Origin of the sequence: Micromonospora sp. NPDC051300 (assembly GCF_044455315.1) — a bacterium.
In the GTDB taxonomy this organism is placed as follows: Bacteria; Actinomycetota; Actinomycetes; order Mycobacteriales; family Micromonosporaceae; genus Micromonospora; species Micromonospora robiginosa.
In genome coordinates this window covers 1-54,033 of record NZ_JBITEP010000011.1, presented here as the reverse complement: position 1 = coordinate 54,033, position 54,033 = coordinate 1, and the positions used below count along the sequence as shown (strand labels likewise).

Below are 54,033 nucleotides of genomic sequence, written 5' to 3'. Positions count from 1 at the left end.
CGTAGCGGGCCGTCGCGGAGCTGGACCCGCCGACGTCGGTCAGCCGGGCGCGGACCATGTCGACGGTGTCCCGCACCGGGGCCGGCCCGGCCAGCGCCAGCGCGGCCGCGGCGGCGGCGGTGGCCGCGGCGACCGCGACGCCCCGGCGGGTCAGCCTCGGGCGGCGGGCGAGATACCAGACCACCGCCGCGCATCCCACCCCGATCCAGGCGCTGCGCGAGCCGGAGAGCAGCAGCCCGACCACGCCGGCGGCGAACGGCACCGGCCAGGCCCGGCCGCGCAGGGTGAGCGCCACGCACACCGACATCAGGCAGTAGGCGCCGTAGACGATCGGATGGCCGGTCGTGGCGACGGACCGGCCGGCGCCCGCCGACGAGGTGAAGGCGTTGCTGACCGCCAACTCGTCGAGGACCGGCCATGCCCCGGTGGCCCGCTGGTAGATCGCGAGGAGCGCCAGCGGCACGCCCAGCCAGGCGAGGAACCGGGCCAGCCGGACGAACGCCGCCGGGTCCCGCCGGGCCTCCGCCACCACGTGCCAGGTGATCAGGGCGTAGCAGACGAACGGGGCGAGCGCGAACAGCAGGTCCTTCGGCCCGCTCCAGTGCGCCAGCGCGGCGAGCACCCCGGCGGCGGGCAGCACGAACGCGGCCGTACCGGCGGACGCCAGCGGCTCGTCCGGCCGCAGGCGCTGGAGCCGGCCGATCAGGGCGAGGGTCGTCGCGGTGAGCAGCACGATCCACACCGGCTTGCCCGACCCGCCGAGCCGGACCGTGACCGGCACCAGGAACAGCACCGCGAAGAGCGCGTGGTTCAGCCGGTCCGGGGTCCGCAGCGCCCAGCCGGCCACCGCGACCAGGCCCACCGCGCCGGCCAGCAGGGGCCGCCAACCGGCGAGCACGCCGACCGCCAGCGCCGACGTGGCCGGCCACCAGATCGACTCCCGCGACCGCATCACTCGACGTCCACCCGTGGATCCTCCAGGTAGGACAGGAAGCGCGACGCCGGCGAGGGGGCGGCGGCCAGCGCGCCGGCCCGCCGGGCGGCGGCGGACCGGAGACGGCCCACGGCGTCCGGGTCCGCGGCCAGGCCCAGCAGGGTGCGCGCCAGCTCCCCGGCATCCGGGGCCACGAGCACGCCGCCGCCGTCGGCGAGGAGTTCGGTGGTGGCGCCGGCCCGGTAGCCGATCACCGGCGTGCCCGCCGTCAGCGACTCCACCGTCACCCGGCCGAAGGCCTCGTTGCGGGACAGCATCAGGGTCGCGTCCGCCGCCGCGTAGAGCGGGTACGGGTCGTCCACCCACTCCCGCACGTCGACGAGGTCACCGACGCCGTGCCGCTCGGCGAGGTCCCGGACGGCCCGCTGGGCGGCCGGGTCACCGACGCCGGCCAGCGTCAGCCGCAGCGGGCGTCCGGCCCGCAGGCAGCGTCCGAGCGCCTCGACGGCGTCCGCCTGCCCCTTCTCCGGCGTGAACCGCCCGAGCAGCACCAGCCGTGCCAACCCCGCCGTGCCCGGCTCGTGCCCGCCGGACCGGGGACGCGCCGCGCGCGGCTCCACCGGGGGCGCGACGATCCGCAGCTTCGGCCCGGCGTCGGGCGCCGCAGCCAGCACCTGATCGGCGACGTAGCGCGAGATGGCGACGACGCCGTCCGAGCGGGCGGCGATGATCCGGGCGATCGTCCGGCGGGGCAGCGCGGAGCGCAGGCTCGGGTTGGTCAGCAGGCTCTCCCGGACCGTCCACACGTGCCGGACGCCGGCCAGCCGGGCGGCGAACGCGCCGGCCGGCACCACTGCCGAGTTGGTGACCACCACGTCGGGCCGTGCCCGCCGCAGGAACCGCCGGTAGCGGGGCACCGAGGCCAGCGCCTGCACCGACCGCACCACGCCGACCGGTCCCCGGTGCCGTCGGCCCATCCAGAGCCGGGTCGGCAGGACCGTCACGGCGGCGCCCGCCTCGGTCAGCGCGGACTCCAGCGGACCGGACGCCGGCAGCGTGACGGTCACCCGGTGACCGCGCACCCGGGCCGCCTCGCGCACCAGCGCGACGAGCGACCGTTCCGCGCCCATCAGCTCCGCCGAGTGGCTCACGAACAGCAGGTGCACCCTCAGAACCTCTCGGTGGCGCCGTGGACGCCCCGCAGGCCGTCCCAGTAGCCGACGAGGACCGCGCGCGAGTCGAGCCGGCGCTCCCGCCCGCCGGTCAGCCGCAGCAGCGCGGTCGCCACCCGCCGGTAGTGGATCGGCTCGCCGAGCAGCAGCCGCCGCAGCGGGCGGCGGTAGTGCTTGCGCACGTACAGGATCTCGTTGCGGTGGTAGTAGTAGCGCGCCCGCGGGCTGGACCCGGCGAGGCTGCCGCCCCGCCTGTGCCAGACCTCGGAGTCGCAGACCAGGGCGATCCGCCCACCCGCGTCGGCGATCCGGCGGACCAGGTCGAATTCCTCCTTGTAGTGGAAGAAGCGTTCGTCGAAGAACCCGACCCGCACCACGTCGGCCACCCGCAGCAGCAGCGCCGCGCCGGTGACCACGTCCACCTCGTGCATGCCCTCGGCGCATCCCGCGCAGCCGAACGGGCGGACCCGGCCGCCCGGCAGCGTGGCGGCGACCACGTACGGCTCCGGGTCCGGGTCGTCCGGACGCGCCGAGGTGGTCTGCACCGACGTCGCCACGGTGAACCGCTGCCGGTGCGCCAGCAGCGCGGCCAGCGCGCCCGGCCGGGGCACCGCGTCGGCGTTCAGCAGCCAGACCCAGTCGGCGCCGCGTTCCCGGGCGGCCCGGATGCCGGCGTTCATCCCGCCCGCGTAGCCGAGGTTGTCGTCGAGCGGCAGCAAGGTGGCCGACCCGTCGAGGTGGGCCAGCCTCGCGACGGAGTCGTCGGTGGAGCCGTTGTCCACGACCACGACCTCGGGCACGAGGCTGCCGGCGAGCACGGCCCGCAGGCAGCGCAGCGTGTCGTCCGCGCAGTTCCAGTTGAGGATCACCGCGACGACCGTGTCAGGCACTGCTGCCAACCTCACTGTTGCGGGCCGCGGGCGCGGGTTCCGGCGCGTCCTGCCGCGCGGGCCAGCTCCGCAGCGTGACGGCGGTGACCGTGCTGTGCGCCGCGAAGAGCGCCACCGACACGGCGGCGACGCCCACGGCGCCGAACACGGGAGCGGTGAGAGAGTAGCCGACGATCGCGGCCACGGCGGTACCCACCGCGATCACCGCGGTCGCCCGCTCGCCGCCGAGGTTGACCAGCCGGGCGCTGAGCACCTTGCCGATGGTCACCGCGATGCTGCGCGGCACCAGGATCAGCCCGATCAGCAGGGCGGCGGTGTAGCCGTCGGCGAACACCCCGATCGCGGCGAGCCCGGCCAGGACCAGCACCCCCATCCCGGCGGACAGCCAGACCGCCCGGCGCAGCAGCCCGGCGAGCCGCCGGTCGGAGCCGTCCTCGTGGTCGCCGAGCGTGCGTTGCGCGGCGACCACGGCGCCGGCCTGGGTGAACTCGATCGCCGCGACCGCAAGGGAATAGACCGCCAGCACGTCCGGCCCCTGGTGGCGGGCCAGCGCCAACTGGTCGAAGCGGTAGGTGAAGACCTGGGCCACCGCGCCGGTGTGGGTGAGCCCCAACCGGGTGATCCGCTCCCGGGGCGGGGCGGCCCGCCGCAGCAGCCGGACCAGCGGCCGGCCGTGCCGCGCCCAGAACGCCGCCGCCATCAGCGTCTGGCAGCCGAGCCACACCACCAGCCAGCGGTCCGCGTCGTCCACCCCGGTGAGGATGAGCGCGGCGTACAGCGCCGGCGCGACGGCGGCGAACACGGCCCGGTAGCGGTAGACGCTGAGGAAGCCGCCGAGGGTGAGCCCGGCGGCGGCCGGCACGTTGCTCGCCGCGAGGCACGCCGCGCCGAGGACCGCCAGACCCGGCCTCGCCTCCTCGGAGTAGTGCGCGAACACCCAGGCCAGCGCGGCGGTCAACGGCACGGTGGCGAGGTAGACGAGCAGGCTGCGGCGCCCGGCCAGCTCGTCGAGCCAGCGCCGCCCCTGCGCCAGCAGGAACGTCTCCAGCGACAGCCCGCCGACCGCCACGGCGATCGTGGCGCTCGCCGTGGTGGCCACCAGCAGACCCCGCTCGGCGGGCGGGAGCGCGATGCTGAGCAGAATGGCCACGCCCGACATGGCCAGCGCGACGACGTACATCAGGGTGGCGCTGGCGACCGCCCGCCGGATCGCCGCGATCACGACCGCAACCCCGCCGCCGTGCCGCGCAGCACCGCGCCCGCCGCCGCCGGGCCGGCCGCCAGCAGGGCCCGGCCGGCGTAGAGCGCCCGGGCCGCCACCGCCACCGGCAGGCGGCGGCGGTAGTGCCGCCGGAAGAAGACCACGCAACTGCGACTGGCGTGGAACCAGGTCAGCAGCGACTTGGCCCGCAGGTCGGTGGTCGCGCCGGTCGCGCCGCCGCCGGCGTGCGTCACCAGCAGGTCCGCGACGACCCGCACCGGTACGCCGAGCCGGGCACACCGGACCGCCAGGTCGGCCTCCTCGTAGAACAGGAAGAACTCCTCGCAGAACCCGCCCAGGCGGTCGAACGCCGCCCGGGTGAGCAGCACGGAGTGCCCGGCCACGTAGGTCAGCGCACGCGGCCTCGGCGACCGTCCGCTGCGGCCGGTCCACAGGTCGACCGCGCCCAGGTCGGGCCGGACCGTCCCGCCGGCGTCCCGGTACGCGGTCGCGCCGACCACGCACTCGTCGCCCGCGCCGAGACGTGCCGCCGAGGCGAGCGACCCGCCGGTGATCCGGGCGTCCGGGTTGAGCACCCAGATCAGGTCGGCCCCGGCGTCGCGCAGCCACCGCGCGGCGAGGTTGTTGCCGGCGGCGTACCCGACGTTGCCGTGCCCGTGCAGCACCCGCGCCAGCAGGCCGTGCCGGCGGGCGAGGTCGGCGACCTCCTCCAGCGGGGCGCGTCGGTCGCCGTTGTCGACGAGCGCGACGGCCACCCGCAGGTCGGGGTCGTGGTGGTGGGCCACGATCGAGCGGACCAGGCCGGCGGAGTCGGCCGCGCTGCGGTAGTCGACGACGGCGATGCCGAGGGTGGTCATCGGCCCGCCGCCCGGTGCGGGCTAGGCAACGGCTGCCGTCACCCAGGCGGCGAAGGCGGCGGCGAACGACGCCTCGGAGAAGGTGGCCGCGTGGGCCCGGACGCGTTCCGGCCGCAGCTCGTCGAGGCGTCGGGTGAGCGCCGCGTGGTCACGCGGGTCGGTGGAGTCGACGAGCAGCCCGGTCTCCCCGTCGATCACGGTCTCCCGCAGCCCGCCGCGGCGCAGCCCGATCACCGGGGTGCCGCACGCCTGCGCCTCCACCGGCACGATGCCGAAGTCCTCGTGCACCGGGAAGAGCAGCGCCCGCGCCCCCCAGTAGAGCCGCCGCAGCCGCTCCTGACTCGGCGCGACCTCGAACGTGACGGGCACGGCGGCCCGCTCGGCGAGCCGGCGGAGGTGGGCCTCCTCGGGGCCGGAGCCGGCGACGACGAGCGGCAGCCCGGCGGCCTCCGCGGTGGCCACGATTAGGTCGAACCGCTTGTACGGGATCCAGCGCCCGACGCCGAGCAGGTAGTCGCGCGGCTGGGCCCGGTCGGCGGCCGGCGCGCCCGCGAACCAGTCCACCCGCACCGGCGGGTTGATCACCACGGCGTCCCGTCCCCAGTGGCGCCGGATCCGGTCGCGCACCTCACGCGAGTTCGCCGCGTACGCGTGCACGTGCCGGCTCAGCCGCACGTCGACGCCGCGCAGCGCGCGCCGGGGCAGGGCGAGCAGCGGGCTCGCGCCGCGCCCGTCGGTCGCCGGGTTCCACAGGTAGCGCGCCGGGGCGTGCACGTAGCTCAGGTGCCGGGTGGTCTCCGGCGGGCCCAGCCGGACCGTGTGCGCGAAGGCGTGGCTGGACGAGATGACCACGTCGAAGCGTTCCCGGGTCAGCGTCCGCCACACCACCGGCATCAGCGGCAGCGCCATCGCCTTGCGGCGCCGCATCGGGGTGCGGGCCAGCCACGACTCGCGCAGGCCCGGCTCGTCCACCCCGTCGTCCTTCCACAGGGCGAACCGCTGCGCCCGGGGGAACAGCTCGGCGATGCTGCGGAACACCTGCTCGGAGCCGCCGGTGACGCCGAACCACTCGTGCACCAGCGCCACGGACGCGTCGCCGAGGGCGGGCACCGGGGCCGCCGTCGCCGGGGTGGACGCGGCGGGCGGCGGACCGGACATCGTGCTTTCCTCCCCGTGGCAGCTTCCGGCGGGCGGGCCGAGAGCGAAGGCAGGATATGGGGTCGGTCGCGGTGGCCGCCAACCCGCCGGACAAATGCCGCCGGCGGTCAGAGGGCGAGCCGCAGGCCGTCCACGTAGGACCGGCAGGTGTCGTGGTCGGGCAGCAGGCCCGCGGCCCGCGCCTCGGCCAGGCTCGGCGCCGCCGCGTCCCGGGCGGAGAGCAGCGGCGTGCCGGTCGGCCAGTCGATGGCGAGGTCCGCGTCGAGCGGGTGCACGGTGTGCTCGGCCGCCGGCCGGTACGTGGTGGAGCAGAGGTAGCTCAACGTCGCGTCGTCGGTCAGCGCGCAGAAGCCGTGCCCCAGCCCCTCGGCCAGGTAGACGGCGCGCCTGTCGACGTCGTCCAGGCGTACCGCCTCCCACCTGCCGAACGTCGGCGAGCCGGTCCGCACGTCCACCACCACGTCCAGCACCGCCCCCCGCACGCAGGTCAGGTACTTCGCCTGGCCGGGCGGCACGTCGGCGAAGTGGATGCCGCGGACCACGTCGCGCGCGGAGACCGAGAGGTTCCCCTGGGCCAGCCGCAGCGGGTGCCCGACCGCCTCGGCGAGCCGGTCGAACCGGTACCACTCCAGGAACAGCCCGCGCGGGTCGCCGTGCGGCACCGGGGTGATCTCCCACGCCCCCTCGATGCCCAGCGGCCGGACCTTCACGACCAGCCCCCGGCGGCCGACCGGTCCGCCAGCAGGCCGAGCAGGTAGCTGCCGTAGCCGCTGCGGACCAGCGGCTCGGCCAGGGCGCGCAGCCGGTCGTCGTCGATCAGCCCGGACCGCCAGACCACCTCCTCGACGCAGCCGATCTTCATGCCCTGCCGCTCCTCGATCACCCGGACGAACTCGGCGGCCTGCATCATCGAGGCGAACGTGCCGGTGTCCAGCCACGCGGTGCCCCGGTCCAGCACGGTCACCGACAGCTCGCCCCACTCGCGGTACGTCTCGTTGACCGCGGTGATCTCCAGCTCGCCACGCGCGCTGGGCGTGAGCTTGCGGGCGATGTCGACCACCCGGTTGTCGTAGAAGTAGAGACCGGGAACCGCGTACCGGGACCGGGGCCGGGCCGGCTTCTCCTCGATCGACATCACCTGACCGGCCGCGTCGAACTCGACCACGCCGTAGTCGCCCGGGTTGGCGACCGGATAGGCGAACACCCGGCCGCCGGTCGGGTCGCCGTGCTGCGCCAACTGCCGGCCGAGACCGACGCCGTGGAAGATGTTGTCGCCGAGGACCAGCGCCACCGAGTCGTCGCCGACGAAGTCCGCACCGAGCACGAACGCCTGCGCGATGCCCTCCGGGCGGGCCTGCTCGGCGTACGCCAGCCGCAGCCCCCACTGGCCGCCGTCGCCGAGCAGCCGCTCGAACTGCGGGCGGTCGTCCGGCGTGGTGACCACCAGGATCTCGTGCACCCCGGCCATCACCAGCGTGGAGAGCGGGTAGTAGACCATCGGCTTGTCGAACACCGGCATGAGCTGCTTGGAGACCGCCCGGGTGATCGGCCAGAGCCGGGTCCCGGTCCCGCCGGCGAGAAGGATTCCACGCACCCGCGGAGACTACCGTCGCGTAAACTCCACCACCCGTGAGGATCCTCGTCACCGGCGGCGCCGGCTTCATCGGGTCGGAGTACGTGCGGACGCTGCTCGGCCGGCCCGGCGGCGACCCGGCCCGGGCGCCGCGGACCGCGCCCACCGCGGTCACCGTGCTGGACAAGCTCACCTACTCCGGCAACCCGGCCAACCTCGACCCGGTGCGCCACGACCCCCGGCTGCGGTTCGTGCACGGCGACATCGGCGACCCGGCGCTTGTCGACCAGGTGGTGCCCGGCCACGACGTGATCGTCCACTTCGCCGCCGAGTCGCACGTCGACCGCTCCATCACCGGGGCGGCGCCGTTCGTCGTCACGAACGTGCTGGGCACCCAGACGCTCCTCGACGCCGCGCTGCGCCACCGCACCGGCCGGTTCGTGCACGTCTCCACCGACGAGGTGTACGGCTCGATCGACTCCGGCTCCTGGACGGAGAGCTGGCCGCTGGCGCCGAACTCCCCGTACTCGGCCTCGAAGGCCGGCTCCGACCTGCTGGCGCTCGCCTACCACCGCACCCACGGCCTGGACGTGGTGGTGACCCGCTGCTCCAACAACTACGGGCCGTACCAGTTCCCGGAGAAGGTCGTCCCGCTCTTCGTCACCAACCTGCTCGACGGCGGCACCGTCCCGCTCTACGGCGACGGCGGCAACGTCCGGGACTGGCTGCACGTGCACGACCACTGCCGGGGCATCGCGCTGGTGCAGGAGAAGGGCCGCGCCGGCGAGGTCTACCACATCGGCGGCGGCACCGAACTGACCAACCGGGAGCTGACCGGGAAGCTGCTGGCGGCCTGCGGCGCCGACTGGGACCGGGTCGTGCCGGTCGCCGACCGCAAGGGCCACGACCGCCGCTACTCGCTGGACATCACCAAGATCGAAACCGAGCTGGGGTACGCCCCGAGCATCGACCTCGACCACGGCCTGGCCGAGACCGTGCGCTGGTACCGGGAGAACCGGCCCTGGTGGGAGCCGCTGAAGGCGGCGCACGGATGAGCCGGGTGCTGGTCACCGGCGCCGGCGGCATGCTCGGGCGGGACCTGCTGGCGGTGCTGCGCGACAGGCCGGACACCGCCGTCACCGCCGCCGCCCGCGCCGACCTCGACGTCACCGACCCGCACGCGGTCCGCGACGCGGTCGCCGGGCACGACGTGGTGCTCAACGCGGCGGCGTGGACCGACGTGGACGCGGCGGAGAGCCGGGAGCCCGACGCCACCGCGGTCAACGGCGACGCGGTCGCGCACCTGGCCCGCGCCTGCGCGGCCACCGGCGCCCGACTGGTGCACGTCTCCACCGACTACGTGTTCCCCGGCGACGCCACCGAGCCGTACCCGGAGGACGCGCCGACCGGGCCGGTCAACGCGTACGGGCGCGGCAAGCTCGCGGGGGAACGGGCCGTGGCGCGGCTGCTGCCGGAGAGCGGCTACGTGGTGCGGACCGCCTGGCTCTACGGCGCCCACGGGCACAACTTCGTCACCACCGTGCTGCGGCTGGCCGCCGAACGCGACCGGCTCGACGTGGTGGACGACCAGCACGGCCAACCGACCTGGTCGTACCGGCTCGCCGGGCGGCTCGTCGCGCTCGCCGACGCGGCGCTGGCCGGCGACGCCGCCCCGGGCGTCTACCACGGCACCGCGTCCGGCGAGACCACCTGGTACGGCCTCGCCCGCGCGGTCCTCGCGCTGCGCGGCCTCGACCCGGACCGGGTCCGGCCGACCACCGGCGACCGGTTCCCCCGCCCGGCGCCCCGCCCCCGCTACGGCGTCCTGGCGCACGGCCGGTGGGCCGCGGCGAAGCTGCCGCCGCCGGCGCACTGGCACGCCGACCTGACCGCCTTCATCGACCGGCTCCCCGGAACACCTCCGTCACCGTCCGCAGCACGATCTTGATGTCGAGCCAGAGCGACCAGTTCTCCACGTAGTAGTTGTCGAACCGGGCCCGGTCCGAGATCGGCGTGTCCCCGCGCAGGCCGCTGACCTGCGCCAGACCGGTCAACCCGACAGGCACCCGGTGACGCATCGCGTAGGTGGGGTACGCCACGGAGAACTTCTCCACGAAGTGCGGCCGCTCCGGTCGCGGCCCCACCACGCTCATCTCGCCGCGCAGGATGTTCCACAACTGCGGCAGCTCGTCCAGCGAGGTGCGCCGCATGAACCGCCCGATCGGCCCGACCCGCCGGTCGTGCGCTATCGACCAGGTGGTCTGCGACTCGTGCTCGTCGGCCGGGCGCATCGAGCGGAACTTGACCACCTGGAACGGCCGGCCGTAGCGGCCGATCCGCTCCTGCCGGAAGAAGACCCCGCGACCGCCGTCGAGGAACGTGGCGGCCGCGCACAGCAGCAGCACCGGGCTCAGCACGACGAGCGCGACCACGGCGAAGAGCACGTCCGAGGCGCGCTTGACCCGCCACCGGGGACCGGTCAACGTGGTGTCGCCGATCTTCACGATCGGGAACGCTCCGATGTGGTCCTGGTGGGCGCCCAACGACCGGGAGCCCCACAGGCGCGGCACCGCCCACAGGTCGCACCGCGAGCTGGCCGGCCGCAGCAGCGCCTCCATCAGCTCGGCCTCGGCGCAGTCCGGGTCCGCGATCACCAGGACCTCGCACTCCAGCATCGTGACGAGCTGCTCCACGTCGTCGAGCGTGCCGATGAGCGGCAGCGATCCGAGCCGCTGCCGCGACGGCACGTCCACCGCGCCCACGAACCGCAGCCCGTACTGCGGGTAGCGGCGCAGCAGCCGGGCCAGCTCGCCGCCGATCGGCCCGCCGCCCACCACTATCGCGTTGTGCTCCACCCAGCGACGCCGGCGGGCCAGCAGCACGATCCGGGTGTTGACCGCCCGGCCCACCACCACCAGGCCGGCGGAGAACGCCACCCCGCGCATGAAGCCGCTGACGTAGAGCACCGAGTCGTGCCGCAGCGCCGCGATGATCGCCACCACCGCGCCGGAGGCCAGCAGCCGGCCGCCGAGGCCGGGCAGCTCGTCCAGGATGCTGATGTGCCGGCGGGGCCGGTAGAGCCCGCCCGCCGCGAAGAAGCTCACCGCGAGCGCCGCGTTGAACAGCGTCCCGCGCCAGTAGGTCTGGGTCAGCAGCAGCGGCGCCAGCAGCGCCGCCACGTCGATCGGCGCGGTCACCATCCAGGCCCGCAACCGCCGGGTACGCGTCGACGCCCGGGAGCCGGCGTACGGCAGCACCGTCGTCGTGTCCATGCTGCCGGTCATCGACGCGGCTCCGCCCGGCTGCGCGGCCGGATGCTCGAACGCCGGTAGGCGTGCCATGGCGCTCCCTCCCCCGTGACGCCCCCTACTTCGGGCCGGCCGCGAGGATGTCGGGGACCGAGTCGCGGCGGACCGCCTGGAAGAGCGTCCGAGCGCGCGCCGGGTCCGCGAACACCACGCTCTCGCTGCCGACCCGGCCGGTGCCCTTGGTCGGGCAGGTGAAGAACGTCAGGTTGCCGCCCCGCAGGCCCCGCAACTCCATCGCGAAGTCCACGAGCGACAGTGACTTGTCGACCGCGACCGAGCTGGACGTGGCCCGCACGAACGAGTTCAGCTTGGCCGGGTTGGTCAGCACGCCGCCGGAGGCCGCCTTGTCCAGGATCGCCTTGATCACCTGCTGCTGGTGCCGGATCCGGGCGAAGTCGCCGTCCGGGAAGGCGTGCCGCTCCCGCGCGTAGTCCAGCGCGGCGGCCCCGTCCATGGTCTGCCGGCCCTGGGCGAACGTCCGGGTGCCGATCAGCGAGTAGCGCGTGGTGAAGCCCTTCTCCACATCGATGTCGACGCCGCCCAACGCGTCGACGATCTCCTTGAAGCCGGCGAAGTCGACCATCGCCACGTTGTCCACCCGGACGCCGCTGAACTTCTCCACGGTCCGCACCATCAGCGGCACGCCACCCCAGGCGTACGCGGCGTTGATCTTCGCGTCCCGCCCGCCCCGACCCTCCTTCGACCGGGGCACGGCCGTCCAGGTGTCCCGCGGGATCGAGATGAGCTGGGCGCTCGACCGGTCCTTCGGCAGGTGGGCCAGGATGATCGTGTCGCTGCGCGAACCGCCGGTGTTCTCCGGGTCGCGGGAGTCGCTGCCCAGAATCATGATGTTCATCGCGCCCTTGGCCTCGACCGCCGGCCGATCCGCCTCGGGCACGTCGGTGAACGCGTCCACCCGGTCGATCGACCGGTCCACCGACCGGTAGTAGAGGCCGCCGGCCAGCGCGCCGCCGCCGGCGAGCAGCACCACCACGAGCAGCACCACGAGCGCGATCCGCCGGCCACGCCGGCGCCGCGGCGCCGGCTGCTCCGCCGCCCCGTCCGGCTCCACATCGGAGACCGGCGGCTGGGTGTCGGAGTCGGTGAGCGGGTGGCGATCGGACATGCCGAGGATGCTACTGATTCACGTTCCGGCGCGTGGACCCTCGTCCGGACGGTCGGTCCGGGTCGGCCGGTCGGCCTGTCCCGCCCGCCCCGGGCCTTGCCGTGCCGCGGTCATGGATCGATGATGGACGAGACGACCAGGTCGACCGAGGAGTCGAGATGCAGGTGACGCACCAGCCGCGGGTCGCGTGGGACACCGCTCGGATGATCGGTGGCGCGTTCCACGACGAGACGCTGTTCGATTGGCTCCGCGGCGAGTTCGACGGCCTGCTCGGCCCCGCCGCCGGGGCGGCCCTCGCCGAGAGCCGCGACCGCGTCCGCCGGGCCGGCGACGCCCGGCTGCCGGTCGAGACCGGTCTCTGGCGGGTCCGCATCGAGGACGCGCTGCGGCAGCGCCCGGAACTCGGCGGAGAACTCGCCGGGCTCGCGTCGGTCGCCCGCACCCGCCGTCCTTAGCATTCGCTTAGCCGCCTTGTCCGGCGGCACACCGGTCCGGCAGCATCGACCGGCGTGACCGACGGCAGCGCGCCCCACCCACCGACCACCACCGGCGGCGGACGTCCGCCCGCCCCGGCCGGCCCGCGCCGGACGCGCCGCCGGCTCGCCGCCGCCGGCCTCGCCGGTATCGCCGTGGTGGTCGCGGTGACCCTCGCGGTACGCGGCGGCGCGGCCCCCGCCTGCGCCGCCCCGCCGGTCGGCGCCGCCGTCCACACCGGCAAGGCCACCTTCTACGACTCCGCGGGCGCCGGCGGCAACTGCTCCCGCCCCGCCGCCCCCGCCAACCGGCTCTACGTCGCGCTCGGCCCGAGCGAGTACGCCGCCGGCGCGGCCTGCGGCGGCTTCCTCGACGTCACCGGCCCGCGCGGCGCCGTCCGGGTGCTCGTCATGGACCAGTGCCCGGAGTGCGCGCCCGGCCACCTCGACCTCTCCGCCGAGGCGTTCGCGCGGATCGCGGACCCGGTGCAGGGCGTGGTCAAGGTCAGCTACCGCGCGGTGGTGAACCCGTCGCTGCCCGGCCCGCTCACCTTCCGGATGAAGGAGGGCGCGTCCCAGTGGTGGTTCGCCGTCCTGGTCGGCGACCACGGCAACCCGCTGCGCTCGGTGGAGGTCCGGCAGAACGGCGCGTGGCGGTCGGCGGACCGCGAGGACTACAACTACTGGCTCGTCCCCTCCGGCGCCGGCCCCGGCCCGTACGCGATCCGGGTCACCGACGTGTACGGCCATCGCGTGACCGCCACCGGCATCCGGATGCTCCCCGGCCAGGTGCAGCGCAGCACCACCCGGATGTACGGCACCGGCGCGGCGACCACCACCACCCGCTCGGCGAAGCCCACCCGCCCCCCGTCGGCCCGCCCGACGCCCACGGTGTCCGTCTCCCCGTCACCGACCCGCCCCACTCCGACCGGGACCCCGCTCCTGCTCGACGCAGCCCTCCCGGCCACCTCGCCCACAGTGCCCACCGCGTGCGGGTGACGACCGGTTGGCGGCTACGACGTGTTGTCGGTCTAGGCGCGGTACGCGTCACGCCGGTGGCGAATCGAGTGGATCTCGACGACTCGCTTGGCTTCGTTGATCCGGTAGATGATCCGGTACGTGCCGCGGCGAGCGGAGTGGAAGCCGTCAAACGGTTCGTCGAGAGGCTTACCGACTCGATAGGGGTTGACCGCGATCGCGTGCTCGATGGTCTCCGTCGCGGCGAGCGCCACCTCCAACGGCAGGTCCTCGTGAAGATTGCGACGAGCCTGTCGGGAAAACATCACCGTGTACGGGCCGGGCGGTTCGCTGGGGACGCCGTCCACCCGCTTGCCTGCCGGGGGCATCAGGCCGCTGTGTTCCGACGCCGCTCCAACTCGGCACGCACCTCGTCCATCGAGAACGTGTCACCGGCCGCGAAGTCCTCCCGCGACTGGCGTAGGTCAGCCAAGGCTTCACTGTCCGACAGCAGGTCGAGAGTCTCCCGCATCGACTCGTACTCGGCGACCGAGATCAGCATGACGTCGGCCCGACCGTTACGAGTGATCGTGAAATGGTCGTGCTCCCGCGCAACCCGGTCGGCAAGCTCGGCGATCCGGGCCTTGGCTTCGGTGATCGGGATGGTCTCCATGGTTGACCATCATAGCGACCGGTCAGAATTAGGGTCAGCCATCGTCGCTCACGGCGACAGGTCAAGCCACATGAGGACCTCGTCGCGGGAGTCGGCGGGGGAGAGGCGCAGCGCGGCGGGGAGGCGACCGACCTCGCGGTAGCCGAGGCGCCGGTAGAAGTGGTCAAGGCCGAGGCCGTCGCGGATCGTCACGTGCAGCGCCTCCACACCCGAGCCCCGGGCCACCCGCTCGGCCTCGCGCATCAACGCCGCGCCGTGGCCCCGCCCCTGGGTGTCGGGGTGCACCATCACGCGCTTGAGCACCCGCCAGTGCGTCTTCAGGTGGAACCGGTTGTCGGCGATGACCAGGACGGCGACGAGCCGGTCGCCCTCATAGCCGGCGAGCAGCCGGTCCGGCCCGCCGGCCACCTCCGCGAGCGTCGACTCGGCGACCGGTCGGACCTCGGCCGCGGTCACCGGGGCGACGAAGCCCACCGCGCCGCCGGCGTTCGTCACGTCCACCCAGAGATCGATGAGCTGTTCGCGCAGCTCGGGGGTGAGGTCGGGGTCGAGTACGAAGCGCAGGTCCACGCCCGCCATCCTGCGACCGGCGACCCGCCGACACCCCACGTTCGTGATGCGGTCGACACCGCTTGTGGTGCGGGAGGGGGGTTTCGAACCCCCACGTCCTTCCGGACACAGGCTCCTAAGGCCTGCGCGTCTGCCGTTCCGCCACTCCCGCCGGCCCGCTGAGTCTAAGGCGTCGGGCCGGAGCCGTGTGCGAGCCGGGCCACCGTGGGTCCAGCCTGACCGCCGCCCTTGTTCCGGCCCGCGAAGGTGTCGGTCTGGCTGTGGCAGTTCGGGCAGAGGATCCGCAGGTTGGGTGGCCGGTTGTCGAGGAAGTCGCCGTTGACGTGATCGACGTGCAGGGTCAGCGGGCGGCCGAACCAGATCGGACCACAGCGGCATCCCTCGCACTCCTCCGGCACGCCGATGTCACCCAGCGCCCACTTCAGCCGGGTGCCGGGGGTGCGCCGCGAGCCGGCGGGAAGTCGCAGGAGCAGTTGTGACGACAGGGTGCGTCGCGGGCTCGGCTGCCCCCTGTTGTGCGCCTGCCCGGTGAAGTGCGATGTGTCGATGCCGACGCGCTTGAGCTGTCGGCTGATGTGCGCGTGCGAACCGCCGCTGACCCGCACCCCGAGCAGTCGCATGACCTCGGTCACGCTGCGCGCCCGCGCAGCGGTCGCGGCCAGCAGTTCGGGTGAGTACTTGTAACGCACCACGAGCCGACGGTAACCGCGCCCTCCGACAGGTTCAGTCGAGGCCGAGGTCGCGGCGCAGCTTGGCGACATGTCCGGTGGCCTTGACGTTGTAGAGCGCCCGCTCGATCTTGCCGTCGGGGTCGATGACGAACGTCGAGCGGATCACCCCGGTGACGGTACGGCCGTACGACTGCTTCTCGCCGTACGCGCCGTACGCGGTCAGCACCGCCTTGTCCTCGTCGGCGACGAGCGGGAACGTGATGGCGTCCCGGTCGCGGAACTTGGCCAGCTTCGCGGGCTTGTCCGGGGAGATGCCGACCACCTCGTAGCCGGCGGCCCGGAGCGAGGCGAGCGAGTCGCGGAAGTCGCACGCCTGCTTCGTGCAGCCGGGCGTCATGGCGGCCGGGTACGCGTACAGGATGACCGTGCGGCCGCGCAGGTCGGCCAGGGACAGCGTGCCGCCGTCGTCGGTGGGGAGGGTGAAGTCGGGAGCGGCGTCGCCGGGGCTGAGGCGGTCGGTCATGGCCGGAACGATACCGCCGCTCCCGGGCCGGTGGTCGACGGCGACGCGCGGCCGACGGTGATCAACACCATCCCTTGTTGCAAGGGATTGGCAACAACGCCACGGTGGAAATAGGCTCCCGGTGTGGAAACCCTGGCGATGCACATCTCCAACGGGATCATCGACGGTCCCGTCGCCGCGATCTTCGCGGCCTTCGCGCTCGCCGCGCTCACGTTCTGCGTGCTGCGCGGCCGCGCCGACCTCGACGACCGGCTGGCGCCGATGGCCGGGCTGGTGGCCGCGTTCATCTTCGCCGTGCAGATGCTGAACTTCCCGATCTTCTCCGCCGGGGTGAGCGGCCACCTGCTCGGCGGCGCGCTCGCCGCGCTGCTGGTGGGCCCCTGGGTGGGCGCGCTCTGCGTGGCGGTGGTGCTCGTCGTGCAGGCGCTGGTCTTCGGTGACGGCGGCGTGGCCATGCTCGGCCTGAACATCACCAACATGGCGATCCTCGGCACCGCCGCCGCCTACCTGCTGATCGCGCTGCTGCTGCGGGTGCTGCCCCGGACCTCGGCCGGGCTGGCGGTCACCGCCTTCGTGTCCGCGCTGGTCAGCGTCGTGGTCGCGTCCCAGGGCTTCGTGCTCGAATACTGGCTGGGCGGCACCACCGACCTCGGCGGCAACCTCGGCGGACTGGCCGGCACGATGGCCTTCGCCCACCTGCTGATCGGCATCGGCGAGGGCCTGATCACCGCGACCACCGTGGTCACCGTCGCCAAGGTCCGCCCCGACCTGGTGTACGCGCTGCGCGCCCTGAAACCGGCCGCGCCGGTTCCCGCCGTCCCGGTCGCCGGAGGTGTCCGATGAGCAGGCGTTCCTGGCCGTTCCTCCTCGGTGGCCTGCTGGTCGCCCTGCTGCTGGCCGGCGTGGTCAGCAACTACGCCTCGTCGCACCCGGACGGGCTGGACTCGTCGCTGCTCAAGGGCTGCACGGTGAACGCCGACGACGAGATCACCGGCGGCAGTTGCCCGGCCCAGCAGGCCAAGAACCACGAGCTGGCGGACAGCCCGCTCGCCGACTACGGCGTGCGCGGCGTCGGCAACGACTTCCTCTCCACCGGCCTGTCCGGGGTGCTCGGCGTGCTGCTCACGTTCGCGGTCGGCGGTGGCCTGTTCTGGCTGGCCCGCCGCCGCACGCCGGCCCGCGCCGGCTCGACCGGCGGCGTCGCCTCCACCGGCCCGGCGGGTGTCGGCCCGACCGGTCCGGAAACCGGCGCCGAGGCCGGCCCGGCGAGCGCTGCCTCGACCGGCGGGCCGGGCGCGTCCCGGTCCACCGGCGACCGCTGAGCCGGGGAGGGCCGACGGATGGGCGCCGGGCACGCGCACGTGCTCTACCGCGAGTCCGGCTCGCCGGTGCACCGCCTGCCGCCGGAGGTGAAGATCGCCGCGATGGTGCTGTTCACCGTGGCGGTGGTCGCCACCCCCCGCGAGGCGTACTGGGCGTTCGGCGGCTACGCGCTGCTGGTCGCCGTGGTCGCGGCGCTGGCCCGGGTGGGTCCGCGCTGGCTGCTCGCCCGGGCGCTGATCGAGCTGCCGTTCGTGCTGTTCGCGTTCGCGCTGCCGTTCCTCGGCGCGGGGGAGCGGGTCGACGTGGCCGGGCTGAGCCTCTCCGTCGACGGGTTGCACGGGGCCTGGAACATCCTGGCCAAGGGCACGCTCGGCGTACTCGCGTCGCTTCTGCTGGCGGCGACCACGACGACGCGTGACCTGATCCTCGGCCTGGACCGGCTGCGGTGCCCGCAGGTGCTCACCCAGATCGCCACGTTCATGCTGCGCTACCTGGACGTGCTGGTCGGCGAGGCCCGGCGGATGCGGGTGGCCCGGGTGTCCCGGGGCGACGACCCGCGTTTCCTCTGGCAGTTGCGCGGCTTCGCGGCCGGCGTCGGCGCGCTCTTCCTGCGCGCGTTCGAGCGCGGCGAGCGGGTCTACCTGGCGATGGTCTCGCGGGGCTACACCGGTCGGATGCCGGCGGTGTGGCAGGGGTCCGGCGCGGCCACCGCCGGGCAGTGGGCGGTCGCCGCGACGGTCCCGGTGATCGCGGCCTCCATCGCCGCCGCCGCGCTCGTCCTGCAATGATCGGGTACGTGCAGCAGCCGCCCTCCCTGGACGTCCGTGGCGTCCGGTACGCCTACCCGGACGGTCACGTCGCCCTGCACGGGGTGGACCTGACCGTGCCGCGCGGGGAGCGGGTGGCGCTGCTCGGGCCGAACGGCGCCGGCAAGACCACGCTGGTGCTGCACCTCAACGGCATCCTCACCCCGACCGGGGGGACGGTCGAGGTGGGCGGGCTGGCCGTGACCCGCGACCGGGACACGCTCGCCGAGGTGCGCCGCCGGGTCGGCATCGTCTTCCAGGATCCGGACGACCAGCTCTTCCTGCCCACGGTGGCGGAGGACGTCGCGTTCGGCCCGGCCAACCTGGGGTTGCGCGGGGCGGAGTTGGCCGCCCGGGTGGACGAGGCGCTCGCCGCCGTCGGGATGGCCGAGCACCGGGACCGCGCGCCGCACCACCTGTCGTTCGGGCAGCGGCGGCGGGTGGCGGTGGCCACGGTGCTGGCCATGCGCCCGGAGATCCTGGTGCTGGACGAGCCGTCGTCGAACCTGGACCCGGCCGCCCGGCGGGAGCTGGCGGAGATCCTGCGCGCACTGCCGGTGACAGTGCTCATGGTCACCCACGACCTGCCGTACGCGGCCGAGCTGTGCCCCCGCGCGGTGATCCTGGACGGTGGCCGGATCGTCGCCGACGCCCCCACCCCCGCCCTGCTCGCCGACGCCGACCTCCTGGCGCGCCACCGCCTCGAACTCCCCTACGGCTTCGCCCCACCCGTCCCTCGCCCCTGACCCGCCCCGCCCCCCGCCCCCCGCCCCCGCACCCCGCCCCCGCGCCCCGCGCCCGCACCCCGCGCCCGCACCCCGCGCCCGCGATCTTGCACTTTCGGCCCCGGCGAAGCGGGCATAAGGCGCACTTCGTGGGCCGCAACTGCAAGATCGCGGACGCGGAGGCGCGGAGGCGCGGAGGCGTGGAGGCGTGGAGGCGCGGGGGCGCGGAGGCGCGGGGGTCAGGGGGTTCGGGTGAGGTGCGGGTGCGGGTTCGGGTGGGGGCGGGGGGTGGTGCGGGCGGCGGTGCGGAGGCGGAGCAGGCCGGCGGCCACCGCGCCGGCGCCGGTGGCCAGCGCCACGGTGACCAGGACGCGGATCAGCGTGGGTGGGCCGGCCGCGGGCGGGATCGAGCGGGACAGCACGGCGAGGTTGGACACGCCGGCGAACAGGGCCAGGCAGGCGCCGGCCAGCGCCAGCGTGAAGTCGGCGGCGGGGCGGCGGGCCAGCGCGTACCAGCCGGCGGCGAGCGCCCCCAGGCCGGTCAGCAGCGTCCACACCTGACCGGTGACCAGCTCCGCCAGCAGCCCGCCGGCGCCGGGGGCGCCGGTGTCGAGCGCCCGGCCGACGGTGAGCGCCACTGTCGCCGCACCGCCCAGGGCGAGCAGGGCGCCCACCGCGCGCAGCGCGCGCACCCCGGCCGCGGTGCCGCCGGGCAGCAGCCCGGCCGCGCCGACCACCAGGAAACCGAGCGTGCCGGCGACCCACCAGGGGTACGGGTCGGGCGGCGGTACCCAGTCCAGCGTGCCGCGTACCTCGGTGGCGGTGTCACCGGCGCGCAGCGGCACCACCCAGTCGCGGACCCGCTGCTCGCGGCCGGGGTCGGCGGCCACGGCGGCGGGCGGCGCGTCCGCGCGCCAGAGCGTGCGCTGGTCGTGCCAGCGGTAGGTGGGCCCGTCGGCGATCCGCCGCCAGGCCGGCGCGGCGGCCGGGTCGGCCTCGGCCGGGAGCCGGGTCTCGCCGGCGATCGTGCGGTTGAGCCAGGTGGCGGGGGAGCGGCTGTTCTCGTAGACGCCGCCGGGGCCGATCCGCAGGTACGGCTCGCCGGAGTAGCCGAGCACGGTGACGTCGACGCTGCCGCGGTTGGTCAGCTCCAGCCGCGCGCCGGCCTCCACCATCCGGGCGGTCACCCCGGACCGGTCCGGGGCGACCCCGGTGACGGTGGCCCGGTAGTCGGTGCCGTCGGGCGCGTCCGCGCCGTGCGCGGCGGCCGGCGCGGCGAGCGCCAGCAGGGCGGTGGTCGCGGCCGCGACCACGAGCGCGGCCCGGCGCAGCGGTACGGGGATCACTTGCCGGCCGCCGCCACGGCCGCCTTGATCCCGTCCGGGCTCTTGTCCTGCACCTCGGTGCCGTTGACCTTGATGGTGGGCGTGCCGGTCACGCCCGACTTGCTCGCCTCGTCGGTCACGTGCTCGGTCCACGACGTGTAGGTGCCGTCGTTCACGCAGGAGGCGAAGTCGTCCCGGTTCAGCCCGACGCCCGCGCCGATGTCGATCAGCTCGTCGTTGCTGAGCCCGGCGCTGCCCTCGGCCGGCTGCCGGGCGAAGAGCTGGTCGGTGAACTCGCGGAACTTGCCGCCCTTGGCCGCGCAGCCGGAGGCGGCCGAGGCACGGGTGGAGTATTCCGTGGTGGAGAAGCGGTTGAGGAATGCGACCGGGTGGAAGACCAGCTTCGCCTTGCCCTCGCCGACGAGCTGGTTCAGGGTGGCGCCGTTGGTCTGCTGGAACTGCTTGCAGATCGGGCAGAGGTAGTCCTCGTAGAGGTCGACGGTGACCGGGCCGCTGCCCTCGACGATGCCGGTGCCGGCGTCGTTGGCGCCGGGCGGGGCGGTGAAGTCGTCCGACTTCTGCGAGGAGTAGACGGCCCAGCCGATGCCGCCGGCGATGACCAGCACGAGCACGGCGGCGATCGTGGTCCAGAGGGTGCGCTTGCGTCGCTTCTCCCGGGCGATCTGCTCGCGTACCACTCGCGCGGCGTCCCGGCGCCCCTTACGACTGCTCATCGTCGTCCTCCACGGTGTCGCCCGCCAGCCAGCCGTCCACCGAGAACGGGGTGCGGGGCCAGATCAGCAGGAACCCGGCCAGCGCCAGGAACCCCAGGTCCCGGAGGATCTCCGGGAGGTAGCTCGGGGCCTCGCCGGCGCCGAGCTGGCCGCCGCTGCCGAAGCACCCGCAGTCGATGGCCAGGCCGCGTGCCCAGGCCGAGGCGATGCCGGCGACGAAGACCACCAGCAGCGCGGCGGAGACGCCGGCGCTGACCCGGGTGGCCAGCCCGACGAGCAGGAGCAGGCCCAGGGCCAGCTCCACGAACGGCAGCGCCGCGCCGATCACGGTGGCCAGGTCGTACGGCATCACCTGGTAGGCGTTGACGGCTCGGCCGGACGCGGCCAGGTCACCGACCTTGGCGCCGCCGGCGATCAGCCACACGGCGGCGAGCCCGAGGCGGGCCGCGACGCCGAGCCAGGGCCGCAGGGCCGGCCAGCGCCCGGCCGGGCTGGTGGAGGGGGTCACAGTCATTCGTCGTCCGGCACTCACGAATGGTTCCCGTTCATCCGGCCAGCGTGTCGCCGACGGCGTCGACGAGTTCGTCGCGGGCCCGGGCGACCCGGGAGCGGATGGTGCCCACCGGCACCCCCTCCACGTCGGCGGCCTCGGCGTAGGACAGGCCGAGCAGTTGGGTGAGCACGAACGCGGACCGCCGTTCGGCGGGCAGCCGCCGGACCAGGTCGACGGCGCCGAGCTGGCCGGCCGGGTCGGGGTGGGACCGGTCGGTGGCGGCCTGGGCGGCGAGCCGCTCGTCGAGCCGTCGGCGGCGCACCACCGTGCGCAGGTGGTCGGCGCAGGTCCGCCGGGCGATGCCGAGCAGCCAGGTGCGGGCCGAGGAGCGGCCCTCGAACCCGGGCAGCGCCCGCAGCGCCCGCAGGTAGGTCTCCTGGGTCAGGTCGTCCGCGCTGTCCGGGCCGACCAGCGCGGCGACGAAGCGCCAGACCTCGGCCTGGGTGGCCCGGACGAAGGCGGCCTGCGCCTCCGGGTCGCCGTGCCGGGCGGCCAGCGCCCAGCCGGTGGCGGCCTCCCGCGCAGCCTCGGGACCCGCCCGGAGGCGGTCGGCGGCGGTGTCGCGCGGGGCGGGGATCACGTCAGACGAGGTTACGCGGCGTACCTGTGCGGGACAGGGTCCTTCGGCCCATTCCGTGGTCCCGCACACGCCGGGAACTTTTCCGGCCCGCTGACCGACTACCCCCGCATGACCGCCGACCAGGTTCCGGTGGCGCGCGCCGCCGCGCCGGCCCGGCGTCTCCGCACGTCCGCCGGAGGTCGGCTCGCCGGGCGCCACGCGGTTCGGGAACCATGGCGGTCATGACTGCTGCCGTACGCCGCCCGCCCGGGGCCCTCGCCGCCCGCTCCGGGACCGTCGCCGGGCTGCTGCTCCTCCTGGTCTCCCTGCTGCTCGCCCCGGCGACCCCGGCCAGCGCCCACGCCGTGCTGGTGAGCAGCAGCCCCGCCGCGTCCGCCGTGGTGCCCGAGGCCCCCGCCCAGGTGGTGATCACCTTCAGCGAGGGTGTCCGCAAGGTGCCCGGCAAGGTGCGGGTGATCGCCCCCGACGGCTCCCGGGCCGACCGGGGCGAGCCGACGTTCCGGGGCGGGGAGGTCACCATTCCGGTCGACCCGTCCGCCGGGCGCGGCACCTACCTGGTGAGCTACCGGGTCATCTCGGCCGACAGCCACCCGGTCTCCGGGGCGTTCACCTACTCGGTGGGCGCGCCGTCCGAGCCGCCGAGCGACTCCGGCTCGGACAACCGGGCCAACCCGGTGACCGAGAACGCGGTGAAGGTGACGAAGTACGCCGGCTACGTCGGGTTGCTGCTGATGGTCGGCCCGGCCCTGGTGCTGGCCGCGCTCTGGCCGCGCCGGTTGTCCCGCCGGGGCCCGGGGCGGCTGGTCTGGGCGGGGCTCGGCGTGCTGGTGATCGCCACGCTCGCCGAGCTGTGGCTCCAGGTGCCCTACACCAACGGCGGCGGCCTGTTCGACGTCACCTCCGCCGGGCTGGGCGACGTGCTGGGCAGCGCCTACGGCACCACCCACCTGGTCCGGCTGGGCCTGATCGCGGCGTCGGCGTTCCTGCTCCGCCCGCTGCTCGCCGGCCCGATCGGCCGCACCGACGCGATCATCCTGGCGGCCCTCGGCGGGGCGACGCTGTTCACCTGGCCGCTCGCCGGCCACCCGGCCGCGTCCCCGGCCCCGGCGGTCTCCGTGGTGGTGGACGCCGTCCACCTCGGCGGCATGGCGGTGTGGCTGGGCGGCCTGGTGATGCTGGCGGCGTTCCTGCTGCCCCGGGCGGACGAGCGGGAGCTGGACGCGATCCTGCCGATCTGGTCCCGCTGGGCCGCGCTGGCGGTGGCCGCGCTGCTGCTCGCCGGCACCGTGCAGGGCCTGATCGAGGTGGCCAGCCCGAAGGCGCTCGTCGACACCACGTACGGGCGGCTGCTGCTCGCCAAGATCGTGCTGTTCGCGTTGGTGATCGGCGTGGCCGCGTACTCCCGGGCGCTGGTGCGGCGGCGGGTCGCCGCCGGCCGGCCGGGCGCGATGCGGCGGGCCGTGGTGGCCGAGCTGGCGATCACCGCGGTGGTGCTGGGCCTGTCCGCGACGCTGGTGCAGACCACCCCGGCGCGCACCGCCGCCGCCGACGTGGCCGGCGCGCCGACCGGCTACTTCTCCACCACGCTGAGCAGCCCGATCTACTCGCTCCAGGTGGAGCTGGACCCGGCCGAGAGCGGCAACAACTCACTGCACCTCTACGCCTACACCGCTGACAACCGGCCGCAGGCGGTGCAGGAGTGGAAGGTCACCGCCGCGCTGCCGTCGGCCGGGATCGAACCGATCACGGTGCCGCTGCTGCCGCTGAGCGACAACCACGCCACCGGCGAGGTCAGCCTGCCCGCCCGGGGCGACTGGCAGCTCCGCTTCACCGTCCGCACGTCCGACATCGACCAGGCCACGGTGACCGCCACCGTGCCGATCAAGTAATGGAAGGTCCCATCTGATGATCCGTCTCCGGCGTCCCGCGACCGCCGCGGCGCTGACTCTCGCCGCCGTCGCCGCGACCGTGCTCGGCCTGGCCGGTTCGGCCTCGGCGCACGTCACGATCAACCCGCAGGAGGGTACGCAGGGCGGCTACGGCCGGTTCGCGTTCCGGGTGCCGAACGAGAGCGACACGGCGTCGACAGTCAAGGTCGAGGTGAACCTGCCGGAGAACGCGCCGGTCGGCTCGGTCTCCACGATGCCGGTGCCGGGTTGGACGGTGGCGGTGGAGAAGCGCAAGGTCGACCCGCCGATCGAGGTGCACGGCAGCCAGCTCACCGAGGCGGTCTCCAAGCTCACCTTCACCGCCGCCCCGAACGGCGGGGTGAAGCCGGGCGAGTTCCAGGAGTTCCCGGTTTCCATGGGCCCCCTGCCGCAGGTCGACACCATGGTGTTCAAGGTGCTGCAGACCTACTCCGACGGCAATGTCTCCCGCTGGATCGAGGAGCCCGCGGCGGGCGCGGAGGAGCCGGAGAACCCGGCGCCGGTGCTGAAGCTGGCCGCGAAGGCCGCGTCGCCGGGCGCCAGCGCGCCGGCCGCTGCCGCGGTGGCCGACGACGACGATGACGACGACTCCGGCTCCGGAACCGCGTTCGGGGTGGCCGGTCTGGTCGCCGGCCTGGCCGGCCTGGCGCTCGGCGGGCTGGCGTTCGCGCGTACCCGGCGGGAGCCCGCCGCGAAGTCCTGAGCGCACGCGTGAACACCGGCCCGGCGGACGATGCGCCGGGCCGGTGTTCGTTCCGGGCTCGTGCCGTGGATATCCGGTGACGGGCCGACCGGCGTCGGTAAGGTCGGCCGGGTAGTCGGCTACCGAGAGGGACGACCCGAATGCGTTTCGTACGCGCGATCACCGGCATGCTGCTGTTGGCCGTGGGCGCTCCGGCGCTGCTGGTGGGCGCCGGTCTCTGGTTCGCCGCCCGGCATGCCGCGCCGGCCGGCGGGTTCGTCGGCCGCGCGGGCGGGCTCGACCTGACGCTGCGCGGCGAGCTGCGGGCCGGCTGGTTCCCCGGCGCGGCGTGGGCGTTGCTGGCCGGCGGGGCGCTGCTGGTGATCCTCGCCGTCGTGCTGCTGGTGCGCCCGCACCGGCCGCGCGAGGTGGTCTTCGTGGTCGAGCCGGACCAGGTTCCGGTGCTGGCCGGGCGGCTGGGGATCAGTTCGCTGAGCGGGCTTGGGCGGCAGCCCGGTCCGGCGTCGCGGCCGGGGCGGCAGCTCGTCGCGGTCGGCTCGGCACCGGCCGGGCGTACCCGTGCCGCCCTCTCCCCGGCCCCGAGCGACCGGCGACGCTGACGGCCCTCCGCGCTGCCGACGCGGAGGGCCGTCATCACCGGGGTTAGCGGCGCTACCTGGGAGAAAACTGAGGTAGTTGAGGCTAGTTTACCGCCGAACACTATCTTTCGCGAGATCTGTCCGTTTAACGAACGCGGCGGACCGGCTGCGGACCGGCAACACCGCCAGCAACAGCAGGCTGAGCAGCACATACGCGTTGCGGACCACGAAGTCGACCGGATCGTCGGTGTGCACCGTCCCGGTGCCCCAGTCCTGGAACGTCACCACCCCGTACACGATCACCACGCCCGTGACCACGGCCAGCGCGAGCAGCCCACGGCGCCGTCGGACGCCGGCCGCGGTCGCCCGGTCGGCGTCCAGCGCCGCGTCCACCAGCACCACCACCGCCGGGATGAACCAGTAGAGGTGGTGCGTCCAGGTGATCGGCGAGACCAGGCCGCCCACCAGGCCGGTCAGCGTGAGACCGACGAGCGCGTCTCCGGCCCGTGCCGCGCGCGCCGCCCGCCACAACCCGAACCCGGCGATCAGCACCGCCAGCAGCAGCCACGCCCACCGGCCCGGTTCCGCCGGCGCGGTCATCCGGCTGAGCAGCCCGAACAACGACTGGTTGCCGGTGTAGTCGGTGCGACCGACCCGGTCGGTCGCCCACAGCTCGTGGGTCCAGAACCGCCACGAGTCGTCCGGCGCGACGGCCGCCGCCAGCAGCGTGGCCGCCGCCGCGGTCGCCGCCGCCACCGCCGCCGCCCGCCACCGCCGGGCGGCCAGCAGGTAGAGCACGAAGATGCCGGGGAACAGCTTGAGCGCCGCCGCCAGTCCCACGCCCACGCCGGCCCAGCGTCTCCCCTGGGGTACGGCGAACAGCAGGTCGGCCAGGATCAGCACCACCAGCAGCATGTTGATCTGACCGAGCGTGATCGTCTCGCGGGTGCTCTCCACCGCCAGCACCAGCAGCACGGCGACGGTCAGCCCGAACGCCCCGGGCAGGTGGTGTCGCCGCAGCACCGGCAGCACCAGCCAGCGGGTCGTCACCACCACGCCGACGAGCGTCAGCACCACGAAGGCGGCGATCGCGACCCCGAGCGGCAGCAGCGCGAACGGCCGCAGCAGCAGCGCCGCGAACGGGGGATAGGTGAAGTAGAGCGCGCCCTGCACCCGGTCCGGCTGGACGTAGTCGTAGAGCGGGTGACCGGCCGCCCACCAGTCCATCGCCCGCATGTAGATCTTCAGGTCGTAGTAGTCGTGCCGCAGCGCGGGCAGGTAGAGCGCGGGCAGCAGCGCGGCCAGCGCCAGCACCGTGACCACCCGCCGAGCCGTACGCCCGCCCGTGTCGTCCGGGGCGACGGTGGGTGGGGCGACGGGTTCGGCTGGCACGGGGAAACCCTAGCGGTCCACCTGGCCGACCGTGCCGAGGCGCGGGCGCGTCGCCGGCGCGTAGTCTGTTCCGGTGGCTGATCTTCTCGTCTGGATCGATTGTGAGATGACCGGGCTCGACCTGCGTCGGGACGCCCTGATCGAGGTCGCCGCGCTCGTCACCGACCCCGACCTGAACGTGCTCGGGGACGGCGTGGACGTGGTGATCCACGCCGACGACGCGGCGCTGGACGGCATGCCGGAGATCGTGCGCACCATGCACGCCAAGTCCGGCCTGACCGAGGAGGTGCGCCGCTCCACGGTCAGCCTGGCCGAGGCCGAGGACATGGTGCTCGACTACGTCACCAGCCACGTGAAGGATCCGCGCACCGCGCCGCTGTGCGGCAACTCGATCGCCACCGACCGGGGCTTCCTGGCCCGCGACATGACCCGGCTCGACGCCCACCTGCACTACCGGATGATCGACGTCTCCTCGATCAAGGAGTTGTGCCGGCGCTGGTACCCGCGGGTGTACTTCGGCCAGCCGCAGAAGGGCCTGGCCCACCGGGCGCTTGCCGACATCCGGGAGAGCATCCGGGAGTTGGAGTACTACCGGCGGACCCTGTTCGTGCCGTTGCCCGGCCCGGACGTGGAGACCGCGAAGGGGATCGCCGCGCAGCTCTGAGGCGCGGGCCGGAACCCGGTGGACGGGGCCGGGCGGGGTGTGGCTATTATTGGTCCGCGCACCGCCCGGGTCGACCGGAGCGGCGAGCATGGTGGCTGTAGCTCAGTTGGCAGAGCACCGGGTTGTGGTCCCGGTTGTCGTGGGTTCAATTCCCATCAGTCACCCCAACGACCGAAGCCCCCTCCTCCGGGAGGGGGCTTCGTCGCGTCCGGGGATCAGGCGGTCGGCTCCGGGCTGGGCGTCACGTCGCCCGTCGCGCCCGCCGGCTCGTACGGCAGGGCGCTGCCCTTGACGTACTCGTCCCAGCTCATGTTCCAGTCGGTCCAGCCGTTGCCGTTCTGGAGCTTCCGCTCGGTGCCCTTGACCGTGATCGGGTCACCCATGCGGGTGTTGGCGAACAGCCAGTTGCCGTCCTTCATCGAGACGTTGACGCAGCCGTGCGAGACGTTCGTCCTGCCCTGCACGCCCTCGGACCAGGGCGCCGCGTGGATGAACTCGCCGCCCCAGGTGAGCCGCTGGGCGTAGTCGATCTCGGTGCGGTAGCCCTCCTCCGGGCCCAGCTCCTCCATGGTGTCGAAGACGGTGTGCCGGAGCTTCTCGATCACCACCATGGTGCCGCTGGAGGACGGCGTGCTCTTCTTGCCGAGGCTCACCAGGATCGTCTTGATCGCCTTGCCGTCCTTGGTGACGGTCATCCGCTTGGTGCGGTTGTCCACGGTCATCACGAACGACGGGCCGATCTTGACGTCGACGGTCAGGTCGGAACGGCCGTACCAACCGTCGCCGAGCGGCAGCCCGGCCGCCCGCACCTGGTAGGAGACGGTGCTGTTGGCCTTCCAGAACGTCTTCGGCCGGTAGTGCACCTCGGTCGGGCTGATCCAGCGCCAGATGCCCTCCTGCGCCGGCGTCGCGGTCACCGTCATCCGGCGCTGCATGTCGTCGCGGTAGTCCGGCGGGATGGCCCGGCCGAACTTCACGATCAGCGGCATCGCCACGCCGACGACCTGGTTGTCGCCGAGGAAGCTGGTCACCCGCACCTGGTTGGCCGGCTTCGCCATGGTGGTGAACGAGCTGGTGGCGGTGGCCGGTTTGCCGTCGTCGCCGGTGGCGGTCACGGTCGCCGTGTAGGTCTCGGCGTAGGCCAGGGCGTCGGCCGGCTGCCAGCTCTTGCCGTCGGCGGCGAGCGTGCCGTCGACGACCTTGCCGGCGGAGTCCTTCAACTCGACGGCGGTCTGCTGCGCCTCGGTGGTGGTGAACGTGATGGCGGTGGTCGCCGGCACGTCCTTGGCGTCGGCGGCCGGCTCGCTGATGGTGGCCGCCGCCTTCGGGGCCTTCTCGCCGCCGTCTCCGCCGCCCTGCCAACTCGACGGCTTGTCGCCGCCGCCGGTGCAGGCGGACGTCAGAGCCATGGCGGCGGCGAGCACCGCGGCGGCGAGAGCGCGACGCCCGCCGCGGCGGGACCTCCCGCCCCGGATCAGTACGTCCTGGCCAGCTCGCATGATTACCTCACAAGTGTGGTGCCCGGTTCCGTCGTTCTCTGGTGAGACGCACCGGACCGGCGACCAGTTGCCCGGAGTGAACCGGAACACCCCGGTGATGATGTAACGATTCAGTTGTCGCGCGGCGCTTCGTGGGGGGACGAGTCCCGGCGGCTGCCGGGACAAGCGTGTCCGACAACGTTACGCCGGTCAGAACGGCGAGCCCTGCCCGCCCTTCGGCACCGGCAGGGCGCTGCCGGCGACGAACTGCGACCAGCTCATGCTCCACGCCGTCCAGCCGTTGCCCGGGGCCAGCCGCCGCTCCGTGCCCTTCACCGTGATCGGGTCTCCGACCAGCGTCCTGCCGAACAGCCAGCGGCCCTCGGCCATCGAGACGTTGACGCAGCCGTGCGAGACGTTGCGGCGGCCCTGCACGCCCTCGGACCAGGGCGCCGCGTGGATGTACTCGCCGCCCCAGGTGATCCGCTGGGCGAAGTCGATCTTCGTCACGTACTGGTTGTTCGGGTCCGGCTCGTCGCGGGTGTCGAAGACCGTGGACTCCTTCTTCTCCATCACGACCATGGTGCCGCTGGAGGAGGGGGTGCTCTTCTTGCCCAGGCTGACCGGCAGGGTGCGGATCACCGAGCCGTTCTCGGTGACCGTCATCCGCTTGGTCGCGTTGTCCACAGTCATCTCGAACGCCCGGCCGATCGTCGCGGTGGCGCTCCGGTCGAGGTTGCCGTAGCGGCCGTTGCTCAGCGGGATCCCGGCCAGCGCCAGCCGGACCGTGATCGTGGTGCCGGTCTTCCAGTATTCCGGGGCGCGGTAGTACGCCTGCGTGCCGTTGCCGAGCCAGTGCCACGCGCCGGGCTGCGGCGGGTCCGTCTGCACGAACATCCGCTTCTGCACCGCGGCCCGGTCCTTCTGCGGGATCCCCGGCGAGAACTCGGCCACCACCGGCATGGCCACGCCGTAGGTCTTGCCGCTGAACAGGTAGAGCCCCGACCCGACCATCGACTTCGGCTTGGCCATCGTGGTGAACGTGCTGGTGCCCTGGTGGGTCGCGCCGTCCTTGCCGGTCCCGGTGACCGTGGCGGTGTACTTCGTGCCGTACTTCAGCGGGGCCGACGGCACCCAACTGGTGCCGTCGCGTCGCATCCGCCCGCTGACCGCGGCGCCGGCGGCGGTGGTCAGCACCACCTTCGACACCGTGCCGCCGCCCGGGATCCGGGCGCTGATCTCGGTGCTCGCCGGGCGGCCGGTCGCGCCGTCGGCCGGGGTCACCGCCAGCGGCGGCGCGGCGGAGGCGGCGTCGCCCGGCGCGGCGCTCGGATCCGGCGCGGTGGACGAGACCCCACCGACCTCCTGCTGCTGGCCGGGCACGAAGGCCGGCTTCTCCTCGTCGCCGCCGCACCCGGTCAGTGCCAGCGACGCCGTGAGGACCAGGACGCCCACCATCGCCCCGGCCCGCGCGAACCTGCCCATGCCCACCCCTGTCGTAACGTGCCTGGCGGACATCGTGCCCCATCGACGCCACGCAGCCCTGCCCCGGAGCGGCATGGCCGGGGCTTTTAGGTGCTTTTGCCGGTTAAGCTCGTCCGAAGGGTGGACCCGGTATCGGATTGGAACGGCCCACGGTGGGCATGCTAAGGTTCTTCCCGTTGTCAGCGAGCGCCGCTAGCTCAACTGGCAGAGCAGCGGACTCTTAATCCGCGGGTTCGGGGTTCGAGTCCCTGGCGGCGCACCAACGAGCAAGGCCCTGATCCGGCACCTCCGTGCCGATCGGGGCCTTTTTCGCGTACGCGGGGCGGTGATCAAAAGCTCGCCGGTAATCGTCGGGCCTCTCGCGACACAAGCCAGGGTGAGAGTCGCCGAGGCAGTGGGGGTTCGGGTGGGTCCACCGAAAAACAGGGACGCGGGCTGGTTCACCGGTCTCTACGCCGCCGAGTACGCGAACGTCGTGCGGTACGGCCTGCGCCGGCTCGGAGACTCCGACGCGTCGGCTGAACTCGCCCAGGAGGTCTTCGTCGTCGCCTGGCGCCGTCGCGACGAGGTGCCGGACCGCAGCCTGCCCTGGCTCTACGGGGTGGCCCGGCGGATCCTGGCGAACCACTGGCGGTCACGGCGCGGTGCGCCCGACGTCCTGCCCATCGCCGGCGCCGATCTGACCCAGGTCGCCGGCTCGTCGGGTGCCGACACCACGGTAGGGATCGCCGACGTCCGGGCCGCGCTCGCCGCCCTCAGCGAACTCGATCAGGAAATTCTCCGGCTGATCGGCTGGGAGGAGTTGACAGTGTCCGAAGCGGCTCAGGTTCTCGCCTGCACTCCGGCGACCGCCGCGGTGCGCCTGCATCGCGCCCGCCGCCGCCTCGCCGCTGCGATGTCAGACCGCACCGCGCAGTCCCGGCGTCCCGTGTTGGCGACCGCGCGAGAGGAACTGTGATGTTCGGAGTAGAACGCACCCGTGGTCTCCTCGGTACGGCCGACCCGGCCCGGGCGGTCGCCGTAGCGCCGCCGCCGGTCTCGGCAGACGAACTGATCAACCGCGCCGACACCGCCGAGAGGGTCACCCTGCGTCGTCACGTACGCCCGACTCGCCGGCTGGTGCTGACGGCGGGGACACTGGCGGTCGCAGTCGGTGCCGTGGGAGTCCTCCAGCCGTTCGAGAGGTTCTCCCCGAGCGGCCCGGGCGGGTCCGGGAGCGCAGCGGGAACGGTGCTCGTGCCGGTCTCCTATCAGTTCGACGCGAACCCGCCGGAGGCCGGCCCGCAACTGCGCGCGCTGGCCGACACGATCAAGGACACGAAGTACGACCACCTCGGCGGACGCTTCATGTACCACCACACGAAGGTGTGGGGCGATCCGGTGATGACCTCCGCCGACGGCCGTCACCACGTGGCCTTCGCCGGCGAGACGAAGGTCTGGCAGGCCGCGGACGGGACCGGTAGCCAGCTCAACAGGCAGTTGGAGCCGGAGTACCCCGACCAGGGGTCCCGCGACTACTGGCAGCGCAAGCTGGACACGCGTCCGGCGATCGACGCCTCGGCGGTTCCGGCCATGATTGCGCTGCCGCCCATGGAACTCACGCCGCCGTCGGCCGACCCGTCGCGGCTGCGCGAACTGCTCAAGGCCGAGTACGGGCCGGGCGCCGCGAGCAAGGAGGTCAGCGGTGTCTACGCACAGTTCGTCGTACCGCGCGCGGTGCGCGCGGAGATCCTGCGGGTCCTCGCCGACGTGCCAGGCTTCCGCTGGCGGGGGCAGGTGACGGATCGGGCTGGTCGGAGCGGGGTCGCCGTCACCTTCGACGACCGTGAGAACGACACGCAATCTCTCCTGATCTTCGACCCGACGACGGGCGAGCTGCTCGCCGACGAGCGACTCACGCTGTCGCCCGTGCGGATCAGCGCGTACCAGGTGATCCTCGACGCTGCCTGGACCGATCGAGTGGGCTGAACGCCGTGCATCCGGGCCGCTCCCTCCCGGGAGCGGCCCGGCGGCCTTGGGTCTCGGAGCCGTGGCCGGACGGGCCGAGCGCGTTGATCAGCGCAGGGCCGGGATGTCGTGGAGCTGATCGGGGCGGAGTCTCTCCCGCATGATGCCCGGTGGCCGCTCCCGGCCGGACCGGCACGTGACGACCTCCTCAGGCGTGATCGCGAGATCGACGCTGAAGTCATGAGCGGCGTAGGGCAGCGCCTCGTCCAGGAGTTGGCTGCGGTGGACGGTGGTGGCGACGGCGGTGTCCCCGGTCACGAGCCCCGCCTCGGTCAGGAGTGCGATCTCCAGGTCGGAGTAACCGGCTCCCTTGCCGATTCGCACGCCGTCCCGGCGGCTGATCGCGACGCTCCCACAGACGATCAGGTCCACCGGTCGCATGTCCTCTGCACCGACAGTCGGGGCGACTTCGGAGGCGCCGGTGCTGGTGGCGGCGGTCTCGAACGGAACGGTCAGCATCGCCGGGTCGAGAAGGTAGAAGGGTTTCGGTGTGGCGAGCCGAGGGACCGCCATGTAGAGCAGCTTGCCCTCGCGCAGGGCGCGTACCCGGACGGGTAGCTGGGCCCGGTCGGGATTGCACTTGACGACGCGTGCCCGCTGCCAGGCCGCCTGATCCGCGAGCCGCGCGGCAGCCTCCTCCTTTCCGGTGAAGTCCGGTATGTGACCGTGCACCCCCGGCGGCGCCGCACCCTCGCGCTCGAGGACGTCCCAGACGCGTTGCCGAACGGACTGCTTGGCCTGGTCGATGCTCGTCACGCTGTCGCTCCTACGGGGTCATGAGGGAGTGAAGTCGATCCTTCGCGTCCTGGACCGCAGATCGGTCCCGCCATGGACGCAGTTGGCGGGCGGCGGCGAAGGCGAGATTGAGGCCACCTCCGGCCCGGGTTCGCTCGATGACGTCGACGGTCTGATGGAGGTAGGAGATGGCCATGTCGAGGTCGCGATGACGGATGCAGGCGATGGCGAGATTGCCGAGGACGACGGCCGTCGACTTGCGGCGCTCGGAGATGAGCTGGTGGGCGGTCCTCAACGACGTGATCGCGTCGGCCGGCCTGTCCAGCGACAGCCAGCAGGAGCCCGCGAGCCGCGCGTGGTGGCTGGGGCAGTAGAGAGCGGAGGCCGGATCCTGCGCACCCATGGTGGCGAACTGCTTCTCGGCGCTGGCCAGAGCCTCGGAACAGTTTCGTGCCTGGCCGAGCATCGCATGTGCCTCGGCGCGGTGCAGAAGGGCGAGGCCGGTGAGCACGTGGCTGTCGCTTACCGCAGCGGCTTGCGCGATCAACACGATGGCAGCGGTTGGTCGCTTCACCCCGTAGAGCGCGAGGTAGCTCTTGCGGAGCAGGGCATTGGCCTGAGCGACCGGGTCGCCGGCTTCCTTTGCGGCGTCGATCGCCTGGTCGAAGTACGCGGCGCTGGCGGTGTGGTCGTGCCGCTGGGTGGCGTCCCAGACGAGTTGGCCCAGGAGCGTGGCCGACTCGGCGAGCGCCGCAGCCAGGTCGCGCCGGACCGAACCGGTGGCGTGTTGGCGAAGAACGCTCACCTGGCCGTGTACCTGCGCGGCCTCGGCGAGGAGGAGGGCGGAAGGCGTCCGGTCGTACCGCTCATCGAGCTGCCGGACCCGCTCCCGCAGGTGGCCGACGGTGATCAGGTCCACGTGGCCCGGCCGGCGAAGCGCGTGGTCGAGACGCTCGTCGGGCAGCGGGGGCGGCTGGGCGGCATCGGCCAACAGATCCGCCAGTTCCTCGACGGACACCCTGAGCGCAGTGGCCAGATGGGGACGGTGCCAGGGCTGGGGATCGGTCTCGGCCCGCTCCCACCGGACGACGGTCGAGCGATCCACGCCGAGGATCTCGGCCAGATGCTCCTGACTGAGGCCGACCGCCTTGCGGCGCTGCGCCAATCGATACCGGCGCCGACCGGTCCCGCGCCGGCTGCCTCCGCCGTGGTGCGTCACCACCTCATTCATCCAGCTTCCGTGACTCAGCGCAATGGCGATGCATCAGTTCTGCGTCATCGTCGCGTGGCCGGACCGGCGGTGCCGCCGACATGTTCGACCGATTCCTCGGCGGGCCCGCCCGCCACGTCCACGCCTCTCGCCGACCACCCGACCGCACTCGCGGTCGGGCATCGAGCTGGTTGCCTGAGCGGCCCGTGACCACCGGCCACGGCAGCGGAGATCGAACCCGTGGTGGTCTCCGAGGTTGAAGTGCCAAGATCGGAGGATGCCCAAGGACCCGCCCTGGTTCATCGGTAGCTGGCTGGACGTGGTCGAGCAGCCTGAGATCGTCGATGAGGCGCTCGACCGGGAAGACCGATACGCCGGGGTCGCCCTGCTCGCCCTGGTGCTCAACCACGAGGATCCGGCTGTCGTCCTGCCGCGCGTCAAGCGGGCGATGACCTCGCGGGACCCGCAGACCCGTGCGAACGCCCTGCAGTCGCTGGGCCACCACGGCCGCCTGCACGGGTCGATCGATGCCGAGGCGATCGGTCGCCTGCGTCGGGCCCTGCACGACCGGACCGCGCTGGGGGGTTTCGAGATTCGGGGGTACGCGGCAACGGCTGCCGGCGATGTCGGGATGTTCGTCGAGCGGCATGCGTTGCCACGCTGGTTCCGTCGCCGGTTCGCGGGCCCTCGGCGTTCGGCGCGAGTGTGACTCCGACGGCCAGGATCGAGGCATGACCGCTCTCGCGTACCTCGTCCTGCTGGCCGCCGCCGTCCGGGCCGGCCTGGGTCTCCTCGCCGGATCGGGCCCGGAGGGTCGGCGGCGTGTCCCCGTCGCTACCGTGACGGCGCTCGTCGTCGTCGGTGTGCCGACGCTGCTCCAGCTCACCGTCGCGCCGGCGCTGCTCGGGCAGCTCGGGCGCGATCGGGCGGCGATCGGCGACGGCCAGGTCTGGCGGCTGGTGACGTCGCTCGTCGTGCAGGACGGCGGCGTGCCCGGCTCGGTCTTCAACCTGGCCGCCCTCGCGGTGGTGGGGGTGGTCGCCGAGCGGTTCTGGGGCGCGCGGCGGTGGGTGGTGATCGCGCTCGCCTCGGGCGTGCTCGCGCAACTGTGGGGCCTCGTGGTGCAGCCTGTCGGCGCCGGGAACTCCGTCGCCGTGTTCGGCCTGGCCGCGTCGGCCGCCGCCGCGGCGGTCCGGTCCGGTGACCGCGCGGGTCGTGCCTTCGGGGCGGTGAGCCTGCTCGTCGCGGCGGCGTTGCTGGTGGCGGGCGACATCCACGGTGGCGCGGCGGTGGTCGGCGCCACGGTCGGAACCGTCCTGACGGCGGCGGACCGGCGGCGCCGCCGGTGACGGCGCCGCCGGCGCGGTGAGCGCTACGAGCCGACGCAGGTGATCCCGCTCGGGGCCGGTGAGCTGCTGCCGTTGGCGAGGAAGCCGAAGGTCGTCGACCCGCCGGCGTTGAGGGTGCCGTTGTAGGCGGCGTTGCGGACGCTTACCGTGCCGGTGCTGCCGGTGGCCACGCCGTTCCACACGTTGTTGACGCTCTGCCCGCCGGCCAGGGTCATCCGGACCGTCCAGCCGCTGACGGCCCGCGTGCTGCTCACCGTCACCTCACCCTGGAAACCGCCGGTCCAACTACTGACCAGCCGGTAGGTGGCGGTGCAGGCGCCCGAGGGATCCGTCGGCGGCGGGGTGCTGGGCGGCGGCGTGGTGGGCGGGGGACTGCTGGGCGGGGGAGTGCTCGGAGGCGGCGTGGTGGGCGGGGGAGTGGTGCCGTCCGGGGCGACCGCCCGGCCGGTGGCCGGGGAGATCATGCCGGCGCAGAGACCACGGCTCGACAGGTTGCTGACGATCCGGGGGATTGCCGCGATGGTGTTCGCCGGCCAGTCGTGCATCAGGATGGACTGGCCGGCCTGGAGGCGGCTCGCGTTCTGGACGATCTGGTCGGTGCTGGCGTTGTTCCAGTCCTGGGAGTCCACGTCGGCGTTGATCTCGGTCAGCCCGAACTGGGCCTCCACCGCCCGCAGCGTCGCGTTGGACTCCAGGTAGGGCGGTCGGAACAGCTTGGGCGCCTCGCCGGTGGCCTGCTGGATCGCCTGCTGGGTCTGGGAGATCTCCGAGGTCATCTGCGCCTGGCTGAGCTGGGTCATGTGCGGGTGCGTCCAACTGTGGTTGCCGACCCACATGCCGGCGTCCCGTTGTGACCGGGCCAGCGCCGGGTTGGCCTGCACGTTCTGGCCGACGTTGAAGAACGTCGCCCGTACGCCGGCCGCCCTGAGGGTGTTGATCAGCGTGGTGGTGTTGCCGGGGGTGGGCCCGTCGTCGAAGGTCAGCGCCACGTAGCCGGTGCAGGCGGCGGCCATCGAGGGCGCGGCCGTGACGGCCAGTCCGGAGGTCACCGCGGTCAGCAGCGCGGCTGCCGCCGCCACCACCATCGGGCGGCGTGAGGGTCGGGTCGGGGTAGCCGTCGGTTCGGCTGGGAAGGGTGTCATCGAGGTTCTCCCGCTGGCGTTCGAGATGCTGCTCGTCGCCTGCGGATCACGTCGCTCGGAGTCGGTCCGCATCGCCTCGGCGTGGCGCTGGCAGCGATGTCCTGTCGGTGGCCACGGTTCGATCCGAGGCCAGCCCGGCTCCGCTGCGATTATGCCGTTCGAGTTTGACGATCGTCAATTGATGCGGGGAACGGCTCGCGCAGCGTGAACGCCTCCGGCGACGGTCCGGTGCGGCGCAACACCTCCAGCCGTGCGGCTGCCTCCTCGATGGACGGCAGCGTGCCGGCCGGGATCCACCACAGCACCAGGTGCTCGGCGTCGAGCGGGGCGAACCACTCCCGACGCCGGCGCATCGGCTCCAGGTGCGCGGTCCGGTAGACGAAGGCGCGCAGCGACTCGACCGACTCCCAGACGGTGAGGTTCACGATGACGTCCGGCTCGAACGGCCGGAACGCGGTGGCGTCGCCGGAGTCGTCCTGCAACCGCCAGACGTAGCCGGGGGAGCGCTCGGCCAGGTCGTGGATCTCGGGCAGGCGGGCGACGAAGTCGGCGAGGTCGGGGCTGTCGATCGGGGCCCGCAGTCGGGCGATGTTCAGTTGCGCGAGGTGACTGTCGCTCATGGAGCCAGACTACCGTCTATGTCAACGCTGATTGTTTTTAGAACGGATCGCCACGCAGCAGCCGGTCGGACCCGGGTCCAGCCGCACCACGTGGCCGTCGTCGCCCACCACGGCCGCCAGCATCGCCAGGTTCAACCCGCAGACCAGCCCCGGGTGCGAGTGCGCGAGCGCGTCGAACGGGCAGTTGCGCAGCCGGACCGTCCGGTCGCCGTCCTGGTACGGCTCGTAGCCCAACGCCGCCAGCCGCGCCAGCGCGTCCCCGCCGGCCAGCTTCGCGCCCTGCGCGGCGGCGGCCGCGTACGCCGCCGGCTCCGCGCCGGCCCGCTCCACCGCGCTCGCCAGCACCCCGGCCAGCAGCCGGTAGTCGCGCGGCGGCACCGACACGGTGTGCTCCTCCGCCGACCTGCGGTACAGCTTCGCCGGCCGCCCCGCCCCCGGCCCGCCGGCGCGCGGCGCGGTGGCCGCCTCCAGCAGCCCCGCGTCGGCCAACTTGTCCAGGTGGAACGCGGCCAGGGTGCGGCCGATGCCGACCGCCTCGGCCACCTCGTTACGGCTCACCGGCTCGGCCCGCGTGGCGACGTACTCGTAGACCGTCCGGCGCACCGGCTCCCGCAACGCGGCGATGGCCTCCAGCGACATGCCCCCGACGCTACCCGCCGGCCCGCCCGACCGACCGGTCCCCGACAGTGCGCGGGAATCCCGGCCCCGCGCCCCTACAGTCCCCACCATGACGTGGACGCTGCGCGCGGTGACCGGGCTCGCCGTACTGGTGACGGCCCTGGCGGCGTCGTCGGCGAGCGCCGCCGCGGCGCCCGCCGCCGACGGCCTCGACCTGGCGCTGCGGGCCGGGCGGGCGGACTACCGCGCCGGCGAGCAGGTCCGCCTGGACCTCACGGTCACGAACTCCACCGGGTCGGCCTGCGCGCTGGCCACCAGCGCCGTCGGCACCGCCCAGATCACCGGGGTACGCCGGGACGGGCGCGACCTCACGCCGGTGCTCGCCCGCAGCTTCCACGACGACGGGATCACCGCGGCGGCCGGCGCCGGCCTGACCACGGTCGAACCCGGCGCGACCGCGACCGTGGCGCTGACCGGCATCCGGCTGCACGACGGCGACGGCCCCGGCGACCTGGTGCTCCGCTCGGTGGCCGCCACACCGGACGGCGGCGGCCTGGACACGCTCTGGCCGGTCGGCGCCCCCGGCCGGTACGAGGTCACCGTCGGCTACGTGACGCTGCCGGTCACCGGCGCGGCGAACCTCTGCCCGGGCGCGACGGCGCTGCGGACCACCACGTTCACCGTCGGCGACGGCGGCACGCCGACCCGCCGCTGGCTCTGGGCGGCCGCCGGGGCGCTGCTGCTGGTGCTGCTCCTGGCCGCGCTGGTGGTCCTGCTGCGGGTCCGCCGCCGGCCGACCGCCGCCGCGGCGGCCCTGCTGCTGGTGGTCGCCGGCACGCTGGTCGGCGGCGGCCGGCCGGCCCGCGCGGACTACTCGGTCGACCCGACCGGTGGCGTGCCGGTCAGCGGCGTCGACTTCCAGGCCGCGGTCGACGGCTGCCTCAAGGGGTTCGCCGAGCCCGGCGGCGACCCGGCCGGCCTGCTGCCCCGGCTGAAGGACAAGAAGTCGCCGAAGGTGCGGATCGTCCCCACCCCCGGCGGCTCGGGCGCGTTCGAGACGCCGGAGAGCGCCGACGGCAAGGGCTCGTCCACCGTCACCTGGAACCCCACCTCCACCGACGCGTACGAGGACGGGGTGGGCCGGGACCCGTGCGCCGCGCTCTACCACGAGCTGAACCACGCCGACGACATCTCCCGCGACAAGGTCCCGCCGGGACAGTGCGGGAGCACCGGCATCCCCACCGCCGAGGTCAAGGCGACGCTCGCCGAGAACCGCTACCGGGCCGCGAAGGGCCTCCCGCCGCGCACCCAGTACAAGGGAAACCCGCTGCCGAAGAGCCTCGACGAGTGCAAGAAGCCGGCGAAGAAGACGCCCCCGCCGAAGGGGCCGGTGAAACTCTGCGAGAACGGCGCCGACTGCGGCGGCAGCAACGGCGACCCGCATCTGGTCACGTTCGACCGGGTGGCCTACGACTTCCAGGCCGTCGGCGAGTTCACGCTCGTCGCCGCGACCGGCGGCGACCCGCTCGAGGTGCAGGTCCGGCAGACCCCGATGGCCGGCACCCGCACCGCGTCGGTCAACTCGGCCGTCGCGTTCCGGATCGGCGCCCACCGGGTCGCGCTCACCCTCGCCGGCGGCGCCACCCGGGTGCACGTCGACGGCGCGCCGCTCGCCGCGCCGCCGGAACGCACCGACCTGGCCGGCGGCGGCACCCTCGCCCGCCGCCCCTCCGACACCGGCGCGACCGACGGGTACGACGTGACGTGGCCGGACGGCTCCGCGGCGGCCGTCGACCAGATCGGCCGCTACGGCTACCGCGTGCTCGTCCGGCTCGCCGACGCCCGCGCCGGCAAGGTGCGCGGCCTGCTCGGTGACTTCGACGGCGACCCGGGCGACGACATCGCGCCCCCCACCGGCCCCGCCCTGACCCAGCCGGTGCCCTTCGCGACGCTCTACCCGGCGTACGCGGACAGTTGGCGGATCGCCGCGGACCGGTCGCTGCTGCACTACGACGACGGGGAGGACACCGGCACATTCACCGACCGGAGCTTCCCCGAGCGGGAGGTGACCGCCGCCGACCTCGACCCGGCCCGGCGCGCCGCCGCCGAGCAGATCTGCCGGTGGGCCGGCGTCACCGCCCCCGGTCCGCTCGCCGAGTGCGTCTTCGACGTCGCCGTCAGCGGCCGACCCGAGTTCGCCGTCGCCGGGGCCACCACCGAAGGGATCGCCCCGACCGGCGGCGCGCCGATCACCGCCGTGCCGGTCGCCACCGCCAGCCTCACCCCGGGCGGCGAGCCGCTGACCTTCCCCGGCCGGGCCGGTGACGCCGTCTTCGTCGACGTCACCGCGCCCGGCATCGCCGACCGCTGCTCGCCCTACCAGCTCGCCGACCCGGACGGACGGGAGATCGCCTCCGGCTGCAACATCAGGGGCAACGGCTACGTCGACCGCGTCGACCTGCCCGCCACCGGCACGTACGCCCTGCGCGTCACCGCCGCCCCCGGCGACACCGGCCGTGCCGCCGTGCGGGTGTACGCCGCCCGGGACAGCGGCGGCACGCTGGAGCCGAACGGCGCGACAGTGACCGCGTCGATCGCGCAGCCCGGCGCCCGGGCGCGCTACCGGTTCACCGGCCGGGCGGGGGAACGGGTCTACGTCGACGTGCCGGAGAGCACGCTCACCGACCAGTGCTCGCCGCTGGAGCTGCGCGACGCCGGGGGGCAGGTGCTGGGCAGCGGCTGCGTGGTCAACGGCGTCGGCGAGATCGACGGCACGGTCCTGCCCGCCGACGGGACGTACACCGTCGTGGTCGACCCGGTGGAACGCGGCACCGGCACGGCCACGCTGCGCCTTGTCACCAGCCGAGACCGGGACGCGACGATCACGCCGGGCGGTCCGGCGGTCGTCGCGGAGGTGGACCGGCCCGGCGCGGTCACCGGCTACCGGTTCACCGCCGCCGCCGGCACGTCGGTGACCGTGACCGCGACCGCCGCGACGCTGCCCGACCAGTGCGGCGTGCTGGCGCTGCGCGGGCCGGACGGCAGCACGCTCACCACCGGCTGCGTGATCAACGGGCGCGGTGGGATCCCGGGGATCACGCTGCCGGCGGCCGGGTCGTACACGCTGCTCGTCGACCCGTCGGGGGCGGCGACCGGGCGGGTCACGCTGGTCCTGCGGTGAGGTGACCCCTGCGTGCGCGGGGCGGCGCGGGGGCTGCTAACGTTCCGTCCCGTTGTCGGTGAGCGCCGCTAGCTCAACTGGCAGAGCAGCGGACTCTTAATCCGCGGGTTCGGGGTTCGAGTCCCTGGCGGCGCACCAACGATCAAGGCTCTGACCTGGTGGTTCACACCGGGTCGGGGCCTTTTTCGCGTACGCGGGCGTTGGGTGGTCGCTCGGTGGGTGCTCGGGAGCCGTTGGACCGGGTCCGGCGTTGCTGGGACATGTGGTTGTTCCGTGGACGCCTAGGCTCATCGTCATTTCTGAGGTGGCCAGCCCGCATCGGGCCCTCGGGGTCGTTGGCGCATCCGCCCGCCCGGGCGTCGACGCGCTTTCTTCGAGCATCCGCGCGGGGCCGATCATTGGCGATTACGCTGGCGGCGTGGGGGGACAGCCGCGGGTTCGTGTGCAGGGGGACCTCTATCATCCGGTGGTGCCACCCGGTGCCGTGTATGTGGGGCGGCAAGGGTTCGGGTTGCGGCGTTCTCCCTGGGCCAATCCGTTCAGCCGGCGAAAGCACGACCGAGCGGAGGCGTTACGCCTCTATCGGCAGTGGCTTGTGGGGCAGCCGGCCCTCGTGGACCGGGCGCGTCGAGAGCTCACGGGGAAGCAGTTGGCGTGCTGGTGCCGCGCCGAGGATCCGTGCCATGCCGACGTGCTGGCCGACGTCATCGGCTGAGGTGCAATCGGTATCGCGCGGAGGGTCGTCTTGGTGCATAGACACCGCCGATGCTGAAGGACTGCGGTCTTGCCGCTTGGTTGCCTACGTAGAAGGCGACGTCGCGGTCGGCGGCGCAGAGCTGGGTAAGGAACTTGTCTCTCAGCTGCTCCTCGGCCTCCGCGTCGGTGAGCTTGCTCAGGCGACGTTGTAGGGCGACGAACTCCCAATCCCAGAGTGTCTGCTGGTGACCATGGCAATGACGGTCCGCGCAGCGGTAGCGGTAGGCGCCGGTGAAGCGCGGTGCTTGAAGCGGGCTGCGCTTGGCCGGTTCCAGTAGGTCGAGCTGGTTGAGGTAGCCAGTGATCTTCCTGCGATCCTCCGCCGACCAGCCGGGGTGTCGCTTGACCTGAAGCGCCGAGATGTCGGCCGCGCGAATGAGCGCGATCGATCGTGCGCTCGGGTCGTCGCGGGCCTGTTTGTTGAGCCGGCACATGGAGTCTTCGACGAGTGGATCGAGGAGGTTCCGACGCGACTGCCGATTAGCGATATGCCGCTCGGTGGTGATGGTGTCCACGATCGGCTTCCAGCTCTCGCGCCGCTGGTCTTGCCTGGCTGGGAGTGCCTCGACATGGATGATGTCGTACTTGTGGAACTTGCCGTCGTCGTCGAGGTGTCGGTAGTGGATTGGGTAGAGGCGAATCCAGCCCGTCCACGGTGGGTCCATGCCCAGTGCCCCAACGCAGACAGTCTCCCCGTACTGCGCGGAAGGGTTGGGTGCCGCTTTCACTGTGATCAGGAGGCGGAGTTTCGTTGGTCGCGCCAGGACTGGTTTCGGTCTCGGCTCTTCGTCGGTGCTCGGTCCCCACAACGGAAGCTGTTCCAAACGGAACCACCCACATCGCTAAATGCAGCTGCACGGACACGTCCAGTTACATAGACAGTCTCACATTGGGGGGATCTGGCGCTAGCCGGCCGGGGCGAGGGGCGGCTGCACAGCCGAACGCTGGCGCGGAGGGTTCTCCTGAATTCGTCACTTTCAGTAACCACTGTCTCAGTGTGTGCGCTTCATCGCCGAGCCGGGAAGGCGCGCGTCAGGCATTTCTGGCGATCGGTACCGCGGGTGCGGTGCTCTCCGTGAAGATCAACTTTTGGTGGCCCGGTTTGACCGCTTCGCTCTCTTCGTCCTCGGCTCTTCGGCTGATTCACTGAACAGTGATCTCCAAAATCGGCCCCAAAACCACGGTTTGGGTATGTGGGTGCTCGCACGGCCCGCCGACGCCTGGCCCAACGGCCCACGGCGGGCGCTGTCTCCGGCCACGGCGGTCCCTAACTTCCGATCTCCCGGTCAGAGCATCGACCACTCTCTGTTGCAGCTGTGGGAAACAGGATGTCGGACCGCCGGGGCTCGGAGGGATCATCAGGGAATGGGCGACCAGGATGCCGCGCGGCGGTTGTCCCCGCGGCGGTGGCGGATCCTGTCGTACCTGGCGCAGCACGGTTCCGCGTCGACGCTGGACGTGGCGCTTGTTTGTGCGGTGTCGCGGCTGACGGCCCACCGGGACCTGGTGTGGCTGCACGAGGCGGGACTGGTGCGCCGCGAGCGCTCGCCGGAGGACCGGACCCACACCTGGTGGTACGAGGTCACGGCCGAGGGGACGGAGGTGCTCCGCCGCGCCCTGACGGCGTCGGGGCGGCCGGTTCCGCTGCGGTTGGGTCAGCGGCCCTCCGGCAGGGCGGATGCCCTACTGTTTCTGCCGTTGATCGAGGTGTCGCGGCGCAACCCGGGGCGGTGCGAGCTGTTCCAGTGGCTGGCGACGATGGAGACCTCGTCGTGGTTGCGCCAGCACGACCTGGCGCAGTTGCGGGCCGACGGCTACGGCGTCTGGCTGCAGGACGGGCGGTGCCTGCGGTTCCTGGTCCACGTAGACCGTGGCCCGATCGGCGTATTCGCCGAGCACGAGCGGGCGACGTCAGGTCTGGGTGCACTGCTGGTCGACTACCGGCGTGCGGACCGGCTGGTGCCGGTCGGGGCGGTTCTGGTGATCGCTCAGGACGCCGAGCGAGAGGAACGACTGCAGGCCGACCTGTTTCGTGGGCCGCTGCCGAACGTTGTCGCCACGACCACACGGCAGCTGTTGTATCGCCACTGGCCGGACGAGCAGGTGTGGCAGGTGCCGGGCGAAGGCGGCAGGCGTTGCCTCGTCGAGGTCGGATACTGACCGCACCCCTTCACGATGCCTTGGCCGCCGCCAGCCCTCTGGTCCTGACGAGGTCAGCGGCGTGGTGCTGGAGTCAGCGGCGTCCTGCTGCCCTGCTAGCCCTACGCTGGCGGCATGAGGGAACCAGCGCGGACCGGACCTGGTAGGTGCTGATGAACCGGCATGCAGAGGCACCTGCCGAGGCGATCCCTGACGCGATCCGGGCTGACGTGGAGACGCTGTGGCGCTACCACGACATGCGTCACGAGTTGCGCCCGTGCGACGTGGGGATCGGATTGGGCAGTCATGACCTCGGAGTGGCTGTCATCGCAACGCGCTTGTTTCACGAGGGCCTGTTCCCAAGGATCGTGTTCACCGGCGCGAACGCCCCGACGACCGTCGAGCGTTTTCCGCGTGGAGAAGCAGTGCACTACCGCGAGTATGCCGTAGAGCAGGGCGTACCCGGGGAAGCGATTCTCGTGGAGCCGCGTGCCACGAACACCGCCCAGAACCTGGAGTACTCGCGTCAGCTCCTGACCGAATACCGGATCCCGGTGAAGTCGGTGCTGATCATGTCGCGGCCCTACCAACAGCGGCGGGCCTACGCCACCTGCAAGCTGATGTGGCCGGAGGTCGATGTGGTGTGCGCGTCGAATCCCTTGGAACTGGACGACTACGTGAACAGCATCGGCGACCCGCGGCGGGTCGTGGACATGCTGGTCGGCGACACGCAGCGGATCGAGGTGTACGCGCAGCGCGGGTTCGCTATCCCACAGGAGATGCCGGACGAGGTGCGGGCGGCCTTCGAGCGCCTGGTGGCGGCCGGCTACACGAGCCGGCTGATCTGAGCCCAGTCACCAGCGTGGCCCGCCCGACCGGACGCCCATCCGGTCGCTGAGTTCGACGGCCAGTCGAGGTGGTCGGGGGCGGGTGAGGATGTCCCGGACAAGGTCGCGGGAGAGCCGGTGGTAGCGCACCTGGTCGGGGCCGATGACCTCGGCGTCCAGAAGCGCGGCGAGCGCGTCGTCGATGCGGTTCCACCGGGCAAGGGCTCGGGCGGTTTCGATGGCGTGCCGAACCTGCCGCTCGACGGGCACGGTGCTGGTGTCGAGTGGGGCGCCGATGGCGATGGCGCGTTGCACGTCGCCGAGTTCCATCGCCACAGTCGTCTTGTGGATCGACACGTTGGTTGGCCCGAACGCGGTCCATACGTGGTTGCCGTCGGCACCGAGCCGCTGCGCGGCGGCATCGGCCTCGGCTATGTGGGTGTCGGCCGAGGCGCGGTCGTCGTCTCGGGCGGCGGCCAGCGCGCAGACGAGGTGCAGGCTCCCGTAGACCGACAGCAGCTGCGGAGTCGGCTTGACGAGCCGTGGTTCCAGGAACTGCGCCGCCGTAGCGGCGAGGCCCCGGGCTTGGGCGTACTCACCGATGGATGCCAGCGAGTGCGCGGCGGAGCGGCTGAGTGAGCCGATGACGACGTCATCGTGGCTGGCATTGGCGGCGGCCAGACCTCGACTGGCGGCGGTCCACGCGAGGTCACCTTCGCCGAGCTTGGTGAGGAACAACGCGGCGAGCTGGTGGGCGTAGGCGGTCATCGCGTGCGCGCGCTGGCCGTCGTGTGCGTCGTACGCCTCGGTGGCGGTGAGGCAGTCGTGGATGAGGTATGGCAGCCGGCGGGCGAGGGTGCCGTACCGGGAGTGCTGGTAGGCGGTCCATATCGCGGCGACGTCGTTCTCGATCTCGCGCAGGGCAGGTGCCTCGACGTCCCCGGAGCTGGCAAGCGCCGGCGCGAGGTGACGATAGTCGTGAAGCGCGGCCCGCAAAGCCGGGATCGTCTCGCGCCCTGAGTCGTCCGACCACTCGAACAGGCTCGGTGCACCGATCAGGTCGCCGAGGGACACGTCGAGGGCCTTGGCGATGGCGCGGATGACCGACAACCGGTCCAGGTCGGCCCGGTTCGTCTCGACCTTGCGTAACCACTCCTGCGTCTTGCCGACCAGACCGGCCAGCACCTCCTGGGAGAGCCCTCGCCGACGCCGGTAGAAGGCGACGCGCTGGCCGATCGTCATGTCGTCCGTCATCCCTCGCACACCATCACCCTGCCCGCTGAAGGCCGCCGGACCCGGTACGGATTTTCCCGGTCCTCCCGACGGACCGCCCCTACGTTCAGTTCACCCCGGATCACCGGCGTGTGTCGATGCCGGTGTCGGGATGACTGACAGGGAGCTGCAGATGGAGGGATCGATGAGCGGCGAACCCCACCACGGCTTGGGCCGCTGGCTCGGCCCATCCGAGAGCGAACTGTCTCGGCGTTCTCCCCGCCTGCGTACCGCCATGAGGGCTGCGTGGGTGGGTGATCGGCGGTCTGCTCCCAGCCGCCGTGATGCGGCGGCGGGCTCGCCATTCCCCCGGCGAGCCCGCCGCTCATCGTCCCTGGCGGGGGTGGCGGCATGACGGTGTACGTCTCGCTTAACGCCATATCCGGCCAGTCCCGGCGCCCCGAGCCCGGGTGGACGTCCAAGCAGGGGCGGGTGTGGCCCGCTGACCCGCCGCTGCTCACCTTCGTGTGGCGTCGGCTGTTCGAGCAGCAAGCCCGCGAAGGCGGTCGCCGGTGACCGGGCCGCAGCGCCGTCTCGCGGCGAACCGGCTCGCGCCGGCCGAGGTGGAACATCTGCCGATGCCCCGCTGTGGCGGTGCCGCCGATGCGGGCAGCCGTGGCCCTGCGGAGCAGCGAAGCTCGCGCTCCTGGCCGAGTACCGGGACGCTCCGGTGAGCCTGTTTCTCTACCTGGCCAGCTGCCTGCACGACGCGATCGACGACCTGCACCGGCTCAACTCGAGCGTCACGGGCAGCGCCGCCGACATGTTCGACCGGTTCCTCGGCTGGCCTGCCCGCCACACCCACGCCTACCGCGTCAGCACCACCACGGCCGCCAGCATCGAGGAGGCCCCCTCGTGAACGGCATCGGCCTCATCAACGCCACTGGCCAGCCGGCGGTCGCCGGCAGCTTCCACACCCTGGTCGTGCAGCCGACGAGCTTCTGCAACCTTGACTGCGCCTACTGCTACCTGCCCGACCGACGATCCCTCCGCCTCATGAGCGGCGCGGTCGCGCAGGCCTGTGCCGAGTCGATCGCGCAGCAGCACAGCGGTCATCCGGTGAGTGTCGTGTGGCACGGGGGCGAGCCCACCGCCACACCCATCGGGGTGTTCCGGGATCTGCTGGCCCCGTTCGAGGAGCTGCGGCGCGCGGGGATGGTGCGTCACGAGATCCAGACGAACGCGACGCTGATCAACCGCCAGTGGTGCGAGCTGTTCGCCGCTTACGGGTTCGAGGTCGGGGCCAGCATCGACGGACCGGGCGCGTTGAACCGTAACCGCCTCGACCGGGCCGGCAACCCGACGGACGCCCGGACCCTGCGTGGCATGCAGACCCTGGCCGACGCAGGGCTGAGGTACTCGGTGATCTGTGTGGTCACCCTGAAAACCATCGACCACGCGGAAGCCCTCGTCGACTTCTTCACCGGCCTTCCCGGCTGCGAGTCGGTGGGCTTCAACATCGAAGAGCAGGAGGGCGCTGACCGGGCACCGGTGTCGGAGGAGGCCGCGTACTGGTTCTGGCAGCACCTCATCGCGCGTCGTGTCGGCGGCAGCCCGCTGCGGATCCGCGATGTGGACCGGCTGGCCGACTATCTCGCCGCCACCCGCGCCGGGCGCGTAAACCACGCGCCGTACGAGCCGATCCCGACCGTCTCCTGGGATGGGCAGGTGGTGCTGCTGTCACCGGAGCTGCTCGGCATCACCGAGCCGCGATACGGCGACTTCATTGCCGGCAACGTCCTCCATCAGCCGATCACCGCCATGCTCGCCCGTGCCGGCGACTTGGACTACGTCGCCGAGTTCGTCACGGCCCTCAACGACTGCGCCGACCACTGCGCCTTCTACGACTTCTGCCGTGGCGCCCAGGCCGGCAACCGCTACTTCGAGCACGCGACGTTCACTGCCCGAGAGACCACCTACTGCCGGACCACGCGACAGGCCCTCGTCCGCGCCGCGGCGGATCACCTCACCCCTCAAGGAGGAGCACCATGACCAACGCCCTAGCGACCCTCGTCAACGCCGCACCTGAGCAACTCGCCCGCCTCGGCGTCGACCCGCAGCGGTCGGTACCGTCGATCGACGCGGCGAAGTTCGACAACCGCCCCACCTGGGCCAACAAGGGTAAGTTCGACAGCCGACCCGGCTGGGACAACTGGAACAAGAAGAAGTAGCCCACGCCACCGGGACGCGCTGGGTGGCGTGCCCACCCCGCGCCCACACAGGTTGAGGACACATGCGCACCACCACGATCGGCGACCTGAAGATCCTGCTGCCGGACCTCGAACCGGACGACCTCGACACCACGACGGACCTGGGCGGCGGCCTCACCGAGGCCCTCGTCGAGGGCGCAGCGTGGCACGGCTCGCATCTTGAGGACGTCAGCATCCGCAGCAGCATGATCACCGGCGTGGACCTGAGCGAAAGCACCTGGGAAGCCGGCAGCCTCTACGGCTGCGAGATCACCCGCACCGACTTCTCCGGAGCGACCCTGACCGGCATCACCATCGAACGGTGCGCGATCACCGGCTCCCGGTTCACCGGCACCAGACTCACGGACGTGCGCCTGAAGGATGTCCTGTTCGACGGCTGCCGCTTCGACTACGCCATCCTTCAGCGTGTCACCGCTGCCGGCTCGGTTGCGTTCACCGACTGCACTCTCACCAACGGCGCGTGGTCTTCCTGCCGCATACCTCGCATCGCCCTGCGGTCATGTGACCTCACCGGACTGGAATTGGACTCCTGCCACCTCGACGGCACCGACCTCCGGGGCAGCCGGCTCCACGGTCTCAAGACGCCGCTGGACGACCTGCGCGGCGTCACCCTCGGCGAGGACCAACTTCCTGACCTCACCCAGTTGACCGTCGCCGCCCTCGGCCTCACCGTGCGCAACGAGTGAAGCCGAGGAGGCATCGTGCTCGCTGAACCCACTGGCAGCCCGGACACGATCCTCGTCTGCATCCGGGGCAACTCCGGCTCGGGCAAGAGCAGCATCGCCCGCGAGCTACGACGCCGACACGGCCGGGGCTGCGCCCTGGTCGAGCAGGACTACCTGCGCCGCATCCTGCTGCGCGAACGGGACCTGCCCGGCGGTATCGCGCCTGCGCTGATCGCGCAGACCGTTCGGTTTGCGCTGGACCACGGCTACCACGTCGTGCTGGACGGCATCATGCACACCAGCCGCTACCGCAGCACGCTGACCGCCCTGCGGAACGATCACCGCGGCCGGTCGCTGTTCTGCTACCTCGACGTCTCCCTTGCCGAGACCCTGCGCCGGCACCTCACCCGCCCGCAGGCCAGCGAGTTCACCGCCGAGCACATGAGCGGCTGGTACGCCGCCCATAACGTCCTGGGCTGGCCCGACGAACTCGTCCTACCCGAGACCACCGGACTGAACGAGGCCGTCAAGACCATCGCCGCTGCCGCCGGGCTACCCCAGACCGGACGCGACGACGACCTACTTCCGAACGTACCGTCCCCGTAGAGCAGACCGGACGGGTTGCCACCCCCGCATCCAGCTCGCCCTACCGCACGTGCACGAGCCAGCTCTCGATGGCAGTGAAGTCGCGCTCGGCCAGTCCGCGACGGGGATCGACCCGATGCAGCAGGGCCGGGCCGGGGTGATGAGTCGATACCCACTGTTGATCGGCGTGAGAGATCTCGTCGTCGACCCAGACGAAGGGGCGTCCCTGCGCCCACTCGACCAGCCCGCGGGTCTTCCAGTGCAGGACGCCCACCTCGTCGGAGTCGGGCCAGTCCACGACGGGCAGGGACGGTAGCCCGAGCAGCGGCGCGAGCACATCGTTCGCGTCGCTCATCCAGGTCGTCGCCCACACCAGATCGCACGGCAGGGCCTCCAGTCGGCGGCCGTGTTCCGGATCGACCTTGTGCAGCAAGGGATGGGCGTCGGCCGATGGGACCGGTGTCTCGGTGTGGCCGTGCTGCATCCCCTGCTGACCCGCCGTGGGTGTGCCGAGCGGGATGAGGGTGCCGTCCACGTCGAGGAACAGCAACGGACGTGTCGCAGGGGCGGACATGACCGAGAGGCTAGCCCCCGCCCCGCCAACGGCTACCTCCACGCGCTTGCCCCAAGGCCATTCGTCGCGCCGGTGCTCCTGGCGGTCGGCACTCACGCGCCGCTGACGGCGACCAGGGCCGGTGCCGGATGCATCCCACCGGGCCCTTTCCGCTTCGGCGGCGCTGTCGTGCCCGGACCAGGCCACCAGCACCACATCCCACATCCTCAACCAAGGAGTTCACGTGCTTCCGTCCACACCTTCACCTACTGCCGCAGGCATTGGCAGTGATGAGTTCCGGCTTGATCCCCGTTCGGGGGTCGGGCTTGGCGTCAGCGTTGACGTCAGTCTTCAGCCGGACCCCCGAACCGACCCCCTGTTTCCTCTCACACCGCAGGTCAGCCCGGCTGTCAGCGCCGTCGGCTTGTCCTGCGACAGACCCTGCCTGGTCTCGGGTCTCTCCCCCTGGGGCTGGCATCCCGTACCCGGGAAGGAGGTGGTAGCCGGTGGATGATCCGGTCCTTCGGGTCCAGTCCCAGCTGACCGGCCGTGACCGCGTGCTGCTGGGCTGGTTGTACGACCACGGCGTGTTGACGTCGTTCCAGCTCGCGAACGCCTTGTTCCCGTCGTTGGACTTCTGTCAGCGGCGGCTGCGGACCCTGTACCGGTTGCGGTTGGTGGCCCGGTTCCGGCCGCAGCGGGCCGACGGCGGCTCGTACCCGTACCACTACGTCATCGACCAGCTCGGTGCCGAGGTCGTCGCGGCCAGCCGGGACGAACGCCCACTGCGGCGGGACCACGCCCGGGTGGAGCGGCGGCGCTGGACCTCAACCCGCAGCCTCACCCACCGCCTCGGGGTGAACGGGTTCTTCACCGACCTGGCCGGGCACGCCCGCACACATCCGGGCACCGGCCTCGTGGAGTGGCTGCCGGAGGCGGTGTGCCAGCGCGCCGGTACGTTCACCAGCCGGAAGGATCCGGGGCTGGTGCGGGCGTATCAGCCCCGGGTCCGCCCGGACGGCTACGGCCGGTGGGTCGAGAACGGTGTCGAGGTGCCGTTCTTCGTCGAGTACGACACCGGCACCGAGCAGCTGTCGATCCTCGCCAGCAAGGTGGACGGCTATCAGGAGCTGTTCGGCACGATCGAGCGGGCGTGGCCGGTGCTGTTCTGGCTGCACTCGGCCGCCCGCGAGCGCAACCTACGCCGCGTGCTGGCCGACGTGCCGCTGCCGGTGCCGGTCGCCACCGGGGTCCGCGACCACGCCGCGACGACGGGCCTCGGCCCGGCAGAGGCGGTGTGGGCCATGGCCGGCAGCGAAGGGCAGCGGCTGCGCCTGGCCGACCTGGCCGGGTACGCCGTTGACGTCTCCAGCCGGCCGGGTGAGGCCGCGTGATCGGCGACGGCACGACGGCCGTGGACGGTACCTCCGCTGCGGATCGGACAGCACCGGTCTGTGCCTGTCACGGATCTGTCGTCAGCAGCGCGGTCGGCGCTGACAGATTCGTGGGAGCACCAGTCGTTTGCTCCCGCAGCGGCGGACCACTCCTCGGTCCGGCGTCCGCGTCGGGCGGTCCGCGACCGGTATCCGGTCCCCGTCCCGACTGTTGTCCGAAGCCGGGTCCGTCCGCCATCCGGTCCCGCCTCCTGCGACTGACGGACGGACCGGAACCCCTGTCCGGGTCGGGGAGGTGATGGGCCACGAAAGCATCGATCCCTGACCCGGACACCAGTCCGCGCGGCAGTCGCGTCGAGGGCGTCGTCCAGGTCGTCATCATGCTGGCCATCGGCGGCGCAGCGGGGGCGGCCAGCTTCACCCACGTCCACAACGTGGCCGCCGCGCACGGCCAACCCGGCTGGCTGGCCTGGGCCGACGCGATCGTCCTGGAGCTGATGTCCATCGCCTCCGGCCTGGAACTGCGCCGCCGCAAACGCGCCCACACCTCCACCGTCTTCCCGGCCACCGTGCTGGCCTGCGCCGTCACGCTGTCCCTGGCAGCGCAGGTCGTCGAGGCCGAACCCTCGGTCATCGGCTGGGTCGCCGCCGCCGTACCCGCGCTCGGATTCCTCGTCATGGTCAAGATCGCCCTCGGACGGACCAGCACCGCCACGCCCGCCCCTGCCATGGCGGTTGTGGACTGCCAGCCGGATGAGGCCGGACGGACCGCTCCGGACAGCGGACAGGACGAGACGGTACGGTCCGCCGTCACGACGGGGGAGCCATCCAGCACCGGGACCGTCCGCCCATCGGATGGGCGTCGTCGACATGGCGGACGGGACCGGCAGCGACGAGCAGACCGGGGACGGTCCGCGCAGCCGTCCGGCGACGTTGCCGAGCTGCTGCCGGCTGCGCGAAATGTTCGGGACCGGCTCGCCGCGGACGGGCAGGCGCTGACCCGGGCTGCACTCGCCGAAGCCCTCCGCGCAACAGGTCACACCGTGTCCAACACCCGAGTATCCGAACTCCTCAAGACCCTCAAAACCGAGCCGCCGACCGCACCGTAACGACCGTCGACCCGGTCGAGCCGACCAACCCGACGCCACCGCCTCTGTCACCGGAGCGGCGCAACGGTGGCCGAGCAGCCACCCCTGGGCCGGTCGACCCCGACGGGGCTACCCCGCTCCCACCGCACAGCCATCCATCTCATAACCAGGAGAAGCCTGATCATGAACAGCCCAACGAAACCCGCTGACCAGACAACCCGCACGACGACCGACAACACCACCGCGCCCAGCGTCAGGCAGGTGTGGACGATCGAGCACATCCGTGCCCTCGGCGTGACCACCACCCTCGCCACCACCGCATCGGTGCTCGGGATCAGCCGATCCCAGGCGTACCGGCTCGCGGCCACCGACCAGTTCCCCGTACCGCTGATCCGGGCCGGCAGCCGCATCATCGTCCCGGTTGCCGGCCTTCTTCAGCTCCTGCTGGTCGGGGACGCCGCTTCGACCGACGACCACCGACGACTTGATGCCGACGCGAAGGTGAGCGTGGATGCGGTGACCCCGCCACCAGCGGATTCCACCCGGTACCGCTGGCGGCACCATACGAAGCATCCAGGAGACGATGAGTGAAAGGATCCACCTTCAAACGCTGCGGCTGCCGCGACAGCGTCACGGGCCGGCGACTGGGACGCTCCTGTCCCCAGCTTCGCCGGCCCGGCGGCGGCTGGTCCCGCACCCACGGCCACTGGCACTGGCAGATCGAAGTACCCGCCCGCGCCGACGGCACCCGCCGCCCGCTCCGCCACGGCCCCTACACCACCCAGGCCGACGCCGACGCCGTTCTGGACCGCATCCGGGCCGCGCTCGCCGTCCCCGACCCCACCGACCCGCACACCACCGTCAAGACCGGCGACCTGATCGAGGCCGCCGTCAAGACCGGCGCGCCCGTTCCCACCCCGGACCAGGTCCAGCGGGCGCTGCACCTGGACATCACCCCGACCGAGCTGCCCACGATGCAGGCGTACCTGACCGACTGGCTTGCCGGGCGCAAGAACATCAAGAAGGGGACTCTGCGCTCCTATGAAGGGCACATACGCCTGTACCTCATCCCGCACCTCGGCCACCTGCGCATCGACCGGCTTCGGCCCGGACACATCGACGCCATGTACGACGCCATCGCCGAACGCAACACCACCATCGCCACCCTGCGCGCCAGCCGCGACCCCGCCAAGCGCGACCAGGTCAGGGTCTGCTGCACCGATAGGTGACATCTGAGATGGCTTGCCCCGCGGGCAGGCTGGAAGGATGTCGCTGTGCCCAAGCCCTACCCCCGAGAGTTC

General features: G+C 72.7%; 58 protein-coding genes, 4 tRNA genes and 2 pseudogenes (1 of these 64 only partly in view). 33 read left to right on the top strand and 31 right to left on the bottom strand.

Going from position 1 to position 54,033, the window contains the following annotated elements; translation table 11 throughout:
* From ACIA5A_RS14730 to rfbA, 8 genes are all read right to left on the bottom strand, one after another.
* Positions 1-952 carry the 5' portion of an O-antigen ligase family protein gene (locus ACIA5A_RS14730; RefSeq protein ID WP_396761383.1) on the bottom strand. It extends 428 nt beyond the left edge of the window, so the window shows 952 of its 1,380 coding nt (coding positions 1-952); it begins with the start codon at positions 950-952; the stop codon falls past the left edge of the window.
* Complete coding sequence (locus tag ACIA5A_RS14725; RefSeq protein ID WP_396761380.1) at positions 952-2,100, bottom strand: glycosyltransferase family 4 protein; 1,149 nt, start codon at positions 2,098-2,100, stop codon at positions 952-954. Before ACIA5A_RS14725 ends, ACIA5A_RS14730 begins: the two co-directional genes overlap by 1 nt.
* A 2-nt stretch (positions 2,101-2,102) precedes the next feature.
* The gene (locus ACIA5A_RS14720; protein ID WP_396761377.1) at positions 2,103-2,996 is read right to left on the bottom strand and encodes a glycosyltransferase family 2 protein; all 894 of its coding nucleotides are present in this window, start codon (positions 2,994-2,996) and stop codon (positions 2,103-2,105) included.
* Entirely contained in the window at positions 2,989-4,218 is a 1,230-nt protein-coding gene (locus tag ACIA5A_RS14715) for a hypothetical protein (protein WP_396761374.1), read from the bottom strand. The genes ACIA5A_RS14720 and ACIA5A_RS14715 overlap by 8 nt, the downstream gene beginning before the upstream one ends.
* Complete coding sequence (locus ACIA5A_RS14710; RefSeq protein ID WP_396761372.1) at positions 4,215-5,075, bottom strand: glycosyltransferase; 861 nt, start codon at positions 5,073-5,075, stop codon at positions 4,215-4,217. The genes ACIA5A_RS14715 and ACIA5A_RS14710 overlap by 4 nt, the downstream gene beginning before the upstream one ends.
* 21 nt (positions 5,076-5,096) lie before the next feature.
* Positions 5,097-6,233 (bottom strand): glycosyltransferase, encoded by a 1,137-nt coding sequence (locus ACIA5A_RS14705; protein WP_396761369.1) that lies wholly within the window; start codon positions 6,231-6,233, stop codon positions 5,097-5,099.
* Positions 6,234-6,340: 107 nt separating this feature from the next.
* On the bottom strand, positions 6,341-6,943 hold the full coding sequence (locus ACIA5A_RS14700) for a dTDP-4-dehydrorhamnose 3,5-epimerase family protein (RefSeq protein ID WP_396761366.1): 603 nt from the start codon (positions 6,941-6,943) through the stop codon (positions 6,341-6,343).
* Complete coding sequence (gene rfbA / locus ACIA5A_RS14695) at positions 6,940-7,827, bottom strand: glucose-1-phosphate thymidylyltransferase RfbA (protein WP_396761363.1); 888 nt, start codon at positions 7,825-7,827, stop codon at positions 6,940-6,942. Before rfbA ends, ACIA5A_RS14700 begins: the two co-directional genes overlap by 4 nt.
* A gap of 35 nt (positions 7,828-7,862) precedes the next feature.
* Here rfbA and rfbB point away from each other — a divergent pair, with 35 nt between their 5' ends.
* Positions 7,863-8,861 carry a dTDP-glucose 4,6-dehydratase gene (gene rfbB, locus ACIA5A_RS14690; protein ID WP_396761360.1) on the top strand — a complete coding sequence of 333 codons (999 nt, stop codon included), beginning with the start codon at positions 7,863-7,865 and terminating at the stop codon, positions 8,859-8,861.
* A complete protein-coding gene (rfbD, locus tag ACIA5A_RS14685; RefSeq protein ID WP_396761357.1) occupies positions 8,858-9,754 on the top strand; it encodes a dTDP-4-dehydrorhamnose reductase in 897 nt (298 codons plus the stop codon). The genes rfbB and rfbD overlap by 4 nt, the downstream gene beginning before the upstream one ends.
* Here rfbD and ACIA5A_RS14680 read toward each other — a convergent pair.
* Together ACIA5A_RS14680 and ACIA5A_RS14675 are read right to left on the bottom strand one after the other, a co-directional pair.
* Positions 9,702-11,147 carry a sugar transferase gene (locus ACIA5A_RS14680; protein ID WP_396761354.1) on the bottom strand — a complete coding sequence of 482 codons (1,446 nt, stop codon included), beginning with the start codon at positions 11,145-11,147 and terminating at the stop codon, positions 9,702-9,704. The two genes, rfbD and ACIA5A_RS14680, sit on opposite strands and share 53 nt — an antisense overlap.
* 25 nt (positions 11,148-11,172) lie before the next feature.
* A complete protein-coding gene (locus tag ACIA5A_RS14675) occupies positions 11,173-12,240 on the bottom strand; it encodes an LCP family protein (protein WP_396761352.1) in 1,068 nt (355 codons plus the stop codon).
* 158 nt (positions 12,241-12,398) lie between these two features.
* Here ACIA5A_RS14675 and ACIA5A_RS14670 point away from each other — a divergent pair, with 158 nt between their 5' ends.
* Positions 12,399-12,695 (top strand): hypothetical protein, encoded by a 297-nt coding sequence (locus tag ACIA5A_RS14670; RefSeq protein ID WP_396761349.1) that lies wholly within the window; start codon positions 12,399-12,401, stop codon positions 12,693-12,695.
* A gap of 54 nt (positions 12,696-12,749) precedes the next feature.
* A complete protein-coding gene (locus ACIA5A_RS14665; protein WP_396761346.1) occupies positions 12,750-13,712 on the top strand; it encodes an expansin EXLX1 family cellulose-binding protein in 963 nt (320 codons plus the stop codon).
* A 32-nt stretch (positions 13,713-13,744) separates the two neighbouring features.
* Here ACIA5A_RS14665 and ACIA5A_RS14660 read toward each other — a convergent pair whose 3' ends face one another.
* The 6 genes from ACIA5A_RS14660 to bcp all read right to left on the bottom strand — a co-directional run bounded on the left by ACIA5A_RS14660 (position 13,745) and on the right by bcp (position 16,107).
* Positions 13,745-13,996 (bottom strand): type II toxin-antitoxin system RelE/ParE family toxin, encoded by a 252-nt coding sequence (locus ACIA5A_RS14660; protein ID WP_396761768.1) that lies wholly within the window; start codon positions 13,994-13,996, stop codon positions 13,745-13,747.
* 62 nt (positions 13,997-14,058) lie between these two features.
* Entirely contained in the window at positions 14,059-14,343 is a 285-nt protein-coding gene (locus ACIA5A_RS14655; RefSeq protein ID WP_396761344.1) for a type II toxin-antitoxin system Phd/YefM family antitoxin, read from the bottom strand.
* A gap of 48 nt (positions 14,344-14,391) precedes the next feature.
* Positions 14,392-14,913, bottom strand: coding sequence for a GNAT family N-acetyltransferase (locus tag ACIA5A_RS14650; RefSeq protein WP_396761341.1), 522 nt, complete (start codon positions 14,911-14,913; stop codon positions 14,392-14,394).
* A gap of 65 nt (positions 14,914-14,978) precedes the next feature.
* Positions 14,979-15,064, bottom strand: a tRNA-Leu gene (locus ACIA5A_RS14645).
* A 13-nt stretch (positions 15,065-15,077) separates the two neighbouring features.
* Positions 15,078-15,605 (bottom strand): hypothetical protein, encoded by a 528-nt coding sequence (locus ACIA5A_RS14640; protein WP_396761338.1) that lies wholly within the window; start codon positions 15,603-15,605, stop codon positions 15,078-15,080.
* A gap of 31 nt (positions 15,606-15,636) precedes the next feature.
* Entirely contained in the window at positions 15,637-16,107 is a 471-nt protein-coding gene (gene bcp, locus ACIA5A_RS14635; RefSeq protein WP_396761335.1) for a thioredoxin-dependent thiol peroxidase, read from the bottom strand.
* A 123-nt stretch (positions 16,108-16,230) separates the two neighbouring features.
* Here bcp and ACIA5A_RS14630 point away from each other — a divergent pair, with 123 nt between their 5' ends.
* Genes ACIA5A_RS14630 through ACIA5A_RS14615 form a run of 4 tightly spaced genes read left to right on the top strand, consistent with a single transcriptional unit; the run spans position 16,231 to position 18,982 of the window.
* Positions 16,231-16,950 carry an energy-coupling factor ABC transporter permease gene (locus tag ACIA5A_RS14630; RefSeq protein WP_396761332.1) on the top strand — a complete coding sequence of 240 codons (720 nt, stop codon included), beginning with the start codon at positions 16,231-16,233 and terminating at the stop codon, positions 16,948-16,950.
* Positions 16,947-17,429: a PDGLE domain-containing protein gene (locus ACIA5A_RS14625; protein WP_396761329.1), complete on the top strand. Its 483-nt coding sequence runs from the start codon at positions 16,947-16,949 to the stop codon at positions 17,427-17,429. The genes ACIA5A_RS14630 and ACIA5A_RS14625 overlap by 4 nt, the downstream gene beginning before the upstream one ends.
* A gap of 18 nt (positions 17,430-17,447) precedes the next feature.
* Entirely contained in the window at positions 17,448-18,218 is a 771-nt protein-coding gene (cbiQ, locus tag ACIA5A_RS14620) for a cobalt ECF transporter T component CbiQ (protein ID WP_396761326.1), read from the top strand.
* Entirely contained in the window at positions 18,215-18,982 is a 768-nt protein-coding gene (locus ACIA5A_RS14615) for an energy-coupling factor ABC transporter ATP-binding protein (protein WP_396761323.1), read from the top strand. The genes cbiQ and ACIA5A_RS14615 overlap by 4 nt, the downstream gene beginning before the upstream one ends.
* A gap of 218 nt (positions 18,983-19,200) precedes the next feature.
* Here the strand turns inward: ACIA5A_RS14615 and ACIA5A_RS14610 are convergent, their stop codons facing one another.
* Genes ACIA5A_RS14610 through ACIA5A_RS14595 form a run of 4 tightly spaced genes read right to left on the bottom strand, consistent with a single transcriptional unit; the run spans position 19,201 to position 22,153 of the window.
* A complete protein-coding gene (locus tag ACIA5A_RS14610; RefSeq protein ID WP_396761320.1) occupies positions 19,201-20,307 on the bottom strand; it encodes a hypothetical protein in 1,107 nt (368 codons plus the stop codon).
* The gene (locus tag ACIA5A_RS14605; RefSeq protein ID WP_396761317.1) at positions 20,304-21,020 is read right to left on the bottom strand and encodes a DsbA family protein; all 717 of its coding nucleotides are present in this window, start codon (positions 21,018-21,020) and stop codon (positions 20,304-20,306) included. The genes ACIA5A_RS14610 and ACIA5A_RS14605 overlap by 4 nt, the downstream gene beginning before the upstream one ends.
* Entirely contained in the window at positions 21,007-21,534 is a 528-nt protein-coding gene (locus ACIA5A_RS14600; protein WP_396761314.1) for a MauE/DoxX family redox-associated membrane protein, read from the bottom strand. Before ACIA5A_RS14600 ends, ACIA5A_RS14605 begins: the two co-directional genes overlap by 14 nt.
* Positions 21,535-21,565: 31 nt before the next feature.
* A complete protein-coding gene (locus tag ACIA5A_RS14595) occupies positions 21,566-22,153 on the bottom strand; it encodes a sigma-70 family RNA polymerase sigma factor (protein WP_396761311.1) in 588 nt (195 codons plus the stop codon).
* Positions 22,154-22,374: 221 nt separating this feature from the next.
* Here ACIA5A_RS14595 and ACIA5A_RS14590 point away from each other — a divergent pair, with 221 nt between their 5' ends.
* The 3 genes from ACIA5A_RS14590 to ACIA5A_RS14580 all read left to right on the top strand — a co-directional run bounded on the left by ACIA5A_RS14590 (position 22,375) and on the right by ACIA5A_RS14580 (position 25,383).
* Positions 22,375-24,042, top strand: coding sequence for a copper resistance CopC/CopD family protein (locus ACIA5A_RS14590; protein ID WP_396761308.1), 1,668 nt, complete (start codon positions 22,375-22,377; stop codon positions 24,040-24,042).
* Between the two features lie 16 nt (positions 24,043-24,058).
* Complete coding sequence (locus ACIA5A_RS14585) at positions 24,059-24,784, top strand: YcnI family protein (protein ID WP_396761305.1); 726 nt, start codon at positions 24,059-24,061, stop codon at positions 24,782-24,784.
* Positions 24,785-24,924: 140 nt separating this feature from the next.
* A complete protein-coding gene (locus ACIA5A_RS14580) occupies positions 24,925-25,383 on the top strand; it encodes a hypothetical protein (RefSeq protein WP_396761302.1) in 459 nt (152 codons plus the stop codon).
* Between the two features lie 87 nt (positions 25,384-25,470).
* On the opposite strand, the gene ACIA5A_RS14575 is transcribed toward ACIA5A_RS14580, so the two are convergent.
* Positions 25,471-26,754, bottom strand: coding sequence for a glycosyltransferase 87 family protein (locus ACIA5A_RS14575; RefSeq protein ID WP_396761300.1), 1,284 nt, complete (start codon positions 26,752-26,754; stop codon positions 25,471-25,473).
* Between the two features lie 73 nt (positions 26,755-26,827).
* On the opposite strand from ACIA5A_RS14575, the gene orn reads away from it, so the two are divergent.
* Both orn and ACIA5A_RS14565 read left to right on the top strand, forming a co-directional pair.
* Positions 26,828-27,418 (top strand): oligoribonuclease, encoded by a 591-nt coding sequence (gene orn / locus ACIA5A_RS14570; RefSeq protein ID WP_396761297.1) that lies wholly within the window; start codon positions 26,828-26,830, stop codon positions 27,416-27,418.
* A gap of 91 nt (positions 27,419-27,509) precedes the next feature.
* Positions 27,510-27,585: transfer RNA gene (locus ACIA5A_RS14565), tRNA-His, on the top strand.
* A 48-nt stretch (positions 27,586-27,633) separates the two neighbouring features.
* On the opposite strand, the gene ACIA5A_RS14560 is transcribed toward ACIA5A_RS14565, so the two are convergent.
* Positions 27,634-28,917, bottom strand: a complete 1,284-nt coding sequence (locus tag ACIA5A_RS14560; protein WP_396761294.1) for an Ig-like domain-containing protein — start codon at positions 28,915-28,917, stop codon at positions 27,634-27,636.
* A 189-nt stretch (positions 28,918-29,106) separates the two neighbouring features.
* The gene (locus ACIA5A_RS14555) at positions 29,107-30,381 is read right to left on the bottom strand and encodes an Ig-like domain-containing protein (protein ID WP_396761291.1); all 1,275 of its coding nucleotides are present in this window, start codon (positions 30,379-30,381) and stop codon (positions 29,107-29,109) included.
* 186 nt (positions 30,382-30,567) lie between these two features.
* Between ACIA5A_RS14555 and ACIA5A_RS14550 the strand changes: the two genes are divergently transcribed.
* The 3 genes from ACIA5A_RS14550 (at position 30,568) to ACIA5A_RS14540 (ending at position 32,349) form a co-directional block, all read left to right on the top strand.
* Positions 30,568-30,643, top strand: a tRNA-Lys gene (locus ACIA5A_RS14550).
* 114 nt (positions 30,644-30,757) lie between these two features.
* Complete coding sequence (locus tag ACIA5A_RS14545; RefSeq protein ID WP_396761288.1) at positions 30,758-31,339, top strand: RNA polymerase sigma factor; 582 nt, start codon at positions 30,758-30,760, stop codon at positions 31,337-31,339.
* Entirely contained in the window at positions 31,339-32,349 is a 1,011-nt protein-coding gene (locus tag ACIA5A_RS14540; protein ID WP_396761286.1) for a CU044_5270 family protein, read from the top strand. Before ACIA5A_RS14545 ends, ACIA5A_RS14540 begins: the two co-directional genes overlap by 1 nt.
* A gap of 87 nt (positions 32,350-32,436) precedes the next feature.
* On the opposite strand, the gene ACIA5A_RS14535 is transcribed toward ACIA5A_RS14540, so the two are convergent.
* Both ACIA5A_RS14535 and ACIA5A_RS14530 read right to left on the bottom strand, forming a co-directional pair.
* Entirely contained in the window at positions 32,437-33,144 is a 708-nt protein-coding gene (locus tag ACIA5A_RS14535; protein ID WP_396761283.1) for a 5-formyltetrahydrofolate cyclo-ligase, read from the bottom strand.
* Between the two features lie 10 nt (positions 33,145-33,154).
* Positions 33,155-34,354 (bottom strand): helix-turn-helix domain-containing protein, encoded by a 1,200-nt coding sequence (locus tag ACIA5A_RS14530; protein ID WP_396761280.1) that lies wholly within the window; start codon positions 34,352-34,354, stop codon positions 33,155-33,157.
* A gap of 256 nt (positions 34,355-34,610) precedes the next feature.
* Here ACIA5A_RS14530 and ACIA5A_RS14525 point away from each other — a divergent pair, with 256 nt between their 5' ends.
* Together ACIA5A_RS14525 and ACIA5A_RS14520 are read left to right on the top strand one after the other, a co-directional pair.
* On the top strand, positions 34,611-35,042 hold the full coding sequence (locus ACIA5A_RS14525; RefSeq protein WP_396761273.1) for a hypothetical protein: 432 nt from the start codon (positions 34,611-34,613) through the stop codon (positions 35,040-35,042).
* Positions 35,043-35,064: 22 nt separating this feature from the next.
* Positions 35,065-35,682, top strand: a complete 618-nt coding sequence (locus tag ACIA5A_RS14520; RefSeq protein ID WP_396761271.1) for a rhomboid family intramembrane serine protease — start codon at positions 35,065-35,067, stop codon at positions 35,680-35,682.
* A 23-nt stretch (positions 35,683-35,705) separates the two neighbouring features.
* Here the strand turns inward: ACIA5A_RS14520 and ACIA5A_RS14515 are convergent, their stop codons facing one another.
* From ACIA5A_RS14515 to ACIA5A_RS14505, 3 genes are all read right to left on the bottom strand, one after another.
* The gene (locus tag ACIA5A_RS14515; protein WP_396761268.1) at positions 35,706-36,824 is read right to left on the bottom strand and encodes a polysaccharide deacetylase family protein; all 1,119 of its coding nucleotides are present in this window, start codon (positions 36,822-36,824) and stop codon (positions 35,706-35,708) included.
* Between the two features lie 149 nt (positions 36,825-36,973).
* On the bottom strand, positions 36,974-37,444 hold the full coding sequence (locus tag ACIA5A_RS14510) for a DUF3291 domain-containing protein (protein ID WP_396761265.1): 471 nt from the start codon (positions 37,442-37,444) through the stop codon (positions 36,974-36,976).
* Positions 37,445-37,465: 21 nt separating this feature from the next.
* Entirely contained in the window at positions 37,466-38,083 is a 618-nt protein-coding gene (locus ACIA5A_RS14505) for a helix-turn-helix transcriptional regulator (RefSeq protein WP_396761262.1), read from the bottom strand.
* 88 nt (positions 38,084-38,171) lie between these two features.
* Between ACIA5A_RS14505 and ACIA5A_RS14500 the strand changes: the two genes are divergently transcribed.
* The 3 genes from ACIA5A_RS14500 (at position 38,172) to ACIA5A_RS14490 (ending at position 41,958) form a co-directional block, all read left to right on the top strand.
* A complete protein-coding gene (locus ACIA5A_RS14500; RefSeq protein ID WP_396761259.1) occupies positions 38,172-41,243 on the top strand; it encodes a VWD domain-containing protein in 3,072 nt (1,023 codons plus the stop codon).
* 62 nt (positions 41,244-41,305) lie between these two features.
* Positions 41,306-41,381: transfer RNA gene (locus ACIA5A_RS14495), tRNA-Lys, on the top strand.
* 124 nt (positions 41,382-41,505) lie between these two features.
* Positions 41,506-41,958 (top strand): DUF4326 domain-containing protein, encoded by a 453-nt coding sequence (locus ACIA5A_RS14490; RefSeq protein ID WP_396761765.1) that lies wholly within the window; start codon positions 41,506-41,508, stop codon positions 41,956-41,958.
* On the opposite strand, the gene ACIA5A_RS14485 is transcribed toward ACIA5A_RS14490, so the two are convergent.
* Positions 41,948-42,664, bottom strand: coding sequence for a hypothetical protein (locus ACIA5A_RS14485; RefSeq protein WP_396761257.1), 717 nt, complete (start codon positions 42,662-42,664; stop codon positions 41,948-41,950). The genes ACIA5A_RS14490 and ACIA5A_RS14485 overlap by 11 nt on opposite strands.
* 700 nt (positions 42,665-43,364) lie before the next feature.
* Here ACIA5A_RS14485 and ACIA5A_RS14480 point away from each other — a divergent pair.
* Both ACIA5A_RS14480 and ACIA5A_RS14475 read left to right on the top strand, forming a co-directional pair.
* Positions 43,365-44,159 (top strand): DeoR family transcriptional regulator, encoded by a 795-nt coding sequence (locus ACIA5A_RS14480; protein WP_396761254.1) that lies wholly within the window; start codon positions 43,365-43,367, stop codon positions 44,157-44,159.
* A 146-nt stretch (positions 44,160-44,305) separates the two neighbouring features.
* Positions 44,306-44,986, top strand: a complete 681-nt coding sequence (locus tag ACIA5A_RS14475; RefSeq protein WP_396761251.1) for a YdcF family protein — start codon at positions 44,306-44,308, stop codon at positions 44,984-44,986.
* Positions 44,987-44,992: 6 nt separating this feature from the next.
* Here ACIA5A_RS14475 and ACIA5A_RS14470 read toward each other — a convergent pair whose 3' ends face one another.
* Positions 44,993-46,219 (bottom strand): helix-turn-helix domain-containing protein, encoded by a 1,227-nt coding sequence (locus ACIA5A_RS14470; protein ID WP_396761249.1) that lies wholly within the window; start codon positions 46,217-46,219, stop codon positions 44,993-44,995.
* A 369-nt stretch (positions 46,220-46,588) separates the two neighbouring features.
* Here ACIA5A_RS14470 and amcA (ACIA5A_RS14465) point away from each other — a divergent pair, with 369 nt between their 5' ends.
* The 6 genes and pseudogenes from amcA (ACIA5A_RS14465) (at position 46,589) to ACIA5A_RS14440 (ending at position 49,718) form a co-directional block, all read left to right on the top strand.
* Positions 46,589-46,753 (top strand): multiple cyclophane-containing RiPP AmcA, encoded by a 165-nt coding sequence (gene amcA / locus ACIA5A_RS14465; protein WP_396761246.1) that lies wholly within the window; start codon positions 46,589-46,591, stop codon positions 46,751-46,753.
* Positions 46,750-47,096, top strand: a pseudogene (locus ACIA5A_RS14460) (hypothetical protein). Before amcA (ACIA5A_RS14465) ends, ACIA5A_RS14460 begins: the two are co-directional and overlap by 4 nt.
* Complete coding sequence (amcB, locus tag ACIA5A_RS14455) at positions 47,093-48,229, top strand: cyclophane-forming radical SAM peptide maturase AmcB (RefSeq protein ID WP_396761243.1); 1,137 nt, start codon at positions 47,093-47,095, stop codon at positions 48,227-48,229. The pseudogene ACIA5A_RS14460 and the gene amcB overlap by 4 nt, the downstream one beginning before the upstream one ends.
* Positions 48,226-48,408, top strand: coding sequence for a multiple cyclophane-containing RiPP AmcA (gene amcA, locus ACIA5A_RS14450; protein ID WP_396761241.1), 183 nt, complete (start codon positions 48,226-48,228; stop codon positions 48,406-48,408). Before amcB ends, amcA (ACIA5A_RS14450) begins: the two co-directional genes overlap by 4 nt.
* A 62-nt stretch (positions 48,409-48,470) precedes the next feature.
* Positions 48,471-49,133 carry a pentapeptide repeat-containing protein gene (locus ACIA5A_RS14445; RefSeq protein WP_396761238.1) on the top strand — a complete coding sequence of 221 codons (663 nt, stop codon included), beginning with the start codon at positions 48,471-48,473 and terminating at the stop codon, positions 49,131-49,133.
* A 15-nt stretch (positions 49,134-49,148) separates the two neighbouring features.
* A complete protein-coding gene (locus ACIA5A_RS14440; protein WP_396761235.1) occupies positions 49,149-49,718 on the top strand; it encodes a kinase in 570 nt (189 codons plus the stop codon).
* Between the two features lie 40 nt (positions 49,719-49,758).
* On the opposite strand, the gene ACIA5A_RS14435 is transcribed toward ACIA5A_RS14440, so the two are convergent.
* Positions 49,759-50,271: an HAD domain-containing protein gene (locus ACIA5A_RS14435; protein ID WP_396761232.1), complete on the bottom strand. Its 513-nt coding sequence runs from the start codon at positions 50,269-50,271 to the stop codon at positions 49,759-49,761.
* 485 nt (positions 50,272-50,756) lie between these two features.
* Between ACIA5A_RS14435 and ACIA5A_RS14430 the strand changes: the two genes are divergently transcribed.
* The 4 genes and pseudogenes from ACIA5A_RS14430 to ACIA5A_RS14415 form a co-directional block, all read left to right on the top strand.
* A complete protein-coding gene (locus ACIA5A_RS14430; protein ID WP_396761229.1) occupies positions 50,757-51,644 on the top strand; it encodes a replication-relaxation family protein in 888 nt (295 codons plus the stop codon).
* 380 nt (positions 51,645-52,024) lie between these two features.
* Positions 52,025-52,753 carry a DUF2637 domain-containing protein gene (locus ACIA5A_RS14425; RefSeq protein WP_396761226.1) on the top strand — a complete coding sequence of 243 codons (729 nt, stop codon included), beginning with the start codon at positions 52,025-52,027 and terminating at the stop codon, positions 52,751-52,753.
* Between the two features lie 162 nt (positions 52,754-52,915).
* Positions 52,916-53,323 carry a helix-turn-helix transcriptional regulator gene (locus tag ACIA5A_RS14420; RefSeq protein WP_396761223.1) on the top strand — a complete coding sequence of 136 codons (408 nt, stop codon included), beginning with the start codon at positions 52,916-52,918 and terminating at the stop codon, positions 53,321-53,323.
* Positions 53,320-53,940 (top strand): annotated as a pseudogene (locus ACIA5A_RS14415) (site-specific integrase); the annotation flags it as partial. The gene ACIA5A_RS14420 and the pseudogene ACIA5A_RS14415, both read left to right, overlap by 4 nt.
* Between the last annotated feature and the right edge of the window lie 93 nt (positions 53,941-54,033).

Coding starts and splice junctions, on each gene's coding strand:
- ACIA5A_RS14585 (WP_396761305.1), top strand. CDS start 24,059: ATGATCCGTCTCCGGCGTCCCGCGACCGCCGCGGCGCTGACTCTCGCC.
- ACIA5A_RS14435 (WP_396761232.1), bottom strand. CDS start 50,271: ATGTCCGCCCCTGCGACACGTCCGTTGCTGTTCCTCGACGTGGACGGC.
- amcA (WP_396761241.1), top strand. CDS start 48,226: ATGACCAACGCCCTAGCGACCCTCGTCAACGCCGCACCTGAGCAACTC.
- ACIA5A_RS14615 (WP_396761323.1), top strand. CDS start 18,215: ATGATCGGGTACGTGCAGCAGCCGCCCTCCCTGGACGTCCGTGGCGTC.
- ACIA5A_RS14605 (WP_396761317.1), bottom strand. CDS start 21,020: ATGAGCAGTCGTAAGGGGCGCCGGGACGCCGCGCGAGTGGTACGCGAG.
- ACIA5A_RS14530 (WP_396761280.1), bottom strand. CDS start 34,354: ATGAATGAGGTGGTGACGCACCACGGCGGAGGCAGCCGGCGCGGGACC.
- ACIA5A_RS14705 (WP_396761369.1), bottom strand. CDS start 6,233: ATGTCCGGTCCGCCGCCCGCCGCGTCCACCCCGGCGACGGCGGCCCCG.
- rfbD (WP_396761357.1), top strand. CDS start 8,858: ATGAGCCGGGTGCTGGTCACCGGCGCCGGCGGCATGCTCGGGCGGGAC.
- ACIA5A_RS14560 (WP_396761294.1), bottom strand. CDS start 28,917: ATGCGAGCTGGCCAGGACGTACTGATCCGGGGCGGGAGGTCCCGCCGC.
- ACIA5A_RS14525 (WP_396761273.1), top strand. CDS start 34,611: ATGCCCAAGGACCCGCCCTGGTTCATCGGTAGCTGGCTGGACGTGGTC.
- ACIA5A_RS14655 (WP_396761344.1), bottom strand. CDS start 14,343: ATGGAGACCATCCCGATCACCGAAGCCAAGGCCCGGATCGCCGAGCTT.
- ACIA5A_RS14625 (WP_396761329.1), top strand. CDS start 16,947: ATGAGCAGGCGTTCCTGGCCGTTCCTCCTCGGTGGCCTGCTGGTCGCC.
- amcA (WP_396761246.1), top strand. CDS start 46,589: ATGACGGTGTACGTCTCGCTTAACGCCATATCCGGCCAGTCCCGGCGC.
- ACIA5A_RS14420 (WP_396761223.1), top strand. CDS start 52,916: ATGAACAGCCCAACGAAACCCGCTGACCAGACAACCCGCACGACGACC.
- ACIA5A_RS14500 (WP_396761259.1), top strand. CDS start 38,172: ATGACGTGGACGCTGCGCGCGGTGACCGGGCTCGCCGTACTGGTGACG.
- ACIA5A_RS14485 (WP_396761257.1), bottom strand. CDS start 42,664: ATGGACCCACCGTGGACGGGCTGGATTCGCCTCTACCCAATCCACTAC.
- ACIA5A_RS14470 (WP_396761249.1), bottom strand. CDS start 46,219: ATGACGGACGACATGACGATCGGCCAGCGCGTCGCCTTCTACCGGCGT.
- ACIA5A_RS14670 (WP_396761349.1), top strand. CDS start 12,399: ATGCAGGTGACGCACCAGCCGCGGGTCGCGTGGGACACCGCTCGGATG.
- ACIA5A_RS14480 (WP_396761254.1), top strand. CDS start 43,365: ATGGGCGACCAGGATGCCGCGCGGCGGTTGTCCCCGCGGCGGTGGCGG.
- ACIA5A_RS14425 (WP_396761226.1), top strand. CDS start 52,025: ATGCTGGCCATCGGCGGCGCAGCGGGGGCGGCCAGCTTCACCCACGTC.
- ACIA5A_RS14555 (WP_396761291.1), bottom strand. CDS start 30,381: ATGGGCAGGTTCGCGCGGGCCGGGGCGATGGTGGGCGTCCTGGTCCTC.
- ACIA5A_RS14445 (WP_396761238.1), top strand. CDS start 48,471: ATGCGCACCACCACGATCGGCGACCTGAAGATCCTGCTGCCGGACCTC.
- cbiQ (WP_396761326.1), top strand. CDS start 17,448: ATGGGCGCCGGGCACGCGCACGTGCTCTACCGCGAGTCCGGCTCGCCG.
- ACIA5A_RS14680 (WP_396761354.1), bottom strand. CDS start 11,147: ATGGCACGCCTACCGGCGTTCGAGCATCCGGCCGCGCAGCCGGGCGGA.
- ACIA5A_RS14660 (WP_396761768.1), bottom strand. CDS start 13,996: ATGTTTTCCCGACAGGCTCGTCGCAATCTTCACGAGGACCTGCCGTTG.
- ACIA5A_RS14590 (WP_396761308.1), top strand. CDS start 22,375: ATGACTGCTGCCGTACGCCGCCCGCCCGGGGCCCTCGCCGCCCGCTCC.
- ACIA5A_RS14505 (WP_396761262.1), bottom strand. CDS start 38,083: ATGTCGCTGGAGGCCATCGCCGCGTTGCGGGAGCCGGTGCGCCGGACG.
- ACIA5A_RS14600 (WP_396761314.1), bottom strand. CDS start 21,534: ATGACTGTGACCCCCTCCACCAGCCCGGCCGGGCGCTGGCCGGCCCTG.
- ACIA5A_RS14515 (WP_396761268.1), bottom strand. CDS start 36,824: ATGACACCCTTCCCAGCCGAACCGACGGCTACCCCGACCCGACCCTCA.
- bcp (WP_396761335.1), bottom strand. CDS start 16,107: ATGACCGACCGCCTCAGCCCCGGCGACGCCGCTCCCGACTTCACCCTC.
- ACIA5A_RS14675 (WP_396761352.1), bottom strand. CDS start 12,240: ATGTCCGATCGCCACCCGCTCACCGACTCCGACACCCAGCCGCCGGTC.
- ACIA5A_RS14510 (WP_396761265.1), bottom strand. CDS start 37,444: ATGAGCGACAGTCACCTCGCGCAACTGAACATCGCCCGACTGCGGGCC.
- ACIA5A_RS14580 (WP_396761302.1), top strand. CDS start 24,925: ATGCGTTTCGTACGCGCGATCACCGGCATGCTGCTGTTGGCCGTGGGC.
- ACIA5A_RS14520 (WP_396761271.1), top strand. CDS start 35,065: ATGACCGCTCTCGCGTACCTCGTCCTGCTGGCCGCCGCCGTCCGGGCC.
- ACIA5A_RS14710 (WP_396761372.1), bottom strand. CDS start 5,075: ATGACCACCCTCGGCATCGCCGTCGTCGACTACCGCAGCGCGGCCGAC.
- ACIA5A_RS14540 (WP_396761286.1), top strand. CDS start 31,339: ATGTTCGGAGTAGAACGCACCCGTGGTCTCCTCGGTACGGCCGACCCG.